Source organism: Azospirillum brasilense, assembly GCF_007827815.1.
In the GTDB taxonomy this organism is placed as follows: Bacteria; Pseudomonadota; Alphaproteobacteria; order Azospirillales; family Azospirillaceae; genus Azospirillum; species Azospirillum brasilense_C.
This window is the reverse complement of the sequence record NZ_VITH01000005.1, coordinates 112,335-168,241: the sequence shown is the minus strand read 5'-3', so window position 1 is coordinate 168,241 and position 55,907 is coordinate 112,335. Positions and strand designations below refer to the sequence as shown.

Sequence of the window (55,907 nt, the reverse complement as noted above, 5' to 3'; positions counted from 1 at the left end):
CAGCCCCAGTAACGCTGGCGGGAAACGCCCCAGTCGCGCAGGCGGTACTGAGTGGTGCGCTCGCCCTGCCCCTGCTCCTCCAGCCGCTTGCCGACCTCCTGCTTGGCCGGCTCGACCTCCATCCCGTCGAGGAAGCGGGAATTGCGCAGCAGGCCGGGGCCGGTGTAGGCCTCGTCGCCGACCGCGAAGGTCGCGGGGTCGGCGTCCGCCGGGACGACCACCGGCGTGACCGGCAGGCCGTACTTGCGCGCGAAGTCCAGGTCGCGCTGGTCATGGGCCGGGCAGCCGAAGATGGCGCCCGTGCCGTATTCCATCAGCACGAAGTTGGCGACGTAGACCGGCAGCTCCCAGGACGGGTCGAAGGGATGCACCACCTTCAGTCCGGTGTCGAAGCCGCGCTTCTCGGCGGTCTCGATCGCCTCCTCGCTGGTGCCCAGGCGGTTGCACTCGGCGATGAACTCGGCCAGCGCGGGGTTGCCGGCGGCCAGCTCGGCGGCCAGAGGATGGTTGGCGGAGATCGCCGCGAAGGAGGCGCCGAACAGCGTGTCGGGCCGGGTCGTGAAGACCTCCAGCGTGTCCGCCCGCCCGACGAGGTCGAAGCGGAAGCGCACGCCGGTGGACTTGCCGATCCAGTTCTCCTGCATCAGGCGCACGCGCTCCGGCCAGCGGTCCAGCGTGTCCAGCCCCTTCAGCAGCTCGTCGGCGTAGGCGGTGATCTTGAGGAACCACTGTGACAGCTTGCGCTTTTCGACCAGCGCGCCGGTGCGCCAGCCGCGGCCGTCGATCACCTGCTCGTTGGCGAGGACCGTGTTGTCGACCGGGTCCCAGTTGACCCAGGACTCCTTGCGGTAGGCCAAGCCTTCCTTGAGGAAATCCAGGAACATCTTCTGCTCGTGGCGGTAATACTCCACGTCGCAGGTGGCGACCTCGCGGTCCCAGTCGATGGACAGTCCCATCGTCTTCAGCTGGGCGCGCATGGCCGCGATGTTCTCGCGGGTCCATTTGGCCGGGTGGGTCTTCTTCTCCAGCGCGGCGTTCTCCGCCGGCAGGCCGAAGGCGTCCCAACCCATCGGGTGCAGCACGTTGAAGCCGCGGGCGCGCTTGTAGCGCGCGATCACGTCGCCGATGGTGTAGTTGCGGACGTGCCCCATGTGGATGCGCCCCGACGGGTAGGGGAACATCTCCAGCACATAGTACTTCTCACGGGAAGCGTCCTCGCGCGCGGTGAAGCAGCCCTGCCGCTCCCACTCGCCCTGCCACTTCGCTTCGGTTTCCTTGACATTGTAACGCGACATGACCGCAGACGCCGTTCCGTGAGTTTCGTAGGTCTCGATAGATAAGGCGCCGGCGGCGGGGTGACAGGCGGCGCGCCGTTGGCGCCCTGCCCTGCCAAGCTTCCCGCCGAACCGGCGCGTCCGCTCAGCGCGCCGCCGCCTGCTGGGCGACGCGGATCTGGCGGGCGCGGGTCAGCACCGCGTCCTCCAACGTCGTCGCCGTCTCCGGCCCGACCGCGCTGTCGCGCCAGTCCGACCCGGCGCGCTGCTGCTTGAACACCGACACCCGCACGCCGTCGGCGCGGAGCTGGCGGTCCATGATGTACAGGTTGACCTTGAAACGCTCGTTCGGGGTGTCCGGCGGCGTGTACCAGTCGGTCAGGATGACGCCGCCGAACGGGTCGGCGGAGACGATCGGCATGAAGGACAGCGTGTCCAGCGAGGCGCGCCACAGGAAGCTGTTGACGCCGATGCCGTTGGGATCGCCCTGCTCGGCGCCGTTGCGCTTGTTCTTGCCGAACAGGCTGAAGCCGCCGTCGGTGCCGAGAAGGCTGCCGAACTTGTATTCCTTCTTGATCTGCTCATCGACGGTTTCCGTCTGGCCGCCCCAGCTGGAGCAACCGGCCACGGCGAGCGACGCCGCGAGCACGACGGGGGCAAGGCGAAGGACACGGGAACGGCGCATGGTCGGAACCTGGATCAATAAATTCGGGGTACCGCGCACGATACCGCGGCGGATGCGGGTGAAAAGACCATAAAAGCCCGCCCGCGGCAACAGGCGATGCGGGGCGCCGCCTGTGCCTTTGCTGTGTCCGGGGGCGTGACCGGACCCCCTGGCGCGGGTCGGTGTGCGCCGCGGAATCGCGACGGCGGCGCACCATCAAGGTGTGTTCCGTCGGACACACTGTTCCTTCATTGCTGCAACTTTGCGATTTCCGGCTTGCTGGCGTCCCCGCATCTGCGTACCACAGAGCCAGCCAGGACGTTAACCGGGCTGAAAATTCTGCTGCCAGGATGGAGGCAACAATCATGAACCGTTATCTGCTCGCGGGCTGCGCCGCTGCCGCTCTGGCTCTGGGTGCCGGCGCTGCCAACGCTCAGGCCAAGTTTGAAGTCAAGGTCGGCGGCGACGCCTACTTCGAAGGCGGCTACGTCAACGAAGACCGCGACCAGGGCGCCCGTTCGGTTGACTTCCGCAACCGCTTCCGCGTCATCGTGACCCCGACCGCCAAGGCCGACAACGGCCTGGAGTACGGCGGCCGCATCCGTATGCGCGCCAACTCGGGCGCCAACAACGCCCGCACGATGGACGCCGACCGCGGCTACATCTTCGCGCAGGGCGCGTTCGGTCAGGTCCAGATGGGCGTGACCAACTCCTTCAACGACGCCACCTACGTCACTGCCCCGCAGGATTACCTGCAGCTCGGCATCTATGACGGCGTCACCGCCTGGATCGGTCAGACCACCGACATCGCCGGCGGCCTGGGCGGCCTGAACGGTTCGATGCTCAGCCAGTCGCTGGTCGTCGAGAACAACGCGACCAAGATCGTGTACTTCTCGCCGCGCTTCGCCGGCCTGCAGGTGGGCGCCAGCTACACCCCGCGCAACGACGACTCGCACGCCTCGGTCAACCGCGCTGACCTGACCCCGGTCACCGCCACCGGCCGCGGCTTCTCGACCACGTTCGAGGATCTGGTCGAAGTCGGCGCCAACTACAGCAACACCTTCGGCGGCGTTTCGCTGAAGGCCAGCGCTGGCTACTACTGGGGCAACGCCGCCGGCACGACCACGGTCGGCGCCAGCGTCGAGGACCTGAACGCCTGGCAGGTTGGCGCCCAGGTTGGCTACGCCGGCTTCTCGCTCGGCGGTTCGTACACCGACTTCGGTGAGTCGGGCCAGATCCAGACCGCGACCTCGGACAACGAGAAGAGCCGCCTCTGGGTTGTCGGCGCTCAGTACACCGCCGGCCCGATCGTCGTCGGCGCCAACTACAAGAACGGCAAGGACGCTGGCAGCCTCTACACCGCCGGCAGCCGCAAGCTGGAAGTCTACGAGTTCGGCGCGGGCTACACCGTCGCTCCGGGCCTGACCCTGCAGGCTCAGTACGACTACTTCAAGGCCGACAGCGACCTGAGCACGGCCGCTGTGGACCTGGACAACGACGGTCACGTCGTCCTGCTCCGTACGGTCCTGGCGTTCTAATCTGCGGTCATCCGTGGATGGAGAAGGGCGGTGGCTTCGGCCACCGCCCTTTTTCTTTGCGCATCGCCTGGGTTGCCGGGCCCGGGTTGCCGGCGTTTCGCCTTTTCCTTGCGTCGTTCGCCTCCCGCCCCGTTGCCCGACGGGGTTCGACAGGGCGCGTTCGCGTGCGCAAACTTTGTTCACTGCGCCCAAAATCTCGTCAAGCAATGTGCTATATTTACGGCATGCGGGAAAAACCAATAGCTTTCAGTTACTTATGACTGTGTCGGAATGGCAACTGTGTTACAGTTGAACCGAATTCCCTGCTGAATCACCCTTGCCGGGTAAAGGAACGAGTGGCTTAGTAGTTGGTGGGAAGCACAACCGCACGGCTCCGGTCTCCTTGGGGGCCTGCTAGAAGGATGGACCATCAATGAAGCGTTCTCTTGTTACGGGCTGCGCCGCCATCGCGATCATCGCCTGCAGCGGCGTGGCTTCCGCCCAGACCAAGTTCGAAGTCAAGATCGGCGGCGACGCGTTCTTCCAGGGCGCCTACGTCAATCAGGATCGTGACCAGGACACCCGCTCGACGGAGTTCGCCAACCGCTTCCGCGTGATCGTCACGCCGGTCGCCACGGCCGACAACGGGCTGGAGTACGGCGGCCGCGTGCGCATGCGCGCCGCCAACGGCACCGGCAACGTCCGCACCATGGACGCCGACCGCGCCTTCATCTTCGTGAACAGCGGCTTCGGCACCCTGCAGGCCGGCACGATCAACGGCCTGTCGGATGAGTTCGGCATCATCGGTCCGAACGTCGAAGGCATCGCCGGCGGTCCGGACAACAACACGGTGGAGTTCCTGGGCGGTTCGCAGACCTACTCGCTGCTGCCGACCACCACCAACAACTTCCGCGCCTTCGCGTCGGGCGACGTCGGCACCAAGGTGATCTACCTGACCCCGACCATCGCCGGCTTCCAGGGCGGCGTCTCCTACACGCCGCGCACCGGCGACTCGCACACCTCGATCAACCGCCGCCAGGACAACGGCGGCTTCCAGGACGTCGTCGAGGCCGGCGGCACCTACACCAACGAGTTCGGCGGCTTCAGCGTCGCGGCCAGCGCCTTCTACCAGTTCGGCGATGCGGTCGATGACGGCGTCGGCGTCGGCGCCACCCGCTTCGAGAAGCTCAGCTCGGTCCACGCCGGCCTGAACGTCGGCTACGGCGACTTCAAGATCGGCGGCAGCTATGCCTACAGCGGCGACAGCGGCTACGACAAGTCGCTGACCGTGAAGGAGAAGCAGGACATCTGGATCGTCGGCGCCCAGTACGCCACCGGCCCGTTCATCCTGGCCGCCAACTACTCGCAGTCGCGCTCCAACGGCACCAGCCCGAACACCGGCTTCGTGGCCCCGGTCAAGGCCGAGCTGTATCAGGCCGGCGTGACCTACACCATCGCGCCCGGCCTGACCACGGGCCTGGAGTACAGCTACCTCGACCTCGACTCGAAGATGACGACGCTGGACAACGGCGGCATCAACCCCGACGACCGCGCGCACATCATCATGATCGACACCCGTCTGGCCTTCTGATCGGCCTGACGCCCGTTGAAAAAGAGAACGGCGGCGGATACCCATCCGCCGCCGTTTTCCTTTGGGCGCCGTTTTCCTTTGGCGCCGTTTTCCTTTGGCCTTGGCCCGCTACTTCTTGGTCGCGGGCGCCGCTTCGGTCTCGCAGAGCAACAGGATCGCCGCGTCCTCCATCGGCGTCCAGACGGCGAGCAGGCGCTGCTTGGCCTTCTCCGCCGTGTAGGCGGTTGTCCCCGGATCGCGGACGGAGCGGACCTTCACCTCGCCCAGCTTCCAGCCGGCCTTGCGGAAGCCGCCCAGGGTGGACTCCAGGATCTGGTCGCGGCGGGCGTCGTCGTCCTTCTTGAACTCCCAACCGTAATTTTCCTGCTTGGTGCAGCGCCGGTTGAGGTCGGCGGCCGCCGCGCCCAAGAATTCCTTGTAGGTGCCGTCGTCCTGCAGCGGGAACGGTTGCACGGCGAAGGGCGCCTGGGCGATGGCCGATCCGGCCACCGTCTTCGGAGCCTCCTTCGGAGCTTCCTTGCCGGCGGCGGGCTTCCCGCCATTCTGGCTCCCGGCGTTCTGGCCACCGGTGCTCTGGGCAAGGGCGCTGCCGGCCGTGAACGGCGCGGCCCCCAGAATCAGCGCCGACAGGATCAGGGGACGCATCCAACCACGCATGCCGTGTTCTCCTCGGGGTGCTTGCGTTTCGTCGGTCCGTCCGTTACCACGCCCTCCGGTCCCTGTACAGGCAGGCGCCGCAGCCGGGGCAGCACAAAGGGGGGAGGACGGCCATGTCCGCTTCGCACACCGATCCATCAGACGGCACCGTCACGACCCGGCTGGAGGCCGTCCGCCGCTCCATCCGGGAAGGCTGCGCCGCCGGCGGGCGCGATGCCGGTGCGGTGACCCTGGTCGCCGTCTCGAAGACCCATCCGGTCGAGGCGGTGGAGGAGGCCCTGGCCGCCGGCCAGCGCGTGTTCGGAGAGAACCGCGTGCAGGAGGCCAAAGCGAAGTTCCCCGCCCTGCGCGAGCGCTTCCCGGACCTGGAGCTGCACCTGATCGGCCCGCTCCAGACCAACAAGGTCAAGGACGCGGTGGCCCTGTTCGACGTGATCCAGACGGTGGACCGGCCCAAGCTGGCCGAGGCGCTCGCCGAGGAGATGGCACGCAGCGGGCGCCGCCCGCGCTGCCTGATCGAGGTCAACACCGGCGAGGAACCGCAGAAGGCCGGCATTCCCCCGGCGGAGCTGGACGGTTTCCTGGCGGCCTGCCGGGACAATTGGACGCTGCCGGTGAGCGGCCTGATGTGCATCCCGCCGGTGGACGAGGAACCGGCGATGCATTTCGCCCTGCTCGCCGACATGGCGCGGCGCGCCGGCCTGCCCGAGGTCAGCATGGGGATGAGCGGCGATTACGAGACGGCGATCCGCTTCGGCGCCACCCATGTGCGGGTCGGCACGGCGATCTTCGGCGCCCGCCCCACCCCCGCCGCCGGTTAGCGCCGCCTAGCCCACCGGGTCCGTCACGGTCAGCGCGGTGCCCGGCGCGCAGTCCTTGAGAAGACGCAGCAGGTCCGGCAGGGGAAGCGCGACGCAGCCCGCCGTGGGCGCCCGGTCGGGCCGCGCCACATGCATGAACACGGCGCTGCCCAGGCCCGGCACCACCGGGTCGTCGTTGTGCCCCATCACCACGATGACGTCGTAGACATGGTCGTCGCGCCACAGCTCCTCGTGGCTGGCGGCGCAGGGGCGCTTGACCGGACGGTTGTAGGCGGGGTCGGCCGGATCGTCGCACCAGCCGTCGTCGGGCGCGATGGGCGAGGCCGGCAGACCAGTCTCGGGCCGCTCCAGCCGGTCGGGGCGCCACAGCACGCGGCGCAGCGCGAAGCGGCCGACCGGGGTGGCGCCGTCGCCCTCCCGCTTGTCGGCGCGGATGCCGCCGCGGCCCAGCACGCAGCGGAACGACCCGCCGGGCCAGTCGAGACGGCCTTCGGACGGCGGATCCTCAAGACGAACCGTGATCTCCATCGCCCTTCCTTCACCCGCAGCCGGGCTTCATGACGCTCAGCCCGACACCCGCAGGCTGGGCGCCTGGGTCTGTGCAGCCCGCCGGCCCTGCTCGTACTTGGCCAGGTTGCGCATCATCGTCTCAGACAGCATGTCCGGTGTCACGGGCGCGAACGCGTTGCTGTTGGCCGCCGTCGGCGGCGTGTTCGCCGGGGCGGCGTTCGCCTGCGCGGCCGCGTTGGTCGGCGCGGCCGCGGCTCCGGTTCCGGTTGCGGCGTCCGGTTGAGCCGCGGGCGCCTGGGCCTCCGCGGCCTTCCGGGCGCCGGAGGGGGCCGCGGCGGCGGCGAAGCCGATGGTGGAGGGGTGCGGCTTGGCGGCGTATTTGGCCATCAGGCTGTTCGCCAGCGGGGTGTCGCGCGCCGGCATGCGCGAGGGATGCGGCGTGTCCGTCAGGCCATCGCGCCCGGACCCGCCCATCGCCGCCCCCACCCCGTGCGACGGGGCCGTGGACCGCTTGGCGTCCGGCAACTCCGCGGTGACGGTGCGGGCCGGCTGGGCGTCCGCCGCCGCAGCGGCCACGGCCGGCGTCGAGGTTCCGGTGGCGGAGTCCGGCAGGGCGGCCATCGCGGTGGCTCCGGAAGTGCCGGGGGGAGTGTGGCCGGTGGCGGTGTCCCCGTCGAAGCCGAGCGACGCCATGATCTGCCCGCCGATGTCCTTGCCCTGGGCCTGCTCCACCACCGCGTTGGCGATGGACGCCATGCCGCCCAGCGGGCCGCCGAACAGGATGCCGCCGATGACCTTCGACGACGGCTTGATCGTGTCGCCGGTGATCTCGCGGTAGACGGTGTTGACGAGGGGGATGTGCTGAAGCGGGTTGATGATGTCCAGGAAGTCGCCGAAGGACATCTCGGCCTCGGCCTCGTACCGGTCGGGGCTGTCCCGGCTTTCCATCACCGTGAGGGCGGGTGCCGCTTGGGCCGGCGACCGATCGCGCTGCACCGGCCGCGGAGCGGCGGCGGCGTCGATGGTGGTGGCGTCGATGGCCATGGGCGGTCTCCCGTCGCGGTGTCCAGCCCTACCCTAAGCAACCGGCGTGCCAGTTCTCCGGGCTGAAATCCCGCCCGATCGGGCGCTTTCGGTCCGGGTCCGGACCGCGACCCGGCAAGAGCTGCCGGGCAAGGGACGTTTCCTGCCCCCCGAAGAGTCGATTCTCGGAAGAGGCCGTCTCAGAACATGTGGCCGCTGCGCTCCGCCTTGGTGCGCAGATAGCCTTCGTTGTGGCCGTTGGACGGGAAGATGTGGGGAACGCGCTCGACCACCTCGATCCCGCAGCGGGCGAGCTGGCGCAGCTTCTCCGGGTTGTTGGTCATCAGCCGCACGGCGGTGAAGCCGAGCTGGCGCAGCATCTCCGCCGCCGGCAGATAGACCCGCTCGTCCGCCTCGAATCCCAGGATCTCGTTGGCGTCCACCGTGTCGAAGCCGCGGTCCTGGATGCGGTAGGCGCGCAGCTTGTTGACGAGGCCGATCCCCCGCCCCTCCTGCGCCAGATAGAGCAGGACGCCGCTGCCCTGCCGGGCGATCTCGGCGATGGCGCCGCGCAGCTGCTGGCCGCAGTCGCAGCGCAAAGACCCCAGCAGGTCGCCGGTGAAGCATTCCGAATGCAGGCGGGCCAGCACCGGCTCGCCCGCCACCGGGGTGCCGACGATGATCGCCAGATGCTCCGGCCCGCCGTCGATGGGGCGGAAGGCGGCGATGCTGGTGTTCTCGGCGCCGGACAGCGGGACACGGGCCTCGGCCACCCGGCGCAGCGTGCGCACCACATGGACGCGATAGTCGGCGATGTCGCGGGCGCGGACCAGCAACAGGTCGTGCTTCGCCGCCCATTCCGCGGCGCTGCCGGTTTGGCCGGCGGCTGTGTGTCCGGTGGCCGAGGCGACGATGGCCGGGGCGACGATGGCCGCCGGCAGCAACCGCGCCAGACGGGCGAGGTCCACCGCGGCGGTCTCGCGCGACCCGGGGTCCATGGCCGTGGCGGTCAGGCCGTCCGGCATCGCTCCGTCCGGGCGGTGTTCGGGGTCGCCCAGCGCGTGGGCCTCGTCCGCGGTCAGGCAGCGGGGAAGCGACAGGGCGACGACGCCCGTGCCCTCCCCCATCAGCTTCAGCACGGTGGCGCGGCGGCGGGTGACGGCCAGGACCGGCGCGGCGCCGGTGAGCTGCACCAGCCGCTGCACGGCGTCGATCGCCACGGATTCCACCGACACCGCGGCGCCGACGCTGCCGTCGGCGGTCTCGATGGCGACGGCCTCGCCCCGGCGCAGGGCGGCCGTGGCCCGGTCGACCGCGCGCATGGCGGCTTCGTCCATGGGCAGGACGGCTTCGGGCGGGGCGGAGTCGGACGGGGCGTCGGCGTACATAACGGAGGCTTCGCGTGCTGCGCCCCGAAGGGCGAAAGATCCCGACATGGGTCGGAGAGCGCCGGAAGCAAAGCGCAGGTGGCGCACCCCTGTCCAGCAAATCCCGCGCGCCACACCGTTGCCGGTGGTGCAACGGTGGCGCAAAGCGCCGCCGGTGCGGGCGAATCCACCTTGCGCTATGGTCGCCGTCTTCACTTCCTCCCCTGCACGCGAGACCCATCGCCATGGCAGACCAGCCGGCCCTGCATCTCCTCCTCCCCGCCAACCGGGCGCCGGGCGGCTACGCGGAACGCTTGGCGCTGGCGCTGGAGGCGCAGGGACAGAGCGTCCTGCGGCATCCCCTGCCCGGCGATTACCCGCGGCTCGACGCCTCGGCGGTGCTGGCGGCGGACATCGCGCTGTCGCGCCTGCCGGACGGCGCGCGGGCACTGGTCGACGGCGGCGCCCTGCCCGGCCTCGCCGCCGCCCTGGCGATGGACAGCCGGCGCCTGAGGATCGTCGCGCTGGTGGAACGGCTGCTCTGCCGGGAGCCCGGCCTGAGCGGGGAGGACGCCGCCGCCCGCCGCCATCTGGAACAGGGCACGCTGGCGCTGACGCGCGCCGTCGCCGTGCCGGACGCCGCAACGGCGCGGGCGGTGGTGGACCTCGCCCTCGCCCCGGAGACGGCGGTCATCCTTTCCCCGGACGCCGCCGGGGCCGCGCGGCTGGGCAGCCTGTGGGGCGCCTGAGGCTTGTCTTCCGGTTGTCTTCGGCCCTTCCGATAAGTCTAGGGCAATCCCGCGCGGGCCATGATAAGTTCCGCGCCCGGAGCCACCGGTGAACGCCCCCGAATGACGCTTGCGAAACGCATCCTTCTGATCGACGACGACACCGCCCTCCGGCAGTCCCTCGCCGAACAGCTCCAGCTTCTGGAGGAATTCGAGACGGTGGAGGCCGGGGACGGCGCCTCGGCGCTGGCCGTGGCGCGGGAGGGCGGTTTCGCCGCCATCCTGCTCGACGTCGGGCTGCCGGACATGGACGGGCGCGACCTCTGCCGCCTGCTGCGGCGCGAGGGGGTGCGCTGCCCGGTGATCATGCTGACCGCGGCGGCGTCCGACGCCGACACCATCCTGGGGCTCGATTCAGGGGCCAGCGACTACGTCACCAAGCCCTTCCGCATGGGGGTGCTGCTGGCCCGGCTGCGCGCCCACCTCCGCGTCCACGAGCAGAGCGAGGACGCCGTCTTCACCATCGGCCCCTACAGCTTCCGCCCGGCGGGCAAGCTGCTGCTGGCCGACGGCGGCGCCCGCAAGATCCGTCTGACCGAGAAGGAAACGGCGATCCTGAAATACCTGTACCGGGCCGGCGGCGCGGTGATCGGGCGGGAGACGCTGCTCGGCGAGGTGTGGGGCTACAACGCCGGGGTCACCACCCACACGCTGGAAACCCACGTCTACCGCCTGCGCCAGAAGATCGAGCGCGATCCGTCCAACGCCGAGATCCTGGTGACGGAGCCCGGCGGCTACCGGCTGGTGCCCTGACCGCCGGTTACCGCCGGTTCGCCGATCCCCGGACCGTCTCTTGCCGGCCTGCCGCAGCGCGGAACCATCTCCCTGCCTGCCCATTGAAAGGATTGATTTCCGCGCCGCTCCGGCGCGGACCCCCGTCGGGCAAGGAGATGACGTCTTGGTAGCCATCGTCGATCACGGCAGACCGGCAAGGGCCATCCATCCCTTGCACGCGGTGCTGCTCGCCGCCTCCCTTCCATTGTTCCTGGGGGGCCTGCTCTGCGACATCGCCTATTCCAGGAGCTTCGAGATCCAGTGGAGCAACTTCGCCGCCTGGCTGATCGCCGGCGGCATGGTCTTCGCCGGCGTCTCGCTCCTCTGGGCCTTCATCGACCTGTTCCGCGCCGGCCGGCGTCGCGGTCGCGGGCTCGCCTATTTCGTGCTGCTGGTCATCACCGTCGCGCTCGGCCTCGTCAATGCCTTCGTGCACGCGCGGGACGCCTGGGGAATCATGCCGGAGGGCCTGATCCTGTCGGCGGCCGTCACCGTGACCGCCGTCCTGGCGACCTGGTTCGGTTTCTCCAGCTTCCGCATGAGCCATCTCACAGGCCAACCCATGGGCCGCCATGCGGGCCGCCACACGGGAGTGACACGATGAAACGCTCCAGCCTGCTGGCCGCCGCCGCACTCGTCGCCCTGCTGACCGCCTGCGACGACGGCACCCCGTCGCCGCCCGTCTACGGCGCCAACCCGCCCCTGCCGGAGCAGCAACAGGGCCTGCTGCCCAGCATGAAGATCGCCAAGCCCGCCAACTGGGGGGACCGGAAGCCGACCGTGCCGGAGGGCTTCACCGTTACGGCGATTGCCACCGACCTCGGCATCCCGCGGCAGACCCTGGTGCTTCCCAACGGCGACATCCTGGTCGCCGAAGGCCGGGGCGGCTCGGCCCCGCCGCTGCGGCCCAAGGACCTGATCGCCGGCATCATCAAGGCCAAGGGCACGACCTCGGTGCCGAGCGGCAACCGCATCACCCTGCTGCGCGACGCCGACGGCGACGGCCGGTACGAGGAGCGCACGGTCTTCGCCGACCATCTGAACGCGCCCTACGGTTTGGCCTTCGCGAACGGCCAGATCTACGTCGCGAACCAGGACGCGCTGGTGCGCTTTCCCTACCGCGAGGGCCAGACCCGCGCCGAGGGGCCGCCGGAGAAGGTCACCGACCTGCCCGCCTACATCAACCACCACTGGACCAAGTCGCTGGCCGCCAGCCCGGACGGGCGGTTCCTCTATGTCGGCATCGGCTCCAACAGCAACATCACGGAACGTGGGATGCCCGCCGAGGCCGACCGCGCGATGGTCTGGGAGATCGACGCGAAGACGGGCGCGCACCGGCCCTACGCCACGGGCTTGCGCAACCCGACTGCGCTGGCCATCCAGCCGGGAACGGGCACGCTGTGGGCGGTGGTGAACGAGCGCGACGAGCTTGGCCCCAACCTCGTGCCCGATTACCTGACCTCGGTCCGCGAGGGCGGCTTCTACGGCTGGCCCTACAGCTATTGGGGCCAGAACGTCGATCCGCGCGCCCAGCCGCAGAAGCCCGAGCTGGTCGCCGCGGCGATCAAGCCGGACTATGCTCTGGGCTCGCACGTCGCGGCCCTCGGCGTCGCCTTCTCCTCGCCGGTGATGGGCGAGCGCTTCGCCGACGGCGTGTTCGTCGGCGAGCATGGCAGTTGGAACCGCAGCGTGCCCAGCGGCTACAAGGTGATCTTCGTCCCCTTCCGCGACGGCGCCCCCGCCGGGGATCCGGTCGAGGTGGTGACCGGCTTCATGGGCGACGACGGCAACACCTACGGCCGGCCGGTCGGCGTCACGGTGGACCCCAAGGGCGCGCTGATCGTTGCCGACGATCTGTCCAACACGGTCTGGCGTGTCGCGGTGACCGACCGCTCGCCGACCGCGCAGGCACCGGCCGAAGCGCCGGCCGACATGGGCAGCGCGACGACCGAAGGCAACGGGTCGTCCAATTGATGGGGCCAATTGATGGGGCCAACTGACGCGAAGGACCTGTTCAGGGCCGCTTGCCGGGCGGCCCTGACGGTCTCGACGTGTTGCGGTCGGAGATGGTGACGGCGACCGGATAACCCATCCAGCGCTGGCGCTTGCCCTCCAGCGCGGCCCCACCGCGCGCCGACCCGGCCGGCCGGCCGCCGCCCCACAGGCCGCGGCCGCGCGGCACCACGGGCAGCAGGCGGATCTTCCGCCCGACGATGGCCAGACGGCGGCGCCAATGGGCGACCAGCTTGGGCGAGGTGCCGACCCGCCGGGCGATCTCGTGATCGGCCAGCAGGGCGCTGTTCGGGTCCTGCAGCAGGTCGAGGATGGCGCGACGCTTGTCCAGGCTGGTGTGGCGGCTGTGCTTGCGCTCCAGCGCCTTGCCGAGGTCCCAGAGTTTCTCGGCCGTCTCGCGGGCGAGGCCGCGCCAGCGGTCGGCCTCCTCGCGCTGGCGCTCCATGTCGCCGTTGCTCTTTTCAAGCTGCCGCTTCAGCCCGGCGACCTCCAGCTCCAAATCGCGCACTTGGCGGCGCAGCCCCTGGACGAGCTGGTCGGGCGGCGGCGGACGGTCGGGCGGCGGAGCGCTGGCGGCGGGCGGCGGTTCCGGAGCGGTGGAAACCGGACGGGCACCGCGGGCGAGATCGCGGAACGACAGGCCGGCCCTCGACAGCATGATGCGCGCGGCGCGCAGAGCGGACTGGGCCTCGCCCTGATGCTCCGACTCGGCCATGGCGAGCACTTTGGCGAGTTTGTCTGGGTCCATCCGAGGGGTCGGGGTCCGGAGGCGATTTTTCGCGTCGATGGGCGAACGGGCGCAAACTACCACATCTTATTGGATTGGGCATCTCCGCATCTCGGCGGTGCGGCACGCCTTTTCCTCCTACCCCCGTCCCGCGCCATCCCCCCTTCCGTCGAGGCGGATCGGCTCCCCCCTGGTCACCCTATGCGGCCCCGGATCGACCATCGGACGGTTCGGAGGGTCGTTTCGTGAAGCAACCTTTTCACTCGACTCGCGACGGTCCTACCGCCAAATTGTCGGTACCATGACGGCACGAACCGTTTCCGACGCCTGTTCCGGTGCGCCCGACACCCCGCCGGACTTCACCGTCCGCTTCTGGGGCGTGCGTGGCAGCATCGCTTCCCCGGGACCGGACACGGTCCGCTACGGCGGCAACACCCCCTGCGTCGAGCTGCGCTGCGGGGACGCTCTTCTGGTCCTCGACGCCGGCACCGGCCTGCGCCCGCTGGGCGAGGCGCTGATGCGCCAGGGCGAACCGGTGGACGTCGACCTGCTGCTGACCCACAGCCATCTCGACCACATCTGCGGCCTGCCCTTCTTCGCGCCGGCCTTCGACGCGGCCAGCCGCGTGCGGATCAGGGCCGGCCATCTGGAGCGGGAGCGGACGATGCGCTCCGTTTTGGAATGCATGATGTCGGCGCCGCTGTTCCCGGTGCCGGTGGAAATCTTCCGGGCCGACTGCACCTTCCACGACTTCGTCAGCGGCCAGACGCTGGCGGTGAAGCCGGGCGTCACCGTGCGCACCGCCGCGCTGAACCACCCGGACGGGGCCACCGGGTACCGCGTGGAGTTCGCCGGGCGCAGCCTGTGCTACGTCACCGACACCGAGCACCCGGCCGAGGGCCGCGACCCCGCCGTGATGGAGCTGGTGCGCGGCAGCGACCTGCTGATCTACGACTGCACCTACACCGACGCCGAATACGCCGCCCGCGTCGGCTGGGGCCATTCGACCTGGGAGGAGTGCCTGCGCATCGCCGACGAGGCCGGGGTGAAGCGCGCGGTCATCTTCCACCACGACCCCCGGCGCACCGACGCCGACCTGGACGTCATCGCCACCGCCGCCGAGGCCCGGCGCCCCGGAACGCTGGTCGCCCGCGAAGGCATGGCGCTTCCCCTCTGATCGGCAACTATCCCCTTGGACAGTGATGCGCCGATGACACGGCCAAGCCTCCGTTCGCGTCCCGTGGCCCGTTGTCACTGCCGGATCGTGTGACAATTATGGTATGAAAACCGCCTGCAACCGCAGAGAGAACTCTGGGGAGACGCATGCGGCATCTTCTGCGCTTATCGTTGCTGGGCCTGCTTGCCGGCGGAACGCTCGCCGGCTGCGCCTCCACTCCGGGTCCCCAGGCCTCGTTCGATGGTGGCCCCCGCTCGATCACCCTGCACCATCCCGCCAGCGGCGAGACGGTCAGCGTCACCTACCGCCGCGCCGACGGCTATGATCCTCAAGCGCTGGACCGCATCGCCACCCTGTTCCGCGACCGCCGCACCGGCGAGACGGTGCCCGTCGATCCCACCCTGGTGGAGCTTCTCGCCGACCTGCGGGACCGCTGCGGCGCCGGCCCAGACACGCCGGTCCACATCACCTCGGGCTACCGCTCGCCGCTGACCAACGTCACGCTGGCCCGCAGCAACCCGAACGTGGCGGAGAACAGCTATCACCTGCGCGGGCAGGCCGCCGACATCTCCATTCCCGGCGTCCCGCCCCGCCGCCTCGCCGACGAGGCCGCAGCCTTGCAGCGCGGCGGCTACGCGCTCTACCCCCACACCGGCCACGTCCATGTGGACACCGGCCCGGTCCGCACCTGGAGCCCGAAGGGCGGCGATCCCCGCATCCTGGAGGCCAGGGCGAAGGCCGCGTCGGGCAAGGCGGTCGCCGCCAAGGCATCACCCGCTCCCCGGACCCAGGTCGCGGCGGCGGAGCCCGCCCCGGCGAAGCGCCCCCCGGCCAAGACCGCGCCCGCCGCCGCCCCGGCGAAGGGCAACGACGCCGACCTCGCCCGCGTCCGCATGGTGCTGGCCTCCCTCAAGGAGCAGCCGGACGCGTCGGCGAAGAAGAAGCCCTGAGGGTTACCGATACGGGTCTGCGGCGTCCCGCAGGCCGTCGCCGAGGAAGTTGAAGCTCAGCACGGTCACGATCACCGGCAGCACCGGCAGCATCAGCCAGGGGTACAGCGCCACCACGTTGATGTTCTGCGCCTCGGTCAGCAGCACCCCCCAGCTGGTGATCGGCGGGCGCAGGCCGAGGCCGAGGAAGCTCAGCGCCGTCTCGCCCAGGATCATGCCGGGAATCGCCAGCGTCGCCGAAGCGATCAGGTGGCTCATGAAGCTGGGCAGCAGATGCCGGCCGATGATGCGGGCTGGGCTGGCGCCCATCAGCTGGGCGGCGGTGGTGAAGTCCTCCTCGCGCAGGGCCAGCAGCTTGGACCGCACGGCGCGGGCGAGGCCCGTCCATTCCAGGAGGCCGAGGATCACCGTGATCCCGAAATAGATGAAGATCGGGTTCCAGGTGACGGGCAATGCTGCGGACAGGGCCATCCACAGCGGCAGCTCGGGGAAGGAGCGGATGATCTCGATCAGCCGCTGGATCAGGTTATCCACCCAGCCGCCGTAATAGCCGGCGATGCCGCCGATGACGATCCCCAGGACGAAGCTGACCGCGACGCCGATCAGCCCGATGGTCAGCGAGATGCGCGTGCCGTAGATCATCCGCGACAGCAGGTCCCGGCCCAGCCGGTCGGTGCCCATCAGGAACAGCGTCCCACCCTCCGCCGGGCAGGCGAGGTGCCAGTCGCTCTCCACCAGCCCCCAGAACTCGTAGCGGTCGCCGCGGCAGAAGAAGCGGATGGGCTGCACCTTCGCCGGGTCCGGCGTGTACTCCCGCTTTAGGATCTCCATGTCCAGGCGGTAGGTGTAGCCGTAGACGAAGGGGCCGACGAATTGCCCCTCGTGGAACAGATGCACACTCTGCGGCGGGGCGTGGATGAAGTGCGAGTTGCGGCTGTCCACCGCGTAGGGGGCCAGGACCTCGCTGACCAGGGTCGAGGCGTAGAGCAGCAGCAGCACGATCCCCGACGCCACCGCCAGCTTGTGCCGCCGCAGCTTCCACCAGACCATTCGCCATTGCGAGGCGGTGGTGAAGCGCTCCTGCTCCGGCGACAGCCGCTCGACCTCGTCGGGGTCCCAGGGGGCGGTGTCGACGCTGTGGGGCAGGGGGGTGGTGGGAGGCAGGGCGGCGCTCATCGGCTGGCTCCCCCGCTCAGGCGGATGCGCGGGTCGAGCGCGGCCAGAGCCAGATCGGACAGGAAGACGCCGATCACCGTCAGAACCGCCAGGAACATCAGGAAGGAGCCGGCCAGATACATGTCCTGGCTGCGCAGCGCCTGGAGCAGCATCGGCCCCGTCGTCGGCAGCGACATCACCACCGAGACTATGGCGGCGCCGGAGACGACCTGCGGCAGCAGGTTGCCGATGTCCGCCACGAAGGGGTTCAGCGCCACCCGCAGCGGGTATTTCACCAGAGCCCGCCCCGGCGGCAGGCCCTTGGCCCGCGCGGTGACGACGTAGGGCTTGTGCAGCTCGTCCAGCAGGTTGGCGCGCAGGCGGCGGATCATCGCGGCGGTGCCGGCGGTGCCGATGACGATCACCGGAATCCACATGTGCTCGAACACGCTCATCGCCTTGCCCCAGCTCCAGGGCTGGCCGATGTAGCGCGGGTCCATCAGCCCGCCGATCGAGGTGCCGAACCACACGTTGGCGAAATACAGCATCACCAGCGCCAACAGGAAGCTGGGCGTCGCCAGCCCCAGGAAGCCGAGGAAGGTCAGGACATAGTCGCCCAGGCTGTACTGCCGCGTCGCCGAATAGATGCCGATGGGGAAGGACACCACCCAGATGAACAGGATGGTCGCGAAGGACACGATGGCGGTCAGCGACAGCCGGTCGCCCACCACGTCCGACACCGGCAGGTTGTATTCGAAGGAATAGCCGAAGTCGCCGCGCAGCATCCCGGCCAGCCACAGCGCGTACTGCTCGTACATCGGCCGGTCGAGCCCGTAGGTCTCGCGCAGCATGGCCAGCCGGCCCTGGTCCATGCTCTCGCCCCGGCTCTGCATCTCGTTGACCAGCGTGGTCAGATAGTCGCCGGGGGGAAGCTGGATGATGACGAAGGTGATGACGCTGATCGCCAGCAGCGTCGGGATCATGATGAGGATGCGGCGGATCACGTAGCCCAGCATGGCCTCACCCCTTTCCGTCGAACCAGAAGCCGTCGGGCCGGTACAGCCCGAAATGCGCGCCGGGGTCGTAGTTGAACAGACCCTCCTCCGGCACGTTGCGCAGGGTGCGGCGCGCCACCACCGGCTGCGGCACCCCGGCCACCGTGCCGATGGTGAAGACCTGCTCGGCGTTGAGCGTGAGGATGCGCGTCCAGGCCGCCGCCCGCCCCGCCTCGTCCGGGGCGTCGCGCCACGCGCGGAAGGCCTCCAGCAGGTCGCGCGCCTCGGGCATGTCGGGGCGCTCGCCGTCCTTGCCCATGGTCTGGAAGAACTGTCCCCATTTCGGCCATTGGTACTTGGCCTGATCGACCGGCACCAATTCGGCGGGACTCATCTCCGCGGTGGCGATGGCGTTGTCCAGCCCGCGCGCGATGGACATGCAGGTGTCGCCGGCGAAGATGCGGTTGCGGAACACGTCGAGCTGCGAGGAGCGGATGTAGAGTCGCGCCCCGACGCGCCGCCAGCCGTCGGCGATCAGCTCCAGCGCGTCGGTCTCCTCCGTGCTTTCCCCGGCGGTCTCCACCACGATCTCCAGCGGGCGGCCGTCGGGCAGCAGGCGGACGCCGTTGACGTCGCGTTCGGTCAGGCCGATCTCGTCGAGCAGCCGGTTGGCCTGCTTCACGTCGAACTGCGCCCAGCGGTCGCGGTAGGCCGGCGTCCAGAGCGGCGAGACCTCCAGCACCGTGTTGTTGGTGGGAATGGCGAGGCCGTAATAGATGACCTGATTCATCTCCTCGCGGTCGATGGCCAGCGACAGGGCGCGGCGGTAGCGCACGTCGCGGTTCAGCGCGCGCCACACCGGGTCGTTGCAGTTCAGGTTGGGGAACAGCGCCATCTGCGCCCCGATGCCGGTGCGCCACAGCGTGACCCGTTGGTCGTTGCGCTTCGCCCCCTGCTTCAGGAAGGTGTAGTTGTCGAACCGCAGGTAGCGCGCCTGCAGGTCGCTCTCGCCCGCCCCCGTCTTGGCCGGGATGATCTTGGCGTCGGCCACCGTCATGATGACCCGGTCGATGTAGGGCAACTGCCGCCCCGCCGGGTCGACCCGATGGAAATAGGGGTTCCTTACGAAGATGAAACGTTCCGCGGGCGGAGCGGTCGTCGGCACCCAGGGCTGCAGGGTCGGCAGGTCCGGGTTGTCGAACTCGGTCAGATTGTCCTTGCGGTTGTGAAGCTGCTGCCAGCTTTTCTGCCGCTCCGCCTCCACCCGCTGCTTCAGCTCCAGCGGCTCGGTGAAGCGCGGGTGGAAGCGCCGCAGGTAATGGGCCGGGGCGTAGATCTCCACCGGCTTGGCCCCGGCCAGCATGGGCAGGAAGAAGGGGTTGGGGCGTGACCATGTGTAGCGCACCGCGGCGGCGTCCAGCACCTCGAACTTGGGCGCCTCCCCGGCCACCATCATCTCCGGCGGCGGTCCGCCGGGGGAGCGCTTGGCGTTGTTGGCCATGTCCTCCCACCAGTAGCGGAAGTCCTCCGCCGTGAAGGGATGGCCGTCCGACCAGCGGTGGCCACGGCGCAGCGTGAAGGTGAAGATCCGCCCTTCCTCGACGTCCACCCGCTCCAGGATGTCGGGAACGATGCGCAGGTTCGGGGTCAGCGCGACCAGCCGGGCGTAGCTGTAGACGTAGATCAGCCGGGTGTCCTTGGTCCGCGCCATCAGCAGGCGCAGGTCGCCGCCATGGCGCCCCGGCGACTGCCACGCGCGGTCCATCGGCTCGACCAGCGGGGTGAGCGGCAGCCGTTTCTCCACCGGCGGCAGCGACCCGGCGCCGACCGCGTTCTCCAGCATCGGCGTCTCGACCGCGTCGAAGGCGCTGAGCCCGAGGAAGGCCAATGCCAGAAGGGCACGTCGCCGCCATCCTCCCTCTCCCCTCTGGGGAGAGGGTCGGGGTGAGGGGGTTGCCCGTGGCGCGGCGTCCGGCAAAAGCGCAACCCCCTCACCCTTCCCTCTCCCCAGAGGGGAGAGGGTATTGAACGTCGCATCGGGAACGGTCCACATCATCACGCCACCTCCCGCACGCGGATGGCGGCGTCGGCGCGCACGCAATGGCCGCCGCCGAGATCGACCAGATGGGGCTGGTGGTCGTCGTCGATGGTGAAGGGAGCCGGCCAGCGCGCGGGGTCGGAGGCGCGGCCCTCCTCCAGGTCGGTCAGCGACAGCGGGCGGCTGGGGTCCGGCTCCGGCACGGCGGTCAGCAGGGCGCGGGTGTAGGGGTGGACCGGGTTGCGGAACAGCGCCTCGCGCGGCGCCGACTCGACGATCCTCCCGCGGCACATCACCAGGATGCGGTCGGCCATGTAATCCACCACCGCCAGATTGTGGCTGACGAACAGGTAGGTCAGGCCGAGCCGCTCCTTCAAATCCTTCAGCAGGTTCAGCACCTGCGCCTGGATCGACACGTCGAGCGCCGACACCGGCTCGTCGAGCAGCAGAAGCTCGGGCCGCAGGGCCAGCGCGCGGGCGATGCCGATGCGCTGGCGCTGGCCGCCGGAGAAGCTGTGCGGGTAGCGGCGCAGATGCCGCGCGTCCAGCCCGACCAGCCCCATCAGCTCCTTCACCCGCGCGGCGCGCTCCGCCTCGTCGCCGATGCCGTGGATGACCAGCGGTTCGGCGATGATGTCGAAGACGGTCATCCGCGGGTTCAGCGAGCCGAAGGGGTCCTGGAAGACGAACTGCACCTTGCGGCGGAAGGCGGTCAGCGCGTCGCCCTGCAACCCCAGCACGTCGACGATCCGGCCATGGTCGTTGAAGCGGACGTCGCCGGCGTCCGGGGTCAGGGCGCGCATCAGGATCTTCGACAGGGTGGTCTTGCCGCAGCCCGACTCGCCGACCAACCCGACGCATTCGCCGCGCGCGATGGCGAAGCTGACATCGTCCACCGCCAGCGTGCCCGCCCCGGCCTTGGCGCCGAACCAGCCGGCCTTGCGCGCGCCGTAGCGCTTGCGCACCCCCTCCACCGCCAGCAGCGGCCCCGCCGCGTCGGCGCCGGCCGGCCAGGGCTGGTGGTCCTTCTCCAGCAGGCTGCCGCCTTCGGACGTGATGGAGCGGATCGGCACCAGCCGTTCGCCCGGCGCCATGTGGAAGCGCGGGACGGCGCGCAGCAGCGCCTTCAGGTAGGGGTGGCGGGGGTCGGCGAAGATGTCCTCGCGCGTGCCGGATTCCATGATCCGCCCGCGGTGCATCACCACCACCTCGTCGGCGAGGTTGGCGACCACCCCCAGGTCATGGGTGATGAGCAGCACGGCCATCCCGAGATCGCCCTGGAGGTCCTTGATCAGCTTCAGGATCTGCGCCTGGATGGTGACGTCCAGCGCGGTCGTCGGCTCGTCGGCGATCAGCAGGGCGGGGCGGCAGACCAGCGCCATGGCGATCATCGCGCGCTGGCGCAGGCCGCCCGACAGCTCGAACGGGTAGGTGTCCAGCGCCCGCTTCGGGTCGGGGAAGCGCACCCGGCGCAGCATGTCCTCGGCCTGGGCGCGGGCCTGCCGGGCGGTCACCCGCTGGTGCAGCCGCACCGCCTCGCCCACCTGGTCGCCCACCGTGTGCAGGGGCGACAGCGACGTCATCGGCTCCTGGAAGATGATCGAGATGCGGCCGCCGCGCAGCGCCCGCATTGCCGTGCCGTCGGCCTTCAGCGAAGCGATGTCGACGGGACCGGCGCCCTCGTTGACGATGCCGTCGTCGAACAGGATTTTCCCGTCCGCGATGGTGGCGTTGCGCGGCAGGATGCGCAGGATCGACTGCGCCGCCACCGACTTGCCCGATCCGGATTCGCCGACCAGGGCGACGGTGGACCCCGCCCGCACCCGGAAGGACACGCCGCGCACCGCATGGACCACGCCGCCCGGCACCTGGAAATCGACCTTCAGGTCCTCCACCCGGAGCAGCGTGCGGCTCATGGCGCCGGCCTCTTCTTGTTGGGGTCGTCCTCGCCAGTGTCTTCGGGCGGCTCGATGCCCAGCGCGATCAGATTGTCCACCGTCACCGGGGTCAGCGTCACGCCGTTGCGCCCGGCGGCCAGGGCGGCCCGCTCGATCACCGCGTCGAAGCCCTCCAGGTTGCTGTCGAAGCGGAGGGTCTTGCCGCCGCCGCTCAGCGCCGCCTGCATCCAGCCGTCGTCGCGCCCCCGCCTGGTCGCGTAGTAGCGCAGCTTCAGGCCGGACAGCGCGTCCCAGCGGATGGCGCCGCCCAACGGCCCGTCGGCCCGCAGGCCCTCGCCGTCCATGGTCAGGCGGGTCAGCTGGCGTTGCAAGGTGCGCGCCGCGAAGACCGCGAACAGCAGCGCGCAGGCCGCCAGCGGCACGGCGATCCACGGGATGACGGGCAGGAAGGCCAGCGGCAGCACCGTCAGCGCCAGTCCCGCCCCGGCCCGCGCGTAGTCGCCGGCCAGCGCCCCGGCGGGGTAGCGCATCTCCGCGACGGTCGGCGTCTCCCCAGTGGAGGGTCGGGCCATGGGCAGCTCGGCCATGTCTCAGCGAAGTCCTTCTGCGGCGAACAGGGTATCAGCGGGCAGCCAACGAGCCGCCGGGTGGCGTCGCGTCACGGTCAGGAAACGCGCGGTGAAGGCCCAGGTTTCACCGTCCATCGCCAAATGATGCGTCAGCAGGCCGGTCGCCTCCGCCGCGTCCACCGCGCCCAGCCGCCGGGCGCGCAGATGGGCGACCGCCATGCCCAGCGACTCCGTGTCGCCGAGGAAGCGCTTGCCGTCCTTCCACGCCACCGGGTCGATGTGTGTATTGACACACATCATGTTGACGGTTGACACACGTCGCGGCCCGAACACCGACAGGCCGGCGAAGCCCGCGCCGGGCAGGGCGGCCACCACGCCGGGCGCGACACGGTTCCAGGGCGGCACCAGGACGGGCAGGGCGCGCGGCCCGAACCGGCGCTCCAGCAGGCTCCGCCCCTCGGCCAGTTCCGCCAGCACGGTGGCGGTGGGGCGGTCCGCGCCAAGCTCCGCCTTCTTCGCGGGGGGAGCGGCGTGGTTGGCGTGCGACCAGCCGTGCTGGAGCACGGTGACGGTGGGGGCGGCATCGACGACGGGGGCGAGGGCGTCGGTGACCCCGGCGGGGATGACCGCCAGAGCCAGCGGCGCGCCGGTCTCGACGGACAGGGTGATCATCCGGTCGAGCGCGGGAGTCGGCTCGACGGCGTCGTCGTCGCGCCACCACAGGGTGGCGGTGCGCCCGGCGGTGGCCCAGGCGTCCAACTCGGCGTTCAGATCGTCCCAACCGGCGCGCGGCGGGCTGTCGGAAGGGGCAGTTGCGGTCATCGCCTGTTCTGTTCCCTCTCCCCTCCGGGGAGAGGGTTAGGGTGAGGGGGTTGCGCGTGTGCCGGACATACCGCCTTGCGCAACCCCCTCACCCTCCCCTCTCCCCAGAGGGGAAAGGGTTAGAAGGACAGCGAACACGGTGACTGTCAGCATGGCCCCCGCACCGGAAAAATCCAAGCGTCTTGATTGGTTTAGCGGCTGTTGCCTTGGCGGTAGGCCACCGCGTCCCGCAGCAGGCGGGCGGTGGTGGCGGCGCCGTCCAGGCGCAGGGGGAGGACGGGCGGCGGGGGCAGGGCGAGCGCCTTGGCCACGCCCGCGGCCAGGGTCTCCAGGGTCAGGGTGGCTTCGTCGACCACGGCCAGCCGGCCCCGCTCCTCCAGCAGGCGGGCGCGGGTGGCCTGCTCGGTCTCGCTGCCCGCGGCGAAGGGCACGACCACCGCCCGGCAGCCGGCCTGGAGCACGTCGAGCACGGTGTTGTAGCCGGCTTGGCTGATCGACAGGCGGCAACGGCGGAGCAGGGCGGGGAAGTCCGGCCGCGCCCGCTCCACGATGGTGCCCGGCGGGGCGTCGGCGACGAGCGCGCGGAACGCCGCCTCCGGCACGTCCGGTCCGGCCAGCAGGCGCCAGCGTGCGTCAAGTCCGGCGGGGGTTGACGCACGCACCGCCAGCGCCGCCCGCAGCAGCGGCAGGCCGACCGCCCCGCCGCCCACCGAAACGATCACCTCGCCGGTGCCGTCCATCGCTTCGGTGTCCACGGCTTGCTGGGCCGCGACGTAACCGGTGTAGCGGATGCGGTCGGCGATCCGCGCCGCGGCGGGGAAGGTCGCCGCGAAGGGGATCAGCTCCGGGTCGCCATGGACCAGCACATGGTCGAACAGCCGTTCCACCGTCGAAACGGTTTCCTCCAGCCGTTCCGGCTTGGCCTTGGTCACCAGGATGTCGCGCACCGAGCAGGCGGTGACCGCCCCGTCGGCCTTGGCGGTCTCCAGCAACGGCAGAAGCTCGAAGCGGAAGGCGCGCCGCCCGAAGGGGAAGGACTCGATCAGCAGCGCGTCGGGCCGGACCCGCTCGTGGGTTTCCAGAACCGCGGCGCGGCGCCGGGCGCGCCACGCGTCGTCGATGGGCCGGCCGTGCTCGTCCAGCAGGGTCTTGAAGCCGCTGTCGGCGGCGCGGGCGGGGGGAAGCTGGACGATCTCGGCCGCCGGGCCGTAATCGATCCCCGGCACCGGGTGCCCGCCGCGCAGCACCGTCACCGCCACGCCGGCCTCGGCCAGCCCGCGGGTGATCAGCGCGGCGCGGCGGTCGTGGCCGATGCCCAGCAGATGCTGGACGTGGAAGAGAACACGCATGGGATGTCGATCGCGGCGCGTCAGGTCGCCTGGGCGGCCAGGACCTCGCGCAGGCGCACCGTCGTCTGCTCCAGGCGGTGGGCCAGCGAGCGCATGATCTCCAGACCCATCTGCGGGAAGTCGGCGATCATCTGGAGGAAATGGTCCTTCGGCACGCACAGCGCCTCCAGGTCGGTGCTGGCGCGCACGGTGGCGGTGCGCGGCACGTCGCACAGGATGGCGATCTCGCCGACGATCTCGTTGGATCCCAGCGTGGCGACGGCCAGCGGCCCGCCGGGGCCGGCGATGACCACCTCGGCCTCCCCGCGCAGCAGGATGTAGGCGCAGGTCCCCATCTCGTCCTGCTCGAACAGGATGTCCCCCGACCGGAAGCTCAACCGCTCGCTGGTGAAAGCCAGAAGCTTGAGCTTGGAAGTGTCGATGTTGGCGAACAGGGGAATCCTGCGCAGGCAATTGACTTCTTCGGCGATGCTCATGCCGTCTGCCTCCTCAACGCCGCCGGCTTTATTCGGCGGCTATCAATTCATGCAACAACGTACCGGGCCTGTTCAACTCGTCGAAGCGTCCATGCTCGGCGATTCGACCGTCCTTCATCACAATGACTCGCTCGAACGCCCGTGCCAAGCCGGCACGCTGCAGAACCCACACAAGGCCACATCCTTTGCGTTCCCCGAGGATCGCGGAATGCACCTTGCTCTGGCTGCTGGTGTCCAGGCCGCTGGTCGCCTCGCTCAGCACCAGCAGGTCGGGGCGCTTCAGCAGGGCGCGGGCCAGCGCCGCCTTCTGGCGCTGTGCCGCGGACAGGCGCGACCCGGCCACCCCCACCGGATGGTCCAGCCCGACCTCCACGATGGTGTCGCGCAGGTGAAGCTGGTCGACCAGCTCCGCCACGATGCGGCCCACCTTGGATTGCACCTGCGCCTGCCCGTAGACCATCTTCCCGAACAGGATGTTGTCCTGGATGCTGGCCGCGGCGTTGTAGGCCTCCGGGTCGAAGAAGGCGACGGCGTGCTTCAGGTCCGCCGGCAAGTCGCTGGCGAAGAGGTGCCGCGCCTGCAGGAGCTTCTTCTCCAGGTCCGGGGTCATCAGGCCCAGACGGTGACGGGCGCCGATCAGCTTGAAGGGCAGCGTCATCAGCCGGGTCCGCTCCTCGGGCCGCAGCGCCTCCAGCCCTTCCTTCGCGGTGCGCGCCAGAATGGCCTGGTACTCCGGCAGCTCGGCGAAGCCGATGAAGGAGAAGCGCTCGAAGAACTCATGCCCGGGCGGCAGGCCGGCGAACAGCTCGACCATGGTCTCCGCCACCTTGTGGCCGGTCTCCAGGATGGTGTCGCTCAGCCCCACCTTGTCCAGCACATGCAGCATATAGGGATTGGAAGCCAGCGCGTCAGTCTGGAAGATCGGCCCGACCGGCGTTCCGAACAGCAGATTTTCCGCCAGCGTGGCGTTCACGGCGTAGCGGTCGGGGTCGAAGCGCTCCACCAGCCGCCCCAGCTCCGGGTTGTTCAGCATCATCGCGCGCATGGCGTCGCGCGCCTCCATCACGCGGGCGGCCACGTCGGGGCGGTGCTCCGGGTCGACGGTGCGGTTGAGGCCCATGCCGTACACGTCGTCCTGCAGCGAGACCATCGTCACCACGCGCAGGATGCGGGCCTTCAGATCCTCCGGCCCGTCGCAGCCGGCGGCGGCGTAGTCGATCCAGTCGGCGTGCACGTCGTCGGTGGCGTTGCCGGACAGCACCGACTCGGTCATCCGGCTCTTGCGCCGCTCCGCTTCCTCCTCGCTCTCGCCATTCTCGCGCAGCGGCCGGTGGCGCAGCCCGTAGACGAGGTTGTCGTAGAGCGAGGCGGAGAACAGGTAGGGGGTGGCGCCGACATAGGCGGCGCGGCGCCCGGTCACGCTCTCCGGCAGCTCCGCGTAATCATGCTCGCCCAGCCGGATCTGGCCCGACGAGGGCAGAAGCACGCGGGCGGCGAGCTGCGCCAACTCGTCCCGTCCCGAGCCGAGGCCGATCAGCGCGGTGTGGCCGTCCAGCGGGATGTCGCAGGTCACCCCCTCCAGGATGGGCGATCCGCCGTCCTCCCCGAACCCGACGTTGCGGAAGGACAGGCTGCCCGTGAAGGGGACGTCCTCCTCCTCCTGCAGCAGGCGTTCGGCCAGCAGGTCGGGGACGTGGAACTGCTCCACCACCTGCTCGTACTTGATCCGGTTGTCCTCCTTCTGCTGGTACCAGTCGAGGAGTTCCTTCCAAGGGGCTGCCAAGTCCTTGTAGGCGGCCAGCACCGCGACCAGCGCGCCGAAGGAGAGCTGGCCATGGATCACCAGGTAACCGCCGATCGCGTAGAAGAAGAACGGGGTGAGCTGGTTTATAAAATTGTTCAGGAATTTGACAAAAAACTTTCTTTGGTAAATCTCGAAGCGGATGCGGTACACGTCGCCCAGGCGGTGGCTGAGGTCGGCGAGGTGCCAGGACGCCGTGTTGTGGGTGTGCACCTCCTGGATGCCGGACACCGTCTCGCCGATGCGGTCGGCGATCTGGCGCATGGCACGTACGCGCTGTTTGCCAAGCTGATTGACCTTGCGCTGAAGCCGTGGGATGAGCCAGCCTTGAAACGGGTACAGCGACACCGCCGCTGCCCCCAGCACCGGGTCCTGGACGAAGATGAAGGCGATGTAGACCAGCAGGGTGCCGCCCTGGAACACCGGGATGGCGATGGCGTCCCCGATGAAGCCACCCAGCGGTTCCACCTCCGCCGTGATCATGGGGATGATCTCCCCGGACGACATCTTCCGGAAGCGGGGCAGGGGGAAGCGCAGGACGCGCACGTACAGCTCGTACCGCAGGCGGCGCAGCATCCGCTCGCCCAGCCGGCCCTTGTAGGTGTTTATGACATACTTGAACGCGCCGTTGACCAGCACCAAAGTCAGGAACAGTCCGCATAGGACGAACAGGTAAGTCACCTGATCGAGATGGAATCCGAGGAAGGACTCAGGCAGCTTCTTCCCGGCGATCGCCTCGTTGACGATCCGCTTCGGAAGGTCGAGCGAGGCGTAGAGGAAGGGGAAGGACGCCAGGGTCATCAGGGTCAGCACGATCTGCTGACGGACGCTGTGCCGAAGGATGAATCGGAAAATGCTGGATTCCATAGCGCCATTCTACGCAAGGGGACGCCGGTGCCGGGAGCAGGCAGACACCTTACCCCCTCTGCCGCTTGGCCGCTGAGGATATGGTGAGCCTGCACGCGGCCCACCGCCATCCCGGCGGCGGCACGGCGCACACCCGTTCATCGGCCAAGCCGCGGCCGGACACAAGAGGCCAATCGGGAGAGGTAGGAAGTCTATGAGCGAACGTCCGACCTCGGGCCGCGTGCTCATCTACAGCCATGACACGTTCGGCCTCGGCCATCTCCGCCGCTGCCGAGCCATCGCCCATGCGCTTGTGGAGCGCTACAGCAACCTGTCCGTGCTGATCCTGTCCGGCTCGCCCATCGTCGGCAGCTTCGACTTCCGCACGCGGGTGGACTTCGTGCGCATCCCCGGCGTCATCAAGCTGCGCAACGGCGAATACACGGCGCTGAACCTGCATCTGGACATCGACGAGATCCTGTCGATGCGGGCCTCGCTGATCCGCCACACCGCGGAGGTCTACCAGCCCGACCTGTTCATCGTCGACAAGGAGCCGCTCGGCCTGCGCGGCGAGGTGCGGGAGACGCTGGAGCTTCTGAAGGGCCGCGGCGTGCCGCTGGTGCTCGGCCTGCGCGATGTGATGGACGAGCCGGCCCTGCTCGCCCCGGAGTGGGAGCGCAAGAAGGTCCTGCCGGCGCTGGAAAACCTGTACGACGAGATCTGGGCCTACGGCCTGCCGCAGATCTGCGACCCGCTGGAGGGGATCGAGGTTCCGCAGTCGGTGCGCGACAAGATGGTCTACACCGGCTACCTGCACCGCACCGTGCCCCCGGCGCTCCCGCACGGCCCCGGCCTGCCGGACGAGCCCTACATCCTGGTCACCCCCGGCGGCGGCGGCGACGGCGAGGCGCTGGTCGACTGGGTGCTGCGCGCCTACGAGAGCGATCCCGGCATCCCCTACCGCGCGGTGCTGGTCTTCGGCCCCTTCATGCAGCCGGACCTCCAGGCCGAGTTCCTGGCGCGGGCGGACGCCCTGCCCAACGTCGAGGCCACCGCCTTCGAGGCGCGGATCGAGCGGCTGATGCAGGGGGCGGTCGGGGTGGTCGCCATGGGCGGCTACAACACCTTCTGCGAGATCCTGTCCTTCGACAAGAAGGCGCTGATCGTCCCGCGCGAGGTGCCGCGGCGCGAGCAGACCATCCGCGCCGCCCGTGCGCAGGAGCTGGGGCTGGTCTCCGTGCTGATGGACGACGGGGTGCGCGACGCCGCGGCGATGGCGGCGGCGCTGCGCCGGCTGCCCTGGCAGGCGCCGCCCTCCTCGGTGGTGGTGCCGGGCCTGCTCGGCGGGCTGGAGAGCGTCAACCGCCTGTCGGCCCGCTACCTGCCGGACTTGGCTTCGGACCCGGCCCCGGCACTGTCGCAGCCGCCGTGCGCGCCCGAGCACCAGATGGCTGCCGGGGACGCCGCGTGACCGTTGCCGTCATCGTCAAGGGCTGGCCCCGCCTGTCGGAGACCTTCATCGCGCAGGAGATTTTGGGGCTGGAGCGGCGCGGGTTGCGTCAACTCATCGTCAGCCTGCGTCAACCGACCGACAAGGCGGTGCACGAGCTGAACCGCCGCGTCACCGCCCCGGTGACCTATCTGCCCGAATATCTGCACGACGCGCCCGGCCGCGTGCTGCGCGCCCTGGCCGCGGCGCGGCGGCGTCCCGGCTGGCCGGCGGCGCGGGCCGCCTGGCTGGCCGACCTGCGGCGCGACCCCAGCCGCAACCGCGCGCGGCGCTTCGGCCAGGCCTGCGTGCTGGCGGCGGAGCTGCCGGCGGACGTCACCTGGCTGCACACCCATTTCCTGCACACCCCGGCCAGCGTCGCCCGCTACACAGCGCTGCTGACCGGCCTGCCCTGGAGCTTTTCCGCCCACGCCAAGGACATCTGGACCTCGCCGGACTGGGACCTGCGGGACAAGCTGGCCGAGGCGCGCTGGGGCGTCACCTGCACCGCGCTCGGCCTCGACCGCCTGCGCACGCTGGCGCCGCAACCGGACCGGGTGGAGCTGCTCTACCACGGGCTGGACTTCAGCCGCTTCCCCGCCCCGGCGGAGGCGCGCCCGGCGCGCGACGGGTCCGACCCGGCCGACCCGCTGCGGCTGCTGTCGGTCGGTCGGGCGGTGGAGAAGAAGGGCTTCGACCTGCTGCTCGACGCGCTGGCCCGCCTGCCCGCCGGGCTGCACTGGCGCTGGACCCACATCGGCGGCGGCGACCGGCTGCCCGCGCTGAAGGCGCAGGCGGCGGCGTTGGGTTTGGACGGGCGGATCGACTGGCAGGGGGCGAAGGCACAGGACGCGGTGATCGCCCAGTACCGCCGCGCCGACCTGTTCGTCCTGCCCTGCCGCACCGCGCGCGACGGCGACCGCGACGGGCTGCCCAACGTGCTGATGGAGGCGCAGAGCCAGGGGCTGGCCTGCCTGTCCACCCGCGCCGCCGCCGTGGCGGAGCTGATCGAGGATGGGGTCACCGGCACGCTGGTCGAGCCGGAGAACGCCGCCGCGCTGGCCGGCGCGCTCGAGTCGCTGCTCCGCGACCCGGCCCGCCGTGCGGCGCTGGCGGTGGCGGGGGCCGAGCGGGTGCGCCGCGACTTCGGCAGCGACTCGGGGATCGACCGGCTGCACGACCGCTTCACAACCGGAAATAGCAATCCTGCTCGTCTGTCCGTCGGAGGATGCTGTGCATTGCACGGCGGCTGATGACGGGATAGAGTGCGGCTTTGCTCCACCTTTGCGACGTCATGTCGAGTCTGTACGCCTCTTCCGAACTGGACACCCTTTCCTTTATCGACTTCGACGACGACAGCGACGCCGTGGCGACCAGCCACGAGCTGTCGCTGACGCGCAGCAAGCTGGGCAACATGCTCGACCTGCTGCCCGCCGGGCTGCTGATCCATCAGGAAATGGGCATCGTCTTCGCCAACCAGGAGGCCGCGCGCATCCTGGGCCAGAGCGGCGACGCCCTGGTCGGGCGCCATTTCCTGGACTTCGTCGAGGAATCGGGCATCGACGACCAGCGGGACGCCTTCCTGCGCTGCCTGCGCAAGCGCGAACTGGTGCGGTCGCAGGACGGGGTGATGGTGTCCACCGATGGGGAGCGGACCTGCGTCCAGGTCAGCATGTCGCCCCTGCCGTGGGACGGGCTGCCGGTCATCTACGTCCTGATCAACGACGTGACAGCGCTGAAGGAGTCGGAGGAACGGCTGCGCCGGCTCTCGATCACCGACCCGCTGACCGGCGTGTCCAACCGCCGCCACTTCGTCGAGGCGGCGGAGCAGGAGCTGACTCGCGCCCGCCGCCACGGCCGGCCGGTCACGCTGCTGATGCTCGACCTCGACCACTTCAAGAGCATCAACGACACCCACGGCCATGCGGTGGGGGACGAGGCGCTGCGGACCTTCACCGCCGCCGGACGCGCCCTGCTGCGGGAGAACGACCTGCTGGGCCGCACCGGCGGCGAGGAGTTCGCCATCCTGCTGCCGGACACCGACGTCGCCGGGGCGCGCATGGTGGCGGAGCGCATCCGCCGGCGCACGGCGGAGCTGGCGGTGCCATCGGGGGATCAGGCGGTGCGCTTCACCGTGTCGATCGGCGTGGCCTGCTGCGCGGCGGGGACTCGCGACGTCGACGCCATGCTGTCCAGCGCGGACGAGGCGCTGTACCGCGCCAAGGCCGCCGGGCGGAACCGGGTCGTCTGCGCACTGGAACCGACCCCCTTCTGAGCATTCTTCCCATCACGACACCGGGGCCGCGATGCGCATCGCCTTCTACGCCCCGCTGAAAGCCCCGACCCACCCGGTGCCGTCGGGCGACCGCCGCATGGCCCGGCTGCTGATGGCTGCGCTGGAGGGGGCCGGGCACAGCGTGACTCTGGCCTGCACGTTGCGCAGCTGGGACGACGGGCGCCGTCCGGGCCGGGCGGAGCGTCTGGCGGCGCTGGGCGCGCGTTGCGCCGACCGGCTGACGGGGCGCTGGCGGGACGACCCGCCGGACCTCTGGTTCACCTATCACCTGTATCACAAGGCGCCGGACTGGATCGGCCCGGCGGTCAGCCGCCGTTTCGGCATTCCCTATGTGGTGGCGGAGGCGTCCTTTGCGGGGAAGCGGGCCACCGGTCCCTTCGCCGCCGGCCATCGCGCCGCCGAGGCGGCGATCCGGCAGGCCGCCGCTGTGGTCAACCTCGCCGGCCACGACGCCGAGGGGGTGCTGCCGCTGCTGCAATCGCCCGACCGTCTGGTGCGGCTGCGGCCTTTCCTGGACACGCGCCCCTTCGCGGCCGCCGCCGCGGAGCGCACCCGGCACCGGGCGGCGCTGGCCGAGCGTTACGGTTTGAATCCGGATATTCCCTGGCTGCTGGCCGTCGGCATGATGCGCGGCGGCGACAAGGAGCGTTCGTACGAAATCCTGGCCGAAGCCCTCTCTCCCTCCCCCGCCCAGCGGGGGAGGGCCGGGGTGGGGGCAAGCGGTTCGCATCTGCTGATCGCAGGCGACGGCCCTGCTCGCGCTCGGATTGAGGCGATGTTCGGGGATGGCACACTTGCCCCCACCCCAACCCTCCCCCGCTCTCGGCGGACCGAAGGTCCGCCTGCCGCGTCAGCGCAAACCTTTGGTTTGCGCGAGAGCTGGGCGGGGGAGGGGGTTAGATTCCTCGGCCAGCAAGATTCGGATGCCCTCGCCGCGCTCTACGCCGCGGCCGACCTGATGGTCTGGCCGGCGGTGAACGAGGCTTACGGCATGGCTCTGCTGGAGGCGCAGGCCGCCGGGCTGCCCGTCGTGGCGGGGCGGACCGGGGGGGTGCCGGACGTGGTGCGCGACGGGGTGACCGGCCTGCTGCCGCCGGTGGGCGACGCGGCGGCCTTCGCCGCCGCCGTCCGGGCGCTGCTCGACGATCCTGGGAGACGCCGCCGCTTTGGCGGGGCGGCGCGCCGCATCACCGAAGCGGAGCACGATCTGACCAACGCGATGGAGGTTCTGGACGGAGTCGTCCGGGGCGCCGCGCGGAAAGGGAAACCATGACCGACCTCATCATCCTGCGCCACGGGCCGACCGCCTGGAACGCCGCGCACCGTCTCCAGGGCGGCATCGACGAGCCGCTGTCCGACGAGGGCCGCGCCCGAGTCGCCACCTGGAAACTGCCGCCGGACGTTCTCGGCTACCGCTGGGTCGCCAGCCCGAAGCGGCGGGCCTGGGAGACGGCCCGGCTGCTCGGCCTTGACCCGGCACCCGAACCGCGTCTGGTCGAGATGGGCTGGGGGGAGTGGGAAGGCCGCCTGCTGGAGGAGCTGCGGTCGAGTGGCGCCCTGACCGCCGACCGCGAGCGGATGGGGCTCGACTTCCGGGCGCCGGGCGGAGAAAGCCCGCGCGACGTGCAGAACCGGCTGATCCTTTGGCTGGCCGAGGTGGGCGCCGGGGGCGTGCCGACCGGGGCGGTGGCCCACAATGGGGTGATGCGGGCGCTTTATGCGCTGGCCACCGGCTGGGACATGGTGGGCAAGCCGGCCCACCGCCTGACCGACGGCTGCGCCCACCGCTTCCGGGTCGCGGAGGATGGGACGCCGTCGGTCGTGGCGATGAACGTGCCGCTGGCCGCGGAAAGTTAACCGATCACAGGGCCAGATCGACCATCACCGGAACGTGGTCGGAGGGCTTGGGCTCCCAGCCGCGGGCCTCGCGCAGGACGCGGTGGCCGGTCAGCGCGTCCTTCAGCGGCGGGGTGACCCAGATGTGGTCCAGCCGCCGGCCGCGGTCGGAGGCCGCCCAGTCCTTCGCGCGGTAGCTCCACCAGGTGTAGAGCTTTTCGGTGGGCGGAACGAAGTGGCGCAGCGCGTCCACCCAGCCGATGGACGCCTGCATCGCCGTCAGCTTCGCCACCTCCACCGGGGTGTGGGAGACGATCTTCAGAAGCTCCTTGTGGCTCCAGACGTCGTTCTCCAGCGGCGCGATGTTCAGGTCGCCGACCATGACCATGCGGCGGTCCGGGCTGCGCCGGGTCGTCCACCACTCGGTCATTTCGTCCACGAACTGAAGCTTGTGGGCAAACTTGTCGTTCTGTTCCGGGTCCGGAATGTCACCGCCCGCCGGGATGTAGACGCTGTGCAGCTCGATCCCGCCGGGCAGTTCGGCGAAGACGTGGCGGCAGTCCTGCTTGCCGCACCAGTGCTGCACGTCGCGCGACGCGAAGGGCAGCTTCGACAGGATGGCGACGCCGTTGTAGCTCTTCATCCCGTGGATGTGGGCGTGGACGTAGCCCTTCCCGGCCAGCGGGGCCATCGGGAAGTCGGTGTCGACGACCTTGGTCTCCTGCAGGCAGATGACGTCCGGCTGCGTCTCGTCGATGAGGCGCAGCAGCAGGTCCATCCGCATGCGGACGGAGTTGATGTTCCAGGTGGCGATGCGCATCGTCCGGTGATCCGTATTGCCGATGTCAGGCGATGGTGACGGCGATGGTGCCGACGCCCTCGACCGCGCCTTCCAGCCGGTCGCCGGCGACCACCGGGCCGACGCCCTCCGGCGTGCCGGTGTAGATCAGGTCGCCCGGCTGAAGCTCGACCAGACCCGACAGGTAGGAAATCGTTTCGGACACGGTCCAGATCAGGTCGGCCAGATCGCCCTTCTGGCGCAGCTCGCCGTTGACCGACAGCGTCACAGACCCCTTGTCGGGGTGGCCGATGTCGGCGGCGCGGCGCAGCGTGCCGCAGGGGGCGGACTGGTCGAAGCCCTTGCCCATGTCCCAGGGCTTGCCTTCCTTCTTCGCCGCGTTCTGCAGGTCGCGGCGGGTCATGTCCAGCCCCACGCCATAGCCGTAGACATGGTCCAGCGCGCGCTCCACCGGGATGTCGCGCCCACCGGTGCCGATGGCCACGACCAGCTCGATCTCATGGTGCAGGTTGGTGGTCCGGGGCGGGTAGGGGATGGCGGTGCCGTCGGCGACGATGGCGTCGGCCGGCTTCATGAAGAAGAACGGCGGCTCGCGGTCCGGATCGGCGCCCATCTCGCGCGCGTGGGCGGCGTAGTTGCGGCCGACGCAGTAGATGCGGCGGACCGGGAACGGATCGCCGCCGGCGACCGGAACGGTGGGCTGGGGCCACAGGGGAATGGCGTAGGCCATGGCGCGCCTTTCTTTCGGAGGGGTGCGGTTCGGGCAACCACCCTACCGGAAAGAGCACCAGAAAAAAGCCCCAGCCGTCGGGCCGGGGCTTTGGCGCGAAGACGCCCGGTCTGGGGGGGACCGGGCGTCGGAAGCTCCGTGTTCGGAACCCGTCTGCGGCAGGGGAATGAACCGTCGGCGGGCAACCGCGCCGGCATGCCTGTTTCCGGGGGGGCCGGGGTCAGGAGCGCGATCACTTCATAGGGTTAGAGGTGGAGCCGCTTCCGGGCCGAACCAATGCGCAACGGGAATGGGTGCTATGCAAATGATGCGGATTGTGTGGTTCTTGCTGACAAAATCGGCACCTGCCTGCATTTTACACTACCAATAGACTAGTCAATAAACGACGGCTTTCACGTTGACCGACATCGACCGCCCCACCCCCTCGGACCGGCGCACCCGCCAGCGTCCGAGCAAGACCGGAAAGATGGCCCTCGGCCCTCTGCCGGAGCTCGTCGGCTACAATCTGCGCAAGGCGCAGGTGGCTGTGTTCCAGAGCTTCCAGAACGCTGTGGCGCCCCACGACATGACGCCGGGGCAATTCGGCGTCCTGATCATGATCAAGGAGAACGAGGGCTTGTCGCAGTCCGACCTGGGCTCGGCGGTGGGCATCGACCGTTCGACCATGGTCGCGGTCATCGACCGGCTCGAGTCGCGCGGCCTCGTCATCCGGGCGCCCTCGCCCAACGACCGCCGCTCCTACGCGCTCCGCCTGTCCCCGGAAGGGGAGAAGCTGCTGGACGAGCTGATTCCGCGCATCCAGGCTCATGACAAGGCCATGGTGAAGGATCTCTCGACCGAGGAGCAGGCGCAGCTCATCGACTTCCTGCGCCGCATCTCGCGGGCCGGCTGAGGGCGATGGCGTAAGGGCGGCGTGCCCAATTCCTGGGCACGCGGCACCCGCCGATTGTTGACCTAATCTATTGTCCTGAAACTATCTTTCAGGAAAGGCGCCGGCTTGCCCGGTCGGCGGCGGCGCTTCCGAAGGCGCGCAGGATCGCCGCCGACAGCGGATTCTCCCAGAACCGCCATTCCGGGTGCCACTGCACGGCAAGCGCGAAGGCCGGCGCCCCCGCCACGCGCACCGCCTCGACCAGCCCGTCCTCGGCCATCGCCTCCACGATCAGCCCGTCGGCCAGCCGGTCGACGCCCTGCCCGTGCAGGGAATTGACGGTCACCGCCGCCGCGCCGCCGGCCAGCCGTTCCAGCACGCCGCCGGGGGTCAGCCGGACGCTGTGCGACGGCCCGTACTGCACGGCCAGCGGCGCCTCCTTGTCCTCGCGGTGGTTGGAATAGCCCGGCACCTCGTGCACCCGCTGGTGCAGCGTGCCGCCCAGCGCCACGTTCAGCTCCTGGAAGCCGCGGCAGATGCCGAGCAGCGGCACGCCCATCTCCAGCGCGGCGCGGATCAGCGGCAGGGTGGTGTCGTCGCGCTCCGGGTCGTGCAGGGTGCCCGGCTCGCTGGGCGACCCGCCGTAGCGGTGCGGCTCGACGTTCGACGGGCTTCCGGTGACCAGCAGCCCGTCGAGCCGTCCCGCCACCTCGTCCATGTCCAGCGCCGTCCCCAGCGCCGGGATCAGCAGCGGCATGCCGCCGGCCCCGTCCGACACCGCGCGCACATACTTGTCGCCGACGACGTGGAAGGGATGCTCGCCCATCATGCGGGCGCAGGCGGGAACGCCGATCAGCGGCTTGCGGTTCATGGCGGGGACCTCCAGGCAGGATTCCGGACCGCTCCGGAAGGCGGCGGCCGGGCGATTATGCGCCGCCGCCGCACAGCGCGCCAGAGGCCCGCCGCCAAGCACAAAGGGGATGCGGGGACAGAATTGTGTTGATTCGCATGCGAATTTGTCCCATATGCCCCCCTCCTCCGCGCCATTTGCGCGGAACATCTGCTGATGGGGGAGAACGATGGCGAAGACCGCTTCTCTCTTCCAATTGGGGATGGACTTGGGAAGCGATCCAAGGAAAGCCCAAACGGAAGGTCAAATCTCCAACCGGACCAACATCACTTCCGGTCCCTGGAGGGAATCTCAAGACGACCGCAAAGACCATTTCATCGTCCGCGATGGCAAGGTCTGCGCCGGCACCCATCTGATCGTCGATCTGTGGGGTGCCGAACGTCTGGACGAGCTGGACCATGTCCGTTCCACGCTGATCGAGTCGGTCGAGGTGGCGGGGGCGACGCTCCTGCACATCCACCTGCACCATTTCACGCCGAACGGCGGCGTCTCCGGCGTGGCGGTGCTCGCCGAGTCGCACATCAGCATCCACACCTGGCCGGAACGCGGCTACGCCGCGCTGGACATCTTCATGTGCGGCGACGCCCAGCCCATGAAGGCCATTCCGGTGCTGGAGCGCGCCTTCAAGCCCACCGGCGTGAAGTGCGACGAGCTGCTGCGCGGCGAAACCGGGTCATGAGCGACTCCGGCTCCGGCTGGTACGACGAGACGCTGCACAAGGACGTGGCCCAGCGCCTGCGCATGGGCCGCGTCCTGCACCGCGACCGCACCGCCCTCCAGGACCTGGTGATCTTCGAGAACCCGGTGCTTGGCCGCGTGATGGCGCTCGACGGCGTCGTCCAGACCACGGAAGGCGACGAGTTCGTCTATCACGAGATGCTGACCCATGTGCCGATCCTGGCGCATGGGCGGGTCCGCCGCGTCCTGATCGTCGGTGGCGGCGACGGCGGCATGCTGCGCCGCTGCCTGGAGCACAAGATGGTGGAACGGGTGACGATGGTGGAGATCGACCGCTCGGTGGTCGACCTGTCCATCGCCCATCTGCCGTCCATCAGCGCCGGTGCCTTCGACGACCCGCGTGCCGATCTGGTGATCGCCGACGGCTGCGCCTTCGTAAAGGAAACGGCGGAGCGGTTCGACGTCATCATCGTCGATTCCACCGACCCCCACGGGCCGGGCGCGGTCCTCTTCACCGAGGAGTTCTACGCCGACTGCAAGGCCCGGCTGACCCCCGGCGGCGTGCTGGTCACCCAGAACGGCGTGCCGTTCCTCCAGCCGGGCGAGCTGAAGGACAGCCACCGGCGGCTGGGCCGGCTGTTCGCGGACGCAAGCTTCTTCGTGGCGCCGGTGCCCAGCTACTACGGCGGCTTCATGGCCTTCGGCTGGGCCACCGACGACGCGGCGTTGCGCCGCCAGACGGCGGAGGCGATCCGCCCGCGCTTCGCCGCGGCGGGGCTGACCACCCGCTACTACACGCCCGACATCCACGTCGCCAGCTTCGCCCTGCCGGCCTTCATGCTGGACGCGCTGAAGTAGGGTTTATGGCGGCTGGAACCCCGGCGGCTTGGCCGCCGCCGGGCAGGCGTTGGCGGGCAGGGTTTCCGACTCCACGAACTGGGCGGCCACCGCGACGGCGCAGTCGTCCGACGCGGTGACCAGATGCCCGGCGCTGCGGAAGACGAGGTGCCGGCTTTTCGGCAGGGTCGTCGCGGCGCGCTCCGCCCACTCCGGCGGGGTCAGCGGGTCGTAGGCGCCGGACAGCAGGAGCACCGGCACCGCACTGGCCACCGGCAGCCGCTCCGACGCTTCCTGCGCGGCGGCGGGCCATTGGGCGCAGACGCGCCGGCCGGGATCGTCGGCGGTGACCGCGCCGTAGGGGGCGAAGCGGCGGGCGGCGTCGGCCAGCCGCAGCGGGTCGGCGGGATTCACCGTCTCGCGGCATTCGATGGAAAAGGCCATGCCCTCCGCCGAGTCGGGGTCGCCCAGCCAGGGGGCGGGGACCCAGTCGGTCAGGCGGTCGTAGCGCCCGCGCCACGCCCGTTCGATCAGGGCGGGCAGGCGGGGCACGCTCTCGCCCTCGGCCATCGCCTCCAGCAGGGCCGACAGGGCGGCGCCACTGTCCAGCCGCGCCCAGCGCGGGATCTCCGGGTCGCCCACCGGCACGTCCACCGGGGCCTTGCCCAGCCGCTCCACCAGCTCCAGCAGATGGCGCTCCAGGTCCGGATAGGCGGCGCGGCACACGCGGTTGGCCGCGCAGTCGTCGAACAGCCGCTTGAACGCCCGCTGCACCAGCCAGGGCGCCTCCTCCGTCGCGTTGACGTCGGGCGGGTAGATGGAATCGAGCACCGCCGTGCGCACCCGCCCGCCGTGGCGCCGCAGGATCTCCAGCGCCACCCGCGTGCCGTAGGACACGGCGAACAGGTTGACCCGCGGCGCGCCCAGCGCCGCGGCGACGTCCATGGCGTCGTCGGCGGCGATGGGGGTGGTGAACATCGCGCCGTCCAGCCCGGCGGCGGTGAAGCGGTCGCGGCAGGCGGCGATGGCCGTGCGCTCCAGCGTGGCGCGGCGGTCCCGCGACACCGGGCGCAAGCGGGGCGAGGCGCCCAGCACGTCCAGCTCCGGGCAGTCGGTGTCCGGCTCGGCCCGCCCGGCGCCGCGCGGATCGAACAGCACGACGTGGCGCGACCGGCGGAACCCGGCGGTCAGCGACCACCACACCTCCATCCGCTCCTCCACCGCCTCGCCGCTGCCGAAGGGGGAGGCGCCGGGGCCGCCCTCCAGGAACAGGACGGGGTCGGGGGACGGCTGCTTGGCGGTGGACAGCAGGACGACGACCGGCAGGCGGAAGGCCCGCGTCGCCGGCCGGTCGCGCCGGTCGGGCACGCCGACGGTCCCGCACAGCGCGGCCTCGCCCTCCGGCACAGAGAACCAGCAGGGACCGGGCACGAAGCGGGGGTCGGCCTTGGCCGGCGCCGGGGCCAGCGCGGGCGCCAGCGTCACCGCCAGCAGGGCGGCGGCCAGAGTCCCCAACCGCCGATGATGGGCGCGTCTCGTCACGCGGGTCGATCATCCTCAAGCAGCGCAGGGGCGGGCGGGGATCGGCCGGGCGATGACCCTTCCACCCGTCCCACCCCTTTCGATGCTTTCTCTTTGACCCAGCGGGGCGGGCTTGTCCAGGACAAGACGGGTCCCGTCCGTCCAAGCCCCCGGCGCGCTCAGCCTTGGGACGAGCCCATCCGGACGGCGCCCTGCTCCGCCGGCTTGGCGCGGCTCCGCTCGCGCCACAGGGCGGGGATGGCGAGGCTGGCGACGCTGGCGAGCAGCAGGACCGCCTTGGTGAGTTGGTTGAAGGGGCCGCCGAACAGGTCGATCAGCAGGATCGCGTAGGCGACCAGCACGTGGAACAGGTAGACCTGCAGCGAGTGCCGCCCCAGCAGCCGGAGGAAGGGCAGGTTGAACAGCGCGGTGAGCAGCCGTGCGGTGCCGGCGGCGACCGGGTGGGACGACCGCGGCCCGGCGATGAGCAGCCAGGACACGGCATAGGCCAGCGCCGCGAAGTTCGCGAGGTAGACGAGGCTGAACTCCGTGCGGTCGACGTAGCGCAGGAAACGCTCGCCGACGATCGGGCTGACCAGCTCGTGGACGAAGGACAGGTGCCAGGCTGCGCAGACCACCACGGTGACCAGCGCCGGCACCAGCCAGGGCGGCCGCTCGACCGGGAACCAGCGGTCGGTGTCGAAGCGGCCCCGCTGCACGGCGCTGCCGATCAGCAGCCCGGCGACGTAGAGCACCTGCCAGGCGAGCGGGTTGAACGGCCCGCGCACCGCCAGACCGTCGCTGAGCCGCCCCAGGCCAGCGTCGAGCGCGCTCAGCACCGGCACATGCAGGCCCATCTGCACGGCGGCCCACAGCGCGGCGCTGCCCAGCGCGACCTTGCGGGCGTGGCCGTCGAGGATCAGGCGGAGCAGCAGCGGCGTCGCCGCGAGGTAGAGAATGTACTGGATCAGCAGATCCGTGAAGGTCGGCGAATGCAGCAGGAGCGCGCTCGCCAGCAGGGTGCCGGGCTCCAGTCCGGCCAGATGCCCGAGGAATCCGCCCAGCGGCTCCCGCGCGCCGGGGACCAGCACCACCATGGCGGTGACCAGCGCGATCACCAGCATGGTCGAGACGTACAGCTCGCGGGCGCGGGCGAACAGACGGCGCCGGGCCGCTTCGGGCGAACGCTGGGTCCAGACGCGGGTGTAGTACATCCCGGCGACGATGCCCGACAGCAGCACGAAGCCCTGGGCGTCCTGCACATAGCCGAGTTCGGCGTGGTTGACCTTGGCGAGCAGGACGCCGCCGGCCAGCACCACGTGGTTCACCATCATGAAGACGAGGAAATACCCCCGCAGCCCGTCGAGCGTCGCGGAACGGCTCATCGGGCGGCACCCTGCGGCGGCGGCCGGGTGGCGGGGGAATCGGCCGTTTTCATCGGTGCGTGCCGCATCTGTGGCGTCTCCGTTGCTGGCGTTGGCGCTCCTCGGGTCGCCCCATATTCGCCGTTAACGGATCGTTAATCCTTGGCCGGTGACGTCCGGGGAGCCTTTTCAACCAAAGGCTTCCCCGGACCTGTTCCGGATTAGGCTAAGCGTTCAGGCCGCCGTCCACCGTCAGGGTGGCCCCGGAAATCTGCCGCGCCGCCGGGCTGGCCAGGAAGGCCACCGCCGCCGCCACGTCCTCCGGCTGGCCGTAACGACCGAGCGGCGTCTGCGAGCGCAGGATTTCGGAATGATCGCCGTTCGCCGGATTCATGTCGGTGTCGGTCGCCCCCGGCTGGACCAGATTCACCGTGATGCCGCGCGGGCCGAGTTCGCGGGCGAGGCCGTGCGTCAGGGCGATCTGCGCCGACTTGGTCATCGAATAGACGGTGACGCCCGGCGCGGTGATGCGGTCGGCGAGGCACGACCCGATGAAGACGATGCGTCCGCCCTCGTTCAGATGCGGGATGGCCGCCTGCGCCACCAGCACCGCGGCGCGCACGTTGACGTCCAGAAGCGCGTCGATGTCGGCGAGGCTCATCTCGGCGACCAGGCCCTGGCGGGCGATGCCGGCGTTGTTGACCAGAATGTCGAGGCCGCCGAGCCCCTCGACCGTTTGACGGACCAACTCCGCCATGGCCGCCGGATCGGCGCTGTCGGCCTGGATGGCGACCGCGCGCCGGCCCTTCGCCTCGATCGCCCGGGCGACCTCGGCGGCGCGCTCGGCCGACCGCTCGTAGGAGATCGCCACATCCGCGCCCTTGGCGGCGAGCGCCAGCGCGATGGCGGCGCCGATGCCCCGCGAACCGCCCGTCACCAGCGCGCGCTTGCCAACCAACTCACCCATCGGCTCACCCATGATCCGGCCTTTCTGTGTCGATCGATACAAAAACAGCTAGAGGTGTTCGGCGCCTCGGTCAATGTTTTTTTTGTATTGATCGACACAGAAATAGAACACCGTTGTCCGAGGCCATTGCCCCCACGCGGCGGCGGGATTAAATAGTGATCGATGCAGAAATCACGTCCGACCCCGCGCACCGATGACAGGACCGCCCAGACGGCCGGCACGCCGCCCGCCCGCGGGCGTGGACGGCCGCGCGCCTTCGACCGCGAGGCCGCCCTGACCCAGGCGACCCGGCTGTTCTGGACCAAGGGCTACGAGGCGACCTCCATCGCCGACCTGACGGAGGCGATGGGAATCGGCTCGCCCAGCCTCTACGCCGCCTTCGGATCGAAGGAGGCGCTCTACGTCGAGGCGTTGAACCATTACCGCAAAAGCCACGAGGGGCTGGTCTGGGGGCGCTTCTTCACCGCCGACACCGCCCGCGAGGCTGTCATGGGCCTGCTGATGGACTCGGCTGCGGCGCTCACCGGCTGCCGCGGCGACATCCCGCGCGGCTGCATGGTGACGCTCTCCGCGGTCGGTAGCGAGGGGCACGCCGAGCTGGGCGAGGTGGTGCGGTCGGCGCGCGCCTCGGCGGTCGATATCCTGACGGAGCGTATGGCGCGGGCCGTGGCCGAGGGCGAGATTCCGGCCTCGGTCGATCTCCACGCGCTCGCCCGTTTCGTGCAGACGGTGCAGGCCGGCATGTCGATCCTCGCCCGCGACGGCGCGGAGCGCGCCGAGCTGGAGGCCGTGGCCGAGGTGGCGATGCTGGGCTGGGACGCCCGCGTCGGCGGCCGCCCGGCCCCTTGAGCGTTCCGGACGCGTCCGGCGTCGTTCACGGGGATCGGCTTCGCCTGCCGATGAACAGGCGAAGCCGACAAGGTTGCCGTCAGGTGGGTTTGATCACGTCCTGCCAGTGGCGGTGCAGAAGCGCGACGTCGCCGCTGGTCAGGATCGGCATGGCGCCCTGCAACTGGTCATCGGACCAATCCCACCACCTCATCTCGAGCAGCAGCGCGATGAGAGCGTCGTCGAAGCGCTTGCGGATCACCCGGGCGGGGTTGCCACCCACGATCGCGTAGGGCTCGACGTCCCGTGTCACCAGCGCCCTTGTGCCGATCACGGCGCCGTCACCGATGGTGACGCCGGGCATGACGATGGCTTCCGACCCGATCCAGACGTCATTGCCGATCACCGTGTCGCCGGCCGGCCGATAGCCGTTCCGCGCGCCGGCGAACGCCGGCACCTCGGGCATCCAGAAGAAGGGAAAGGTGCTGATCCAGTCGTTCCGGTGGCCTTGGTTACCCGCCATGATGAAGGCCGCGCCGGACCCGATCGAGCAGAAGCTGCCGATCACCAACCGGTCGACGCCCGCGTCCGGGAGAAGAAACCGGGCGCAGTCGTCGAAGCTGTGGCCATGATAATAGCCGGAATAATAGCTGTACCGGCCAACGACGATGTTCGGGTTGGTGACCTGCTGGTCCAGCGTGATGCCCTTGAACGGGCTTTCGAAGACGTTTTCCATCAAACCACTCACGGCTTGTGAGCCGCCGATCCGGCGGCCTTTTGCCTGCGCGCGGGCGCAGGGACACACCGCGGGCTCCCCTTCCGGGGGGCGCGCGTTCAGGCTCCGCGCGTCGGACGCGTCAGAGCACGATGCCGGTGGTACTTGGGGTCGCCTTCATGACGGGACTCCATACCGTGGAAAAGGCGGTTCGCCAAGGGCGAAGGCGGAGCAGCCCAACCACTTGGTCCGGCACGCTGTAATCGGGCTTGACGGAAATCATCCGATAGCGGATTAATTGCTTCTCTGCACCAAGGAGAGGAGTCATGCAGACCTTGTGGAACGCCCTGCTGCGGCAGTGGCTGGACCGCGACGGCGACGACGCCGGCGTGGAGACGCTGAGCGCCCATCTGCGGCGCGACATCGGGCTGGACGGAACCGAAGCGGGCTATGTCCCGGCCCAACACATCCGGGAACGGAACCTTTCTGACGCCCGGTCATTTTTGACGTTGCAAGCGTACCGCTGACAGGCGATACCCGATCCTGCGGTTTCCCTTCGGGGCCGCGCCTTCCTTCAACCCCTGCCTTCCTTCAACCCACGGAGACCACGATGAAAGCCATCGTACCCACCACCCCGAATCGCCGACAGGGCGATTGGTCCGCCCATACCGCCCGGCGAGCTAACGGCTCCCTTCTTCAACCCAGCGCATTGGAACGCGAATTCCGGATATCGAGAGGAAGCCATGTGTGTCTTTTTGGGGTTTTGCGGTCGTTCGGTCTTCGTTGAGCACGCCCACTGGGCCTCTCCGGATCGTTTTTTCGACGCCCGGCGGGATAACGGGGAATTCGTGATATGGCTTGGACGCCTGAACATCATCTACACACCGGCCCGATGGGGTCCTCGCTCGGGGAGGGTCGCTGATGCCGGCCCATATTCGCCCTGACGGGGTTCGCCCTGACGAGGTGACCACCGTCGTCCATGTGCTCGAGGCGTTTCGCAAGCTCGATCCCGACCTGCCGATCCAGTACGCGCTGTCCTTCATGACGATCGCGCAGAACGAAGGGATTTCCATCGGCGAGCTTGCGGAACGCCTGGGCATCGCCCAATCCTCCGCGTCGCGCAACGTCGCCGCGCTCAGCCGCTGGCACAGCTTCGGGAAGGCCGGACTCGACCTCGTCCAGGCCCAGGAAGACCCGCGCGAACGCCGCCGCAAGATCGTCACGCTCACCGACACCGGCCGCGCCTTCCTCGAGGAGCTGCGCGCCATCGTGAAGCCGGCGGTCCACACCCCGTCCGAACCGCGCCGCGCCCGTTCGGCCTGACCTACCCTGCCCATCCGTTGTGTTCGGTCCGCAGCGCTTGACCGGGGTGGCCCATCCTGCCACACCAGCCCCGGACCCACCGACGGACCCGCGCGCCATGACCTCCTCCGCCTGCCCCTGCTGTTCGGGCCTTTCCTTCGAGACCTGCTGCGGCCCGATCCTGGCCGGCGCGCCCGCCGCGACGGCCGAGGCGCTGATGCGGTCGCGCTACACCGCCTTCGTGCGCCACGACCTCGACCATGTGGAGCGCACCCACGCGCCGGAGATCCGCGAGGACTTCAACCGCGCCGAGGCGGAGCGGGTGGCCGACGAGTGCGACTGGCAGCGGCTCGACGTGCTGCGCGCGACGGAGGAGGGCGACGAGGGCATTGTCGAATTCCTCATCCAGTTCCGCCGCGACGGCCAGGACATGCGCCACCACGAGCGGGCCTCCTTCCGCCGCATCGACGGCCAGTGGCTCTACAGCGCGGGCGAGGTGAACCCGAAGGGCGAGCCGCGCCGGGTCGTCAAGGTCGGCCGCAACGAGCCCTGCCCCTGCGGGTCGGGGAAGAAGTTCAAGGCCTGCTGCGGCCGCTGAGGGCGGACCCGGACCATGGAACCGCGCTTCGCCTGCACCGCCTGCGGAAAATGCTGCCACGGGCTGCTGCCGCTGACGCTCACCGACGCGGTGGCCCACGCCATCCGCTTCCCGCTGGCGCTGGTCTGGACGGTGGTGCGGTCGAACGCGAAATCCTACGACCTCGCCACCCGGCTGGGCACCAGCGTGCGGCTGCCCAACCGCAAGACGGTGGCGGTGCTGATCCAGCCCACCGCCTACCTGCCGAACCATTTTCCCTGCCCCGCGCTCCAGCCGGACAATCTCTGCGGCATCCACGCCGACAAGCCGTCGCGCTGCCGGACCATGCCCTTCTACCCCTACCGCGAGGAAAAGGATCAGGCCGACCTGCTGGTCCCGCGCAAGGGCTGGGAGTGCGACGTCTCGGCGGAGGCGCCGGTCGTCTACCGCAACCACGCCATCCTCAACCGCACGGATTTCGACCGCGAGCGCGCCGACCTGCTGGAGCAGGCGCCGGTCATGCGCACCTACGCCGACTATGTGCTGAAATACATGCCGTGGATCGTCAACGATCTGGCGAAGATGGCCGCGGCCCCGGCGGGGGGAAAGCTGGTGACCAGCCTGTCCTCCTTCCTGACGGCGACGCGGCGCACCGACGCGCGGGAACTGGCGGCGGCCCAGGCGCCGCTGATGCAGGCGATGGCCGAGCGCACCCGGAACGATCCGGCGCTGGCCGATTTCCACAAGAACTACGCGGGCTGGGCGAAGGAGATGGAGCGGCTGGCGCAGCGGGGGTGATCGGTCCGCCGGGTCAGGCGGCGATCCCCAGCCCCTGGCGCAGCAGCCCGACCAGCACGCGCAGCGCCCGTTCCTGCTGGTCCAGCGTCAGGCCGGAGCGGCCGGGCTGGTCGGCGACCTGCTCCGGCAGCGGCGGCAGGTGGATGAAGCCCATAGGAATGTCGAGGTCCGCCGTCTCGATCGCATGGCGGGCGCGGTAGAACAGGTGGTTGCAGACGAAGCCGCCGGCATGGTCGCTGAAGGTCACCGGCAGGCCGGCGATGGCCAGCTCGCGGACCAGCGTGGGGACGGGCAGGGTGGAGCCGTAGGCGGTCGGCCCGTCCGGCTCGATGGCGTCGTCGGTGCGCACCACCCCGGCGTTGTCGGCCTGCTCGCTCTCGTCGCGGTTCCAGGCCAGCCGCTCGATCTTGATGTACTCGGACCCGGCGGCCAGCCCGAAGCACAGGGCGGCGGCGGGCCGGTGCTCCTCCAGCAAGGCGGCGAAGGCCGCGCCGCAGGCGTCGTATTCGACCGGCAGGACCGCCGTGACGATCCCCGGCTCGCCGGCCAGCCGCTCCATGAGGAGCGCCGTCGGGTTGACGGCGTGATCCCCGAAGGGCTGGAACCCGGTGAGCAGGATGGGAGCCGTCACGGCGGACGCCTTTCGGTCGGTGGGGCAGGGACCAAAACGATCGCGTTCCAAATCCCCTCTCCCCTCTGGGGAGAGGGTTAGGGTGAGGGGGGTGCGCGTGTCGGTAGGTCCGGCAAAAGCGCAACCCCCTCACCGGCCCTTCGGGCCACCCTCTCCCCGGAGGGGAGAAGGTTACGGCTCAGGGACGCAGAAGGCCGATGATGTCCTTTACGCCGTTCAGGTTCGTCTCGGCGATGGCCGCCGCGCGCTCGCCGCCGCGGCGCAGCAGGCGGTCGATCTCCGCCTTGTCGTCCAGCAGCTCCTTCATGCGGGTGGTCATCGGGGCCAGCTTGGCGACCGACAGGTCGACCAGCGCCGCCTTGAAGCCGGAGAACTGGGCGCCCGCGAACTGCTGCACCGTCTGCTCGCGCGTTTGGCCGGACAGGGCGGCGTAGATGGTCACGAGGTTGTCGGCCTCCGGACGCTTCTCCAGGTCGGCCAGATTGTCCGGCAGCGGCTCCGGATCGGTCTTGGCCTTGCGGACCTTCGTCGCGATGGTGTCGGCGTCGTCGGTCATGTTGATGCGCGAATATTCGGACTCGTCCGACTTGCTCATCTTCTTGGTGCCGTCGCGCAAGGACATCACGCGCGTCGCCTCGCCCAGGATCTGCGGCTCGGGCAGCGGGAAGAACTCGGTGTCGTAGCGGCGGTTGAAGGCGCCGGCGATGTCGCGGGCCAGCTCCAGATGCTGCTTCTGGTCCTCGCCCACCGGGACGTGGGTGGCCTTGTAGAGCAGGATGTCGGCGGCCATCAGCACCGGGTAGGAGTAGAGGCCGAGATTCGCCATGTCCTTCTGCTTGCCGGCCTTCTCCTTGAACTGCGTCATGCGGTTCAGCCAGCCGAGCGGCGTGTGGCAGGAGAGGATCCAGGCCAGCTCCGAATGGGCCGGGACGAAGGACTGGTTGAAGAGGATGTTCTTCTCCGGGTCGATGCCGGCGGCGATGTAGGCCGCGGTGACCTCGCGGATGTTGTTGCGCAGGACCTCCGCGTCCTGGTCGATGGTCAGCGCGTGCAGGTCGACGACGCAGAAGATGCACTCGTAGCTGTTCTGCAGTTCGACCCAGTTGCGCAGCGCCCCCAGATAGTTGCCGAGGTGAAGCTGCCGGGTCGGCTGCATGCCGGAGAAGATGCGGTTCACGGGAGGACTCTCGCTCGAAACTTCTGGGAGGCGGCTGTTATCGCGCCGGAACCGGGCGGGGTCAAGACACGGGCGGCTCCAATTCCGGAGTGTCCTTGCGCAGGAAGCCCTTCAGGTCGGCCAGATCGGTGGCGCCGGTCAGCTGCGCCAGAGCCCCGAACACCGCGACGCCACCGCCGACCAGCAGCGCCAGGGCGCCGAAGCGGACCAGGGTGGACGCGGCCTCCAGCCCAGAGGCCAGAAGGGACGCGCCGACCAGGAGCGCCGCCCCCATGCCCAGCGCCGCCGCGGCGATGCGCGGCGCGCGGCCGAGGAAGCGCCCGTCCAGCTGCAGGAACCCCCGGCGGCGCAGCGCGTGGGCCAGCAAAGCGAGGTTCAACCAAGCGGTCAGCCCGGTGGCCAGCGCGATCCCGACATGGCCCAGCACCGGCATCAGCGCGACGCCCAGCGCCAGGTTGGCCACCGTCACCACCACGGCGACGCGCACCGGGGTCGCCGTGTCCTGGCGGGCGAAGAAGGCGGCGTTCAGCGCCTTGACGATGACATGGGCGGGGATGCCGATGGCGTAGGCGGCCAGCGCCCAGGCCGTCGCCTGCGCCTCCGCCGGGCCGAAGGCGCCGCGCTCGAACAGCACCGAGACGATGGGCGCCCCGGCTACCCCCAGCGCCACCGCCGCCGGCAGGCCAAGCAGCAGGCTGAACTCCAAGGCGCGGCTGAGGTAGTGGCGGACCATCCGCTCGTCCCCCGCCGCGGCGTAACGGGCCAGCACGGGCAGCAGCGCGGTTCCGATGGCGATGCCGATGACGCCCAGCGGCATCTGGTTCAGCCGGTCGGCGTAATAGAGGAAGGACACCGCGCCCGACGGCAGCAGCGAGGCCAGGACGACGTTCAGGAACAGGTTGATCTGCATGACACCGGCGCCGATGGCCCCCGGCCCGACCAGCCGGAACAGGCGGCGCATCCCCTCGGTCAGCCGCGGCGGGGTCAGCCGCAGCGTCACCCCCGCCGCCCGGCAGGCCCAGCCCATCCAGACCAGCTGCACCACGCCGGACAGCGTCACCGCCGCGGCCATCGCCCGTCCCGGCTCCAGCCCCAGCCGCGGCGCGGTCAGCAAGGCGGCGATCAGCGTCAGGTTGAAGGCGATCGGCGCGGCGGCGAAGGGGCCGAAGCGGTCCAGCGCGTTCAGAATCCCGCCCAGCAGCGCCACCAGGGAAATCAGCGTCAGGTAGGGAAAGGTCAGCCGCGCCATGTCGACGGCCAGCGCGAACTTCGCCGGCTCGTCCACGAAGCCGGGCGCCAGGACGTGCATCAGCGCGGGCATCGCCAGGATGGCCAGCGCCGTGAAGGGCAGCAGCACGCACAGCAGGACCGCCAGCGCCTGCTCGGCGAAGGCCACGGCGGCGGCCCGGCCGTTGCGCTGCAGCTCCGCCGCGAACAGCGGGACGAAGGCGACGCTGAAAGCCCCCTCCGCGAACAGGCGGCGGAAGAAATTCGGCAGTTTCAGCGCCACGAAGAAGGCGTCGGCCACCGGCCCGGCGCCGAGCACCGCCGCGGTCAGGATGTCGCGGGCGAAGCCGGCCAGCCGGCTGAGCAGGGTCAGGCCGCCGACGGTGGCGATGGCGCGGGCAAAGCTCATCCGCCGGCCGCCCGGTTCGCCGCCAGTCCCCGCGGCAGCGTCGCCAAACAACCCGCAAAAGTTTGATTATTCTCTACTTTTTGTATCATTGGTCGCCGGGTTGTCCATTGAAGAGGGAAGTCGGCTGGCGCATAATGCGTGTTGGGCAGTGTTTGAGGTCGGCAGTGCGACGATGGATCGCTTTTCCGCGGGGGATGGATGCCCGTCTCGTTCTTCCCGCCGTTGCCGTCGCCGTCGCCATCGCGGCGCTTTGGTGGACGCTGCTGACCCGCATCGACCGCGAGGAACGCTTCCTCGACCAGACCACCCGCCAGCACACGGCGGCGATGGCGCAGCTGGTCGAGGAACAGGCCATCGCCACCTTCCGCCGGCTGGACGATCTGCTGATCGACGTGGCCTCCCATGTCGAGAAGGACATTCCGCTCCTGATTCCCACCCGGCGGTCGTTCGAGGAAGGGCTGGCCGCCTCCATCCGGATTTACGACGCGAACAGCTGGCTGTCCATGGGCTTGGGGCGGACCACCACCCGCAACCCGGTGCTGGAGTGGGAGGAGTTCGCCCGGCACAAGTCCGGCGCCCACCGGAAGGGGAACCAGAAGGGGTTCGTCATCGGCCTGCCCTTCGTCAGCCCAGGCACGATGGACGTCTTCATCCCGGTGTCGCGCCGGCTGGAGGGGACGGACGGGACGTTCCGCGGCGTCGCCGTGATCGACGTCCCGGCGGAAATCTTTTCCCGCTTCTATGGCCGGTTGGACCTGCCGCGCGACAGCTCGGTCGCCATCGCCCGAGCCGACGGTCCGCTGCTGGCCCGCCAAGCCCTTCAGGACCAAGTGTTCGGACGCAGCTTCCGCGGCTCCGGCCTGTGGCCGGAGGCCGGCAGCGGAACCGTCCGTCACCACCGCGTCGTCAGCCCGGTCGACGGGGTCGAGCGCATCTACGCCTTCCGCGCCTCCGCCGACTACCCGCTGGTGACGGTGGTCGGCGAGTCGGTGGAGACGGTGTTCGGCGCGTGGCGGCAGAACCGCTTCGTCTCGATCGTCTGGGCCGCCGCCACCACCGCGGTGATCCTGCTGTTCACCACCGCCTTCCTGGTCGAGTTTCAGCGGCGCCGCCATGGCGACCGGGCGCTGCGCATCCGCAACCGGGCCATGGAGTGGAGCGGCGACGGCATCCTGATCGCCGACGCCACCCGGCCCGGCGTGCCGGTGGTCTACACCAACCCTGCCTTCTCGCGGCTGATGGGGATCGCTCCCGGCGCCGCCGACGGGCGCGCCACGCGGGACGTGCTGGGCAGCCTGATGGAGGACGAGGAGGGCCTGTGCCCGCTGTGCGACGGCGCCGAGGACGCCGGGGACACGCGCGCGGAGTTCGTCCGTCCGGGCGCCGCGGGACGCGGCGCGGCGGAGGTCTGGCTGGAGCTGCGCGCCTCGCCGGTGCGCGGTCCCGGCGGGAGGCTGGTCAGCGTGATCGCCACCGTCCGCGACATCACCGAGCACAAGACCGCCCAGGCCGCGCTGGCCGAGGCGCGGCGGGAGGCCGACCGCGCCAACATCGGCAAGTCGAAGTTTCTGGCGGCGGCCAGCCACGACCTGCGCCAGCCCGTGCAGTCGCTGATGCTGCTGATGGAGGCGCTGTCCACACGCGCCACCGACCCCGCCATGCGCAAGATCCTCACCACCATGGACCGCGCGCTGGGCGCGTTGAAGATGCTGCTCGACGGGCTGCTGGACGTGTCGCGGCTGGAGGCCGGGGCGGTCGAGCCGAAGCGCACGGTCTTCCCGGTGACCGAGCTGCTGGATCGTGTGGCCGCCAACAGCCGCTCGGTGGCGGTGCGCAAGGGGCTTCTGCTGCACATCATGCCCTGCGGCGCCCATGTGGAGAGCGACCCGATGCTGCTCGGCCGCATCCTGCAGAACTTCGTGGAGAACGCCCTGCGCTACACCAACCGCGGGCGCATCCTGGTCGGCTGCCGGCGGCGCGGCGCGCTGCTGCGGATCGAGGTGTGGGACACCGGCATCGGCATCCCCACCGACCGGCAGGAGGACATCTTCCACGAGTTCGTCCAGGTCGGGAACGCCAGCCGCGACCGCGACCAGGGGCTTGGCCTCGGGCTCGCCGTGGTGCGCCGGCTGGCCGGCATGCTGGAGCATCCGGTCAGCCTGCGCTCCGAACCGGGGCGCGGCTCGGTCTTCCGGGTGGAGGTGCCGCTCGCCGAACCGCCCGATCCCGCCGAGACGCTGCCGGAGGACTTTCCCGTGACCGCCCGCATGCGGGCCGGCGCCCGCGTGCTGGTGGTCGAGGACGATCCCATCGTCCGCGAGGGGCTGTGCGCGATGATCCGGCAATGGGGCCACGAGGTGTTTCCCGCCGCCAGCTTCGGCGAGGCGGTGGAGGCGCTGCGCCGCCACCCCGATCCCGACGTGATCGTCGCCGATTACCGTCTGGGCGAAGGGCACACCGGCACCGAGGCCATCCGCGAGGTGCGGCGGCGGTCGAAGCGCCCGATCCCCGGTATCCTGGTGACCGGCGACACCGCTCCGGAGCGTCTGGCCGAGGCCGAGGCCGGCAAGTTCAGCATCCTGCACAAGCCCGTCCTGGCCGACGACCTGCGCCGGGCCATCGCCCTGGCCCTGGCCCCGGCCGCGCTGGGCCCACCGGTGCCGTCCGGCGCGGCGCCGCGCGAATTGGTTGACTGAACCGGCCTTTCGCCATCCTAAAACCGTGTCATGCGCCGGGCGTGCGGCAGCCCGTGCCTGTTTGCCCATTGCGCCGGACCCGCCGCTTTGCTTGTCTGCCCGTTTCGGAGGCAGCGTCCGCCGTCTCCGACCCGAAAGCGTTCGATAAAAAGAACCTGTTCCCGGAGAGAGGAATCCACCCATGATCCGTGCGAAGCTGGCTGTGACCGCCGCCGCCGCCCTGGGGGTCGGCCTGTGGGCCGGGGCCGCCCAGGCCGACATCACCATCGCGCTGGCCGGTCCGATGACCGGCGCCGCCGCCGCCTACGGCGAGCAGACCCGCGCCGGGGTCGAGGCCGCCGTGGCCGACATCAACGCCAAGGGCGGGCTGCTCGGCCAGAAGCTGGTCCTGACCATCGCCGACGACGCCTGCGACGCCAAGCAGGCGGTGGCCGCCGCCAACAAGCTGGTGAGCCAGAACGTCGCCGCGGTGATCGGCCATGTCTGCTCCGGCGCTTCGATCGCCGCCTCCAACGTCTATGGCGAGGAGGGGATCGTGATGATCTCCCCCACCGCGACCAGCCCGCAGCTCACCGACCGCGGTCTGAAGAACGTCTTCCGCGTCTGCGGCCGCGACGACCAGCAGGGCGAGGTGGCGGCCAAGCTGATCGCCGACCGCTACAAGGGCAAGAAGGTCGCCATCGTCCACGACAAGCAGGCCTACGGCCAGGGCCTCGCCGACGACGTGAAGCGCCGCCTGAACGCCGCCGGCATCACCGAGGCCGCCTTCACCAGCATCACCGCCGGCGAGAAGGACTATTCCGCGCTGATCACCCGCCTGAAGTCGGACGGCGTGGACGTGCTCTATTACGGCGGTTACGACCAGGAGCTGGGCCTGATCGCCCGTCAGGCCGCCGACCAGCAGTTCCGCCCGCAGATCATCGGCGCCGACGGCATCCAGCCGCAGTCCTACTGGAACATCGCCGGCGACACGGCGGAAGGCACGCTGTTCACCTTCTCGCCCGACCCGCAGCGCAACCCCGCCGCCAAGCCGGTGGTGGAGGCCCTGCAGGCCAAGAACATCCGCACCGACGGCTTCACGCTGTTCGCCTACGCCGCGGTGCAGACCTATGCGGAGGCCGTGCAGAAGGCCAACAGCGCCAAGCCCGACGCCGTGGCGAAGGCCCTGCGCGCCGGCCCGTCCTTCGACACGGTGGTCGGGTCGCTGTCCTTCGATGACAAGGGCGACCTGAAGCAGCCGGGCTACGTGTTCTGGGCCTGGAAGAACGGCGAGAAGGTGCAGGTGGACTGAGTCCGCTTGGCTGATTCGTCGGCAAGGAAGGCGGGGCCTCGGTGCCCCGCCTTTTTTCTGTCCGCCTGATCCCCGGCGCGCCCGATTCTTCGGAAGGTCGGCGATTGCCAAAGGTCGGCATGAACCTTTTTCACCGCCGCCGTGTTTGCGCAGAGGTAACCGCACACCGTCACCACACACCGCCAACAACTCCGCCATTGGGCAGGGAGGCCGCGATGCATCGCCACGCCGGACGCCTTTCGCGCACTCGCAGCACCACCGGGATCATCCTGTGCGCCGGCCTTCTCGGGCTCGGCGCCTGCGCCTCGCTGGGGCCGCCGCGCACCGCGGAGCCGGCACCCGGAGCGGTGGAGGCGCTGAACGCCATGGTGACGGGGCCGTGCAACCGCCCCGCCGCGTCGGTCCTCGCCGGGGAGGGCATTCCGGTCGGGCAGTTCCGGACCGCGATCTACAGCGAGGCGCGCACCGGGCCGAGCGCGCGGGTGTCGCAGTACGAGATGTGGCTCTATCCGCGCGACAAGGCCGGCGTCCTCATCGTCAAGATGGACGAGAGCTGCCGGCCGATGCAGGTCTACACGCGGGAAGGCGGCAACGTGCAAGCCTTCAAGGCGGGGTAGGCGTCGCCTCGGCCGCCGGGACTCTGGCAATCGCCGACTCCGATTCCGGAGCCGGTTGGGTTGGCAATCGCCGACTGACCCGCCGCCGATTGCCCCGCCGCCGACTCACCCGCGCGCGGCGGGGAGGATCTTGCGCTCCGGAATCGGCGGAGGCGACGGGTAGAGGAGGACGCCGGTGTCGGAGAACTCCACCCGCGCCGCCTCGTAGACGGCCAGCGCGAGGTCCAGCGCCACGCGGAACTCCGGCTTGAAGTGCTTCAGCTCCTTGTAGCCGCCGCCGAACTGGGTGAAGAGCGCCTTCCAGGTCACCGGAATCGGGTCGCGCAGCACGTGCAGCCGGTAGGCCAGCCAGACATAGACGTCGATCGCCATGGAACAGCCGCCGATGTGGCGGATCGCCGGCTCCCAGATCGGGACGGGGGAGCGCTTCAGCGCGGCGAAGAAGGTTTCCGACAGTTGCACCGTCTCGCGCCACAGCGTGCCCTGGCCGTCGTCGTCGCGCAGGCGGATGCCGCCGTTGACGATGTTCTCCTTGGCAAAGCCCTCGGCCCCGTCCTTGTCCCAGAAGAAGGTCAGGCGGCACAGGTTGATGCGGGTCGCCTGCTCCTGCACCGCCTTGTAGGTGGAGCCGCCGGCCGACACGCCCATGCGGTCGAGCCAGTCGTTCATCGAGCGGCCAAGCTCGATCTCGCGGCTGTTGTCCTGGATGGCGCGGGTCTGGAGATAAAGCAGGATCAGCCGCGCCTTGGCGCCGTAGGGGACACCGACCGGCATCAGGCTGCCGTCGCGCTTGCGTTCCTTGCCCGGCTCGACCAGCAGGGTGACGCGGCCCTGGTCGCGGCGCCATTCGGCGTCCGGCGCCAGCTTCCGGTGGGGCAGGCTGGTCAGGCAAAAGCCGGAGTAGGTGATGCCCAGCGCGTTGGACTCGTCCTCCAGCACCGCCGCCGCGACATCGACGACGCTGGCCCGCTTCGGGTCCACGAGGTTCCGCGCCTCGCGCCGGCCATGCGTCATGATGAGTTGGTGCACGTCGCCCATAGGTCCCCCCGTCCATTCTGCCTGCAGTCGAACATGCACCGCCGGGAGAGTCCATTTGGCGATCGCCGACGAGGCTAATTGAGACCTAATTGCTGGAGTCTATTTGCTAGGTCGGCGATTGCCTGGGGACGACTCGGGGGTGCGTCGGCGATTGCCAGAAGACTCGTCGGCGTTCGCCAAGGGACCATGTGGGAATCATCGATGACTCGGCCCAGACTTAAGGCGACTCGGGCATTGGTCGGCGATTGCCAAGGCGGGGCGGGACGGGCGAGTCGCGACTCGGGAATTCATGGAGTGGTCTTGGCGATGTCTGGCCGGGACCGCTGGATGGTCGGCGATTGCCAAGGCGCCACGGCGGGCCGGTTTGGCAATCGCCGACTCCTCCCTCTCCCGACCCGGGAGAGGGAAGGGGCCCACGCGCAGCGTGGGAAGGGTGAGGGTGCGGGCAAGGATCGGCTCGTTGATCCTCGAACGACCCTCACCCGGCGCCTTCAGCGCCAC

The 55,907-nt window shown here is 69.9% G+C and carries 52 protein-coding genes (1 of these 52 only partly in view); 25 read left to right on the top strand and 27 right to left on the bottom strand.

The genetic code is table 11. The features are described 5' to 3' along the window. Together leuS and FBZ83_RS11965 are read right to left on the bottom strand one after the other, a co-directional pair. Positions 1-1,295: the 5' portion of a leucine--tRNA ligase gene (gene leuS, locus FBZ83_RS11970; protein WP_145682816.1), read on the bottom strand. Its footprint begins 1,276 nt before the window's first position; only the first 1,295 of its 2,571 coding nucleotides appear in the window; its start codon is at positions 1,293-1,295; its stop codon lies off the left edge, out of view. A gap of 124 nt (positions 1,296-1,419) precedes the next feature. Beyond that, positions 1,420-1,959: a DUF3576 domain-containing protein gene (locus FBZ83_RS11965; RefSeq protein WP_014238944.1), complete on the bottom strand. Its 540-nt coding sequence runs from the start codon at positions 1,957-1,959 to the stop codon at positions 1,420-1,422. 344 nt (positions 1,960-2,303) lie between these two features. Between FBZ83_RS11965 and FBZ83_RS11960 the strand changes: the two genes are divergently transcribed. Beyond that, positions 2,304-3,476 (top strand): porin, encoded by a 1,173-nt coding sequence (locus FBZ83_RS11960; RefSeq protein WP_145682814.1) that lies wholly within the window; start codon positions 2,304-2,306, stop codon positions 3,474-3,476. A 412-nt stretch (positions 3,477-3,888) separates the two neighbouring features. Further along, positions 3,889-5,046 (top strand): porin, encoded by a 1,158-nt coding sequence (locus FBZ83_RS11955; RefSeq protein ID WP_145682809.1) that lies wholly within the window; start codon positions 3,889-3,891, stop codon positions 5,044-5,046. 108 nt (positions 5,047-5,154) lie between these two features. On the opposite strand, the gene FBZ83_RS11950 is transcribed toward FBZ83_RS11955, so the two are convergent. Next, entirely contained in the window at positions 5,155-5,703 is a 549-nt protein-coding gene (locus tag FBZ83_RS11950; protein ID WP_145682807.1) for a hypothetical protein, read from the bottom strand. A gap of 113 nt (positions 5,704-5,816) precedes the next feature. Between FBZ83_RS11950 and FBZ83_RS11945 the strand changes: the two genes are divergently transcribed. Beyond that, complete coding sequence (locus FBZ83_RS11945) at positions 5,817-6,524, top strand: YggS family pyridoxal phosphate-dependent enzyme (protein WP_145682805.1); 708 nt, start codon at positions 5,817-5,819, stop codon at positions 6,522-6,524. A gap of 6 nt (positions 6,525-6,530) precedes the next feature. On the opposite strand, the gene FBZ83_RS11940 is transcribed toward FBZ83_RS11945, so the two are convergent. The 3 genes from FBZ83_RS11940 to ribA all read right to left on the bottom strand — a co-directional run bounded on the left by FBZ83_RS11940 (position 6,531) and on the right by ribA (position 9,445). Further along, positions 6,531-7,052 (bottom strand): L,D-transpeptidase family protein, encoded by a 522-nt coding sequence (locus FBZ83_RS11940; protein ID WP_145682802.1) that lies wholly within the window; start codon positions 7,050-7,052, stop codon positions 6,531-6,533. A gap of 36 nt (positions 7,053-7,088) precedes the next feature. Further along, positions 7,089-8,078, bottom strand: a complete 990-nt coding sequence (locus FBZ83_RS11935) for a hypothetical protein (RefSeq protein WP_145682800.1) — start codon at positions 8,076-8,078, stop codon at positions 7,089-7,091. Between the two features lie 179 nt (positions 8,079-8,257). After that, positions 8,258-9,445, bottom strand: coding sequence for a GTP cyclohydrolase II (ribA, locus tag FBZ83_RS11930; protein ID WP_186466049.1), 1,188 nt, complete (start codon positions 9,443-9,445; stop codon positions 8,258-8,260). 224 nt (positions 9,446-9,669) lie between these two features. Between ribA and FBZ83_RS11925 the strand changes: the two genes are divergently transcribed. The 4 genes from FBZ83_RS11925 to FBZ83_RS11910 all read left to right on the top strand — a co-directional run bounded on the left by FBZ83_RS11925 (position 9,670) and on the right by FBZ83_RS11910 (position 12,960). After that, on the top strand, positions 9,670-10,173 hold the full coding sequence (locus FBZ83_RS11925; protein ID WP_145682799.1) for a glycosyl transferase: 504 nt from the start codon (positions 9,670-9,672) through the stop codon (positions 10,171-10,173). Positions 10,174-10,275: 102 nt separating this feature from the next. Beyond that, positions 10,276-10,965, top strand: a complete 690-nt coding sequence (locus FBZ83_RS11920; RefSeq protein ID WP_145676112.1) for a response regulator transcription factor — start codon at positions 10,276-10,278, stop codon at positions 10,963-10,965. 145 nt (positions 10,966-11,110) lie between these two features. Then, positions 11,111-11,590, top strand: coding sequence for a DUF2231 domain-containing protein (locus FBZ83_RS11915; RefSeq protein ID WP_145682797.1), 480 nt, complete (start codon positions 11,111-11,113; stop codon positions 11,588-11,590). After that, positions 11,587-12,960, top strand: a complete 1,374-nt coding sequence (locus tag FBZ83_RS11910; RefSeq protein WP_145682794.1) for a PQQ-dependent sugar dehydrogenase — start codon at positions 11,587-11,589, stop codon at positions 12,958-12,960. Before FBZ83_RS11915 ends, FBZ83_RS11910 begins: the two co-directional genes overlap by 4 nt. 40 nt (positions 12,961-13,000) lie before the next feature. Here the strand turns inward: FBZ83_RS11910 and FBZ83_RS11905 are convergent, their stop codons facing one another. Further along, positions 13,001-13,747: a hypothetical protein gene (locus tag FBZ83_RS11905; RefSeq protein WP_247888273.1), complete on the bottom strand. Its 747-nt coding sequence runs from the start codon at positions 13,745-13,747 to the stop codon at positions 13,001-13,003. Between the two features lie 280 nt (positions 13,748-14,027). On the opposite strand from FBZ83_RS11905, the gene FBZ83_RS11900 reads away from it, so the two are divergent. Continuing rightward, positions 14,028-14,903 (top strand): MBL fold metallo-hydrolase, encoded by an 876-nt coding sequence (locus FBZ83_RS11900; protein WP_145682792.1) that lies wholly within the window; start codon positions 14,028-14,030, stop codon positions 14,901-14,903. Between the two features lie 146 nt (positions 14,904-15,049). Beyond that, positions 15,050-15,853, top strand: a complete 804-nt coding sequence (locus tag FBZ83_RS11895) for a YcbK family protein (RefSeq protein ID WP_145682790.1) — start codon at positions 15,050-15,052, stop codon at positions 15,851-15,853. A gap of 3 nt (positions 15,854-15,856) precedes the next feature. Here the strand turns inward: FBZ83_RS11895 and FBZ83_RS11890 are convergent, their stop codons facing one another. From FBZ83_RS11890 to FBZ83_RS11850, 9 genes are all read right to left on the bottom strand, one after another. Next, on the bottom strand, positions 15,857-17,029 hold the full coding sequence (locus tag FBZ83_RS11890; RefSeq protein WP_145682788.1) for an ABC transporter permease: 1,173 nt from the start codon (positions 17,027-17,029) through the stop codon (positions 15,857-15,859). Next, complete coding sequence (locus FBZ83_RS11885) at positions 17,026-18,024, bottom strand: ABC transporter permease (protein WP_145682785.1); 999 nt, start codon at positions 18,022-18,024, stop codon at positions 17,026-17,028. The genes FBZ83_RS11890 and FBZ83_RS11885 overlap by 4 nt, the downstream gene beginning before the upstream one ends. A 4-nt stretch (positions 18,025-18,028) precedes the next feature. Beyond that, positions 18,029-19,891 carry an ABC transporter substrate-binding protein gene (locus FBZ83_RS11880; RefSeq protein WP_247888272.1) on the bottom strand — a complete coding sequence of 621 codons (1,863 nt, stop codon included), beginning with the start codon at positions 19,889-19,891 and terminating at the stop codon, positions 18,029-18,031. 167 nt (positions 19,892-20,058) lie between these two features. Continuing rightward, a complete protein-coding gene (locus FBZ83_RS11875; RefSeq protein WP_145682783.1) occupies positions 20,059-21,957 on the bottom strand; it encodes an ABC transporter ATP-binding protein in 1,899 nt (632 codons plus the stop codon). Further along, entirely contained in the window at positions 21,954-22,526 is a 573-nt protein-coding gene (locus tag FBZ83_RS11870; protein ID WP_145682781.1) for a hypothetical protein, read from the bottom strand. Before FBZ83_RS11870 ends, FBZ83_RS11875 begins: the two co-directional genes overlap by 4 nt. Before the next feature lie 3 nt (positions 22,527-22,529). After that, positions 22,530-23,330 carry a polysaccharide deacetylase family protein gene (locus FBZ83_RS11865; RefSeq protein WP_145682779.1) on the bottom strand — a complete coding sequence of 267 codons (801 nt, stop codon included), beginning with the start codon at positions 23,328-23,330 and terminating at the stop codon, positions 22,530-22,532. Positions 23,331-23,521: 191 nt separating this feature from the next. Then, complete coding sequence (locus FBZ83_RS11860) at positions 23,522-24,679, bottom strand: glycosyltransferase family protein (protein WP_145682775.1); 1,158 nt, start codon at positions 24,677-24,679, stop codon at positions 23,522-23,524. Between the two features lie 20 nt (positions 24,680-24,699). Then, complete coding sequence (locus FBZ83_RS11855; RefSeq protein ID WP_145682773.1) at positions 24,700-25,155, bottom strand: cyclic nucleotide-binding domain-containing protein; 456 nt, start codon at positions 25,153-25,155, stop codon at positions 24,700-24,702. Between the two features lie 28 nt (positions 25,156-25,183). Continuing rightward, positions 25,184-27,823: an ABC transporter ATP-binding protein gene (locus tag FBZ83_RS11850; RefSeq protein ID WP_145682768.1), complete on the bottom strand. Its 2,640-nt coding sequence runs from the start codon at positions 27,821-27,823 to the stop codon at positions 25,184-25,186. 193 nt (positions 27,824-28,016) lie between these two features. Between FBZ83_RS11850 and FBZ83_RS11845 the strand changes: the two genes are divergently transcribed. Genes FBZ83_RS11845 through FBZ83_RS11825 form a run of 5 tightly spaced genes read left to right on the top strand, consistent with a single transcriptional unit; the run spans position 28,017 to position 33,444 of the window. Then, positions 28,017-29,273, top strand: coding sequence for a glycosyltransferase family protein (locus FBZ83_RS11845; RefSeq protein ID WP_145682760.1), 1,257 nt, complete (start codon positions 28,017-28,019; stop codon positions 29,271-29,273). Continuing rightward, on the top strand, positions 29,270-30,544 hold the full coding sequence (locus FBZ83_RS11840) for a glycosyltransferase family 4 protein (RefSeq protein WP_145682758.1): 1,275 nt from the start codon (positions 29,270-29,272) through the stop codon (positions 30,542-30,544). Before FBZ83_RS11845 ends, FBZ83_RS11840 begins: the two co-directional genes overlap by 4 nt. Positions 30,545-30,585: 41 nt before the next feature. After that, a complete protein-coding gene (locus tag FBZ83_RS11835; RefSeq protein ID WP_145682756.1) occupies positions 30,586-31,566 on the top strand; it encodes a sensor domain-containing diguanylate cyclase in 981 nt (326 codons plus the stop codon). Positions 31,567-31,597: 31 nt separating this feature from the next. Further along, on the top strand, positions 31,598-32,860 hold the full coding sequence (locus tag FBZ83_RS11830; RefSeq protein ID WP_145682754.1) for a glycosyltransferase family 4 protein: 1,263 nt from the start codon (positions 31,598-31,600) through the stop codon (positions 32,858-32,860). After that, positions 32,857-33,444, top strand: coding sequence for a histidine phosphatase family protein (locus tag FBZ83_RS11825; protein WP_145682752.1), 588 nt, complete (start codon positions 32,857-32,859; stop codon positions 33,442-33,444). The genes FBZ83_RS11830 and FBZ83_RS11825 overlap by 4 nt, the downstream gene beginning before the upstream one ends. Positions 33,445-33,448: 4 nt before the next feature. On the opposite strand, the gene xth is transcribed toward FBZ83_RS11825, so the two are convergent. Together xth and FBZ83_RS11815 are read right to left on the bottom strand one after the other, a co-directional pair. After that, a complete protein-coding gene (xth, locus tag FBZ83_RS11820; RefSeq protein WP_145682750.1) occupies positions 33,449-34,243 on the bottom strand; it encodes an exodeoxyribonuclease III in 795 nt (264 codons plus the stop codon). Positions 34,244-34,268: 25 nt separating this feature from the next. After that, a complete protein-coding gene (locus FBZ83_RS11815; RefSeq protein ID WP_145682748.1) occupies positions 34,269-34,952 on the bottom strand; it encodes a fumarylacetoacetate hydrolase family protein in 684 nt (227 codons plus the stop codon). A 397-nt stretch (positions 34,953-35,349) separates the two neighbouring features. On the opposite strand from FBZ83_RS11815, the gene FBZ83_RS11810 reads away from it, so the two are divergent. Then, positions 35,350-35,844 (top strand): MarR family winged helix-turn-helix transcriptional regulator, encoded by a 495-nt coding sequence (locus FBZ83_RS11810; RefSeq protein ID WP_094301349.1) that lies wholly within the window; start codon positions 35,350-35,352, stop codon positions 35,842-35,844. An 88-nt stretch (positions 35,845-35,932) separates the two neighbouring features. On the opposite strand, the gene FBZ83_RS11805 is transcribed toward FBZ83_RS11810, so the two are convergent. Then, positions 35,933-36,694, bottom strand: a complete 762-nt coding sequence (locus FBZ83_RS11805) for a gamma-glutamyl-gamma-aminobutyrate hydrolase family protein (protein WP_145682746.1) — start codon at positions 36,692-36,694, stop codon at positions 35,933-35,935. Between the two features lie 208 nt (positions 36,695-36,902). On the opposite strand from FBZ83_RS11805, the gene speD reads away from it, so the two are divergent. Then, complete coding sequence (gene speD, locus FBZ83_RS11800) at positions 36,903-37,412, top strand: adenosylmethionine decarboxylase (protein WP_145682744.1); 510 nt, start codon at positions 36,903-36,905, stop codon at positions 37,410-37,412. Beyond that, positions 37,409-38,269 carry a polyamine aminopropyltransferase gene (gene speE, locus FBZ83_RS11795; RefSeq protein WP_145682742.1) on the top strand — a complete coding sequence of 287 codons (861 nt, stop codon included), beginning with the start codon at positions 37,409-37,411 and terminating at the stop codon, positions 38,267-38,269. Before speD ends, speE begins: the two co-directional genes overlap by 4 nt. A 3-nt stretch (positions 38,270-38,272) precedes the next feature. Here the strand turns inward: speE and FBZ83_RS11790 are convergent, their stop codons facing one another. The 3 genes from FBZ83_RS11790 to FBZ83_RS11780 form a co-directional block, all read right to left on the bottom strand. Beyond that, positions 38,273-39,790 (bottom strand): alpha/beta hydrolase, encoded by a 1,518-nt coding sequence (locus FBZ83_RS11790; RefSeq protein WP_247888271.1) that lies wholly within the window; start codon positions 39,788-39,790, stop codon positions 38,273-38,275. Positions 39,791-39,948: 158 nt separating this feature from the next. Further along, a complete protein-coding gene (locus FBZ83_RS11785; RefSeq protein WP_145682740.1) occupies positions 39,949-41,154 on the bottom strand; it encodes an OpgC family protein in 1,206 nt (401 codons plus the stop codon). Positions 41,155-41,359: 205 nt separating this feature from the next. Then, positions 41,360-42,112, bottom strand: coding sequence for an SDR family oxidoreductase (locus tag FBZ83_RS11780; protein WP_211101650.1), 753 nt, complete (start codon positions 42,110-42,112; stop codon positions 41,360-41,362). Between the two features lie 150 nt (positions 42,113-42,262). Between FBZ83_RS11780 and FBZ83_RS11775 the strand changes: the two genes are divergently transcribed. Next, a complete protein-coding gene (locus FBZ83_RS11775; protein WP_145682738.1) occupies positions 42,263-42,949 on the top strand; it encodes a TetR/AcrR family transcriptional regulator in 687 nt (228 codons plus the stop codon). A 79-nt stretch (positions 42,950-43,028) separates the two neighbouring features. On the opposite strand, the gene catB is transcribed toward FBZ83_RS11775, so the two are convergent. Next, positions 43,029-43,664: a type B chloramphenicol O-acetyltransferase gene (catB, locus tag FBZ83_RS11770; protein WP_145682735.1), complete on the bottom strand. Its 636-nt coding sequence runs from the start codon at positions 43,662-43,664 to the stop codon at positions 43,029-43,031. A gap of 305 nt (positions 43,665-43,969) precedes the next feature. Between catB and FBZ83_RS11765 the strand changes: the two genes are divergently transcribed. The 4 genes from FBZ83_RS11765 to FBZ83_RS11750 all read left to right on the top strand — a co-directional run bounded on the left by FBZ83_RS11765 (position 43,970) and on the right by FBZ83_RS11750 (position 46,320). Continuing rightward, complete coding sequence (locus FBZ83_RS11765) at positions 43,970-44,170, top strand: hypothetical protein (protein ID WP_137139539.1); 201 nt, start codon at positions 43,970-43,972, stop codon at positions 44,168-44,170. Positions 44,171-44,564: 394 nt separating this feature from the next. Beyond that, positions 44,565-44,966, top strand: a complete 402-nt coding sequence (locus tag FBZ83_RS11760; RefSeq protein ID WP_145682733.1) for a MarR family winged helix-turn-helix transcriptional regulator — start codon at positions 44,565-44,567, stop codon at positions 44,964-44,966. Between the two features lie 97 nt (positions 44,967-45,063). Next, a complete protein-coding gene (locus tag FBZ83_RS11755) occupies positions 45,064-45,543 on the top strand; it encodes a YchJ family protein (RefSeq protein ID WP_145682730.1) in 480 nt (159 codons plus the stop codon). Positions 45,544-45,558: 15 nt separating this feature from the next. Further along, positions 45,559-46,320: a YkgJ family cysteine cluster protein gene (locus FBZ83_RS11750; protein WP_145682728.1), complete on the top strand. Its 762-nt coding sequence runs from the start codon at positions 45,559-45,561 to the stop codon at positions 46,318-46,320. Between the two features lie 13 nt (positions 46,321-46,333). Here the strand turns inward: FBZ83_RS11750 and FBZ83_RS11745 are convergent, their stop codons facing one another. The 3 genes from FBZ83_RS11745 to murJ form a co-directional block, all read right to left on the bottom strand. Next, positions 46,334-46,951, bottom strand: coding sequence for a pyrrolidone-carboxylate peptidase (locus FBZ83_RS11745; protein WP_145682726.1), 618 nt, complete (start codon positions 46,949-46,951; stop codon positions 46,334-46,336). Positions 46,952-47,129: 178 nt separating this feature from the next. Then, a complete protein-coding gene (trpS, locus tag FBZ83_RS11740; protein ID WP_014238993.1) occupies positions 47,130-48,128 on the bottom strand; it encodes a tryptophan--tRNA ligase in 999 nt (332 codons plus the stop codon). A gap of 61 nt (positions 48,129-48,189) precedes the next feature. Then, a complete protein-coding gene (murJ, locus tag FBZ83_RS11735) occupies positions 48,190-49,764 on the bottom strand; it encodes a murein biosynthesis integral membrane protein MurJ (RefSeq protein WP_145682724.1) in 1,575 nt (524 codons plus the stop codon). 194 nt (positions 49,765-49,958) lie between these two features. On the opposite strand from murJ, the gene FBZ83_RS11730 reads away from it, so the two are divergent. The 3 genes from FBZ83_RS11730 to FBZ83_RS11720 all read left to right on the top strand — a co-directional run bounded on the left by FBZ83_RS11730 (position 49,959) and on the right by FBZ83_RS11720 (position 54,368). Next, positions 49,959-52,460, top strand: coding sequence for an ATP-binding protein (locus FBZ83_RS11730; RefSeq protein ID WP_145682722.1), 2,502 nt, complete (start codon positions 49,959-49,961; stop codon positions 52,458-52,460). Between the two features lie 181 nt (positions 52,461-52,641). After that, positions 52,642-53,751 (top strand): ABC transporter substrate-binding protein, encoded by a 1,110-nt coding sequence (locus FBZ83_RS11725; protein WP_145682720.1) that lies wholly within the window; start codon positions 52,642-52,644, stop codon positions 53,749-53,751. A gap of 215 nt (positions 53,752-53,966) precedes the next feature. After that, positions 53,967-54,368: a hypothetical protein gene (locus tag FBZ83_RS11720; protein ID WP_145682718.1), complete on the top strand. Its 402-nt coding sequence runs from the start codon at positions 53,967-53,969 to the stop codon at positions 54,366-54,368. A 105-nt stretch (positions 54,369-54,473) separates the two neighbouring features. Here the strand turns inward: FBZ83_RS11720 and FBZ83_RS11715 are convergent, their stop codons facing one another. After that, positions 54,474-55,406, bottom strand: a complete 933-nt coding sequence (locus FBZ83_RS11715; RefSeq protein ID WP_014238998.1) for a replication protein RepA — start codon at positions 55,404-55,406, stop codon at positions 54,474-54,476. Positions 55,407-55,907: the final 501 nt, after the last annotated feature.

Excerpts from the sequence above, each read along its gene's own strand:
- FBZ83_RS11900 (WP_145682792.1), top strand. The coding sequence starts at position 14,028 with ATGACGGCACGAACCGTTTCCGACGCCTGTTCCGGTGCGCCCGACACC.
- FBZ83_RS11895 (WP_145682790.1), top strand. The coding sequence starts at position 15,050 with ATGCGGCATCTTCTGCGCTTATCGTTGCTGGGCCTGCTTGCCGGCGGA.
- FBZ83_RS11890 (WP_145682788.1), bottom strand. The coding sequence starts at position 17,029 with ATGAGCGCCGCCCTGCCTCCCACCACCCCCCTGCCCCACAGCGTCGAC.
- FBZ83_RS11775 (WP_145682738.1), top strand. The coding sequence starts at position 42,263 with ATGCAGAAATCACGTCCGACCCCGCGCACCGATGACAGGACCGCCCAG.
- FBZ83_RS11730 (WP_145682722.1), top strand. The coding sequence starts at position 49,959 with ATGGATGCCCGTCTCGTTCTTCCCGCCGTTGCCGTCGCCGTCGCCATC.
- FBZ83_RS11855 (WP_145682773.1), bottom strand. The coding sequence starts at position 25,155 with ATGAGCATCGCCGAAGAAGTCAATTGCCTGCGCAGGATTCCCCTGTTC.
- FBZ83_RS11780 (WP_211101650.1), bottom strand. The coding sequence starts at position 42,112 with ATGGGTGAGCCGATGGGTGAGTTGGTTGGCAAGCGCGCGCTGGTGACG.
- FBZ83_RS11715 (WP_014238998.1), bottom strand. The coding sequence starts at position 55,406 with ATGGGCGACGTGCACCAACTCATCATGACGCATGGCCGGCGCGAGGCG.
- speD (WP_145682744.1), top strand. The coding sequence starts at position 36,903 with ATGGCGAAGACCGCTTCTCTCTTCCAATTGGGGATGGACTTGGGAAGC.
- FBZ83_RS11755 (WP_145682730.1), top strand. The coding sequence starts at position 45,064 with ATGACCTCCTCCGCCTGCCCCTGCTGTTCGGGCCTTTCCTTCGAGACC.
- FBZ83_RS11860 (WP_145682775.1), bottom strand. The coding sequence starts at position 24,679 with ATGCGTGTTCTCTTCCACGTCCAGCATCTGCTGGGCATCGGCCACGAC.
- ribA (WP_186466049.1), bottom strand. The coding sequence starts at position 9,445 with ATGTACGCCGACGCCCCGTCCGACTCCGCCCCGCCCGAAGCCGTCCTG.
- FBZ83_RS11825 (WP_145682752.1), top strand. The coding sequence starts at position 32,857 with ATGACCGACCTCATCATCCTGCGCCACGGGCCGACCGCCTGGAACGCC.
- FBZ83_RS11905 (WP_247888273.1), bottom strand. The coding sequence starts at position 13,747 with ATGGACCCAGACAAACTCGCCAAAGTGCTCGCCATGGCCGAGTCGGAG.
- speE (WP_145682742.1), top strand. The coding sequence starts at position 37,409 with ATGAGCGACTCCGGCTCCGGCTGGTACGACGAGACGCTGCACAAGGAC.
- FBZ83_RS11725 (WP_145682720.1), top strand. The coding sequence starts at position 52,642 with ATGATCCGTGCGAAGCTGGCTGTGACCGCCGCCGCCGCCCTGGGGGTC.
- xth (WP_145682750.1), bottom strand. The coding sequence starts at position 34,243 with ATGCGCATCGCCACCTGGAACATCAACTCCGTCCGCATGCGGATGGAC.
- FBZ83_RS11830 (WP_145682754.1), top strand. The coding sequence starts at position 31,598 with ATGCGCATCGCCTTCTACGCCCCGCTGAAAGCCCCGACCCACCCGGTG.
- FBZ83_RS11805 (WP_145682746.1), bottom strand. The coding sequence starts at position 36,694 with ATGAACCGCAAGCCGCTGATCGGCGTTCCCGCCTGCGCCCGCATGATG.
- FBZ83_RS11865 (WP_145682779.1), bottom strand. The coding sequence starts at position 23,330 with ATGACCGCAACTGCCCCTTCCGACAGCCCGCCGCGCGCCGGTTGGGAC.
- FBZ83_RS11940 (WP_145682802.1), bottom strand. The coding sequence starts at position 7,052 with ATGGAGATCACGGTTCGTCTTGAGGATCCGCCGTCCGAAGGCCGTCTC.
- FBZ83_RS11785 (WP_145682740.1), bottom strand. The coding sequence starts at position 41,154 with ATGAGCCGTTCCGCGACGCTCGACGGGCTGCGGGGGTATTTCCTCGTC.
- FBZ83_RS11845 (WP_145682760.1), top strand. The coding sequence starts at position 28,017 with ATGAGCGAACGTCCGACCTCGGGCCGCGTGCTCATCTACAGCCATGAC.
- FBZ83_RS11950 (WP_145682807.1), bottom strand. The coding sequence starts at position 5,703 with ATGCGTGGTTGGATGCGTCCCCTGATCCTGTCGGCGCTGATTCTGGGG.
- FBZ83_RS11910 (WP_145682794.1), top strand. The coding sequence starts at position 11,587 with ATGAAACGCTCCAGCCTGCTGGCCGCCGCCGCACTCGTCGCCCTGCTG.
- FBZ83_RS11965 (WP_014238944.1), bottom strand. The coding sequence starts at position 1,959 with ATGCGCCGTTCCCGTGTCCTTCGCCTTGCCCCCGTCGTGCTCGCGGCG.
- FBZ83_RS11885 (WP_145682785.1), bottom strand. The coding sequence starts at position 18,024 with ATGCTGGGCTACGTGATCCGCCGCATCCTCATCATGATCCCGACGCTG.
- FBZ83_RS11925 (WP_145682799.1), top strand. The coding sequence starts at position 9,670 with ATGGCAGACCAGCCGGCCCTGCATCTCCTCCTCCCCGCCAACCGGGCG.
- FBZ83_RS11955 (WP_145682809.1), top strand. The coding sequence starts at position 3,889 with ATGAAGCGTTCTCTTGTTACGGGCTGCGCCGCCATCGCGATCATCGCC.
- FBZ83_RS11750 (WP_145682728.1), top strand. The coding sequence starts at position 45,559 with ATGGAACCGCGCTTCGCCTGCACCGCCTGCGGAAAATGCTGCCACGGG.
- FBZ83_RS11815 (WP_145682748.1), bottom strand. The coding sequence starts at position 34,952 with ATGGCCTACGCCATTCCCCTGTGGCCCCAGCCCACCGTTCCGGTCGCC.
- FBZ83_RS11760 (WP_145682733.1), top strand. The coding sequence starts at position 44,565 with ATGCCGGCCCATATTCGCCCTGACGGGGTTCGCCCTGACGAGGTGACC.
- FBZ83_RS11935 (WP_145682800.1), bottom strand. The coding sequence starts at position 8,078 with ATGGCCATCGACGCCACCACCATCGACGCCGCCGCCGCTCCGCGGCCG.
- FBZ83_RS11920 (WP_145676112.1), top strand. The coding sequence starts at position 10,276 with ATGACGCTTGCGAAACGCATCCTTCTGATCGACGACGACACCGCCCTC.
- FBZ83_RS11850 (WP_145682768.1), bottom strand. The coding sequence starts at position 27,823 with ATGGAATCCAGCATTTTCCGATTCATCCTTCGGCACAGCGTCCGTCAG.
- FBZ83_RS11835 (WP_145682756.1), top strand. The coding sequence starts at position 30,586 with ATGTCGAGTCTGTACGCCTCTTCCGAACTGGACACCCTTTCCTTTATC.
- FBZ83_RS11875 (WP_145682783.1), bottom strand. The coding sequence starts at position 21,957 with ATGAGCCGCACGCTGCTCCGGGTGGAGGACCTGAAGGTCGATTTCCAG.
- FBZ83_RS11945 (WP_145682805.1), top strand. The coding sequence starts at position 5,817 with ATGTCCGCTTCGCACACCGATCCATCAGACGGCACCGTCACGACCCGG.
- FBZ83_RS11720 (WP_145682718.1), top strand. The coding sequence starts at position 53,967 with ATGCATCGCCACGCCGGACGCCTTTCGCGCACTCGCAGCACCACCGGG.
- FBZ83_RS11960 (WP_145682814.1), top strand. The coding sequence starts at position 2,304 with ATGAACCGTTATCTGCTCGCGGGCTGCGCCGCTGCCGCTCTGGCTCTG.
- murJ (WP_145682724.1), bottom strand. The coding sequence starts at position 49,764 with ATGAGCTTTGCCCGCGCCATCGCCACCGTCGGCGGCCTGACCCTGCTC.
- FBZ83_RS11765 (WP_137139539.1), top strand. The coding sequence starts at position 43,970 with ATGCAGACCTTGTGGAACGCCCTGCTGCGGCAGTGGCTGGACCGCGAC.
- catB (WP_145682735.1), bottom strand. The coding sequence starts at position 43,664 with ATGGAAAACGTCTTCGAAAGCCCGTTCAAGGGCATCACGCTGGACCAG.
- FBZ83_RS11870 (WP_145682781.1), bottom strand. The coding sequence starts at position 22,526 with ATGGCCGAGCTGCCCATGGCCCGACCCTCCACTGGGGAGACGCCGACC.